Genomic DNA, 55,014 nt, shown 5'->3' with positions numbered 1-55,014 from the left:
CGGCCCTGCCGGGCCGTGTACCGCGCGCAGCGCGCGAAAAGGGCGGGCGGGTGGGGGAAACCCCGGCGCGAAGCGCCAACGGCGCAGCCGCCCCGGGGCGGCCTGGCGGCCTGGCGGCCGCGCCACCCACCCGCCCCGGCGGCGTAGCCGCCGTGGGCGCGCGCAGCGCGGTTCTGGCCATCCCCGCGCCGAGCGCGAACCGGCTCAGCCCCGCAGGGTCACGGTTTCGTGGGGACGATGACCGCGAACGGCGCTCCTTCAGGGTCGGCGACGCGGGCCCAGCGACCGAAGGGCGAGGTCTCCGGGTCGCTCAGCCTGCGGCCGCCGAGCGCGACCACCTTCTCCAGCGTCTCGTCCACGTCGAGCACCGAGAAGTACGTCAGCCAGTGCGGCCCCCTGTCGTGCGGGAGCTGCCCGGCCGCACCGCGGATTCCGGCCACCGGGCGGGAGCCGATGCGGAGCGTCAGGAAGTCGCTTCCCGCCGGCCGCGCCGGCTCGGGACCCACGTCGTAGCCGAAGACCCGCTCGTAGAACTTGCCCACGCCCGACGTGTCGAGCGCGAACAGCTCGTTCCACGAGACGGCGCCCTCCGTCCCCTGGTAGCGGGCGCTGCGCCGGGGGCCGCCCTCCCAGATGCCGAACGCCGCGCCGCCCACGTCGGCCGCGATGCCGAGGCGGCCCACCTGGTCCACGTCCAGCGGACCCACGGCCACCGTGCCCCCGCACTCACGGATCAACGCGGCCGTCGCGTCAGCGTCGTTGGTGGCGATGTACGGCAGCCAGGCCGTGATCCGCCGCACGCCCGTCGTGATCTCGCCGAGGCCGGCGACCGGGTGCCCGTCGCGCAGTGCTCGGACGTACGCGCCGAGTTGCGTGGGTCCCTCGTCGAACTCCCAGCCGAAGAGCCCACCGTAGAACCGTCGGCTCGCGGCCAGGTCGTGAACCATCAGGCTCACCCAGCGGTGCGTACCGGGAACGGGTGGACTCGCTGTGTTGGTCATCCTTCTCCATCTCCTCGGGGCTCCCTTGCTCGCCCAAGTCTCCACCGCGCGCGAGGAGAATGGGGCCATGACTGCAATGATCTCCGCCTCCGAACTCGCGATCGCCCTGGGGCCCGGGGTACCGCCCGAGGAGCGTCCCGTGCTGCTCGACGTGCGCTGGCGGCTCGGTGGCCCGCCCGGGCTGCCGGAGTACGCGGCCGGGCACCTGCCGGGCGCCGTCTACGTGGACCTGGACTCCGAGCTCGCCGGGCCGCCGGGAACCGACGGCCGGCATCCGCTGCCCGACGCCGACGTGTTCGGCATGGCGATGCGGCGCGCCGGCGTCGGCCACGACCGGGACGTGGTGGTCTACGACGCGGGGCAGGGCTGGGCCGCGGCCCGCGCCTGGTGGCTGCTGCGCTGGGCCGGCCACGAGCGGACCCGGGTGCTCGACGGAGGGCTGGCCGCCTGGGCCGGCGAGCTGACCGAGGAGGTGCCCGCCCCGGCCGAGGGCGACTTCGTGCCGCGCCCCGGCCGACTGCCCACGCTGGACGCGGACGGCGCGGCCGAGCTCGCCAGGCGGGGGGTGCTGCTCGACGCGCGCGCAGGGGAGCGGTACCGGGGCGAGGTGGAACCGATCGACCCGGTGGGTGGCCACATCCCGGGCGCGGTCTCGGCCCCGACCGCCGAGAACCTGCGGGAGGACGGCAGGCTCAGGCCGGCGGACGAGCTGGCCGCGCGCTACGCCGAGCTGGGCGTGGTCCCCGGCGCCGAGGTGGGTGTCTACTGCGGCTCGGGCGTCTCGGCGGCCCAGGAGGTCCTGGCGCTGTCGGAGATCGGCGTGGAGGCCGCGCTCTACCCCGGCTCCTGGAGCGGCTGGACGGCCGACCGGAGCCGCCCGGTGGCCACCGGCCCCCAGCCGGGCTGAGGGCCGGCGGACCGGCGGCTACTCCTTCTTCTTGCGGCGGGTGCCGAAGACGATCTCGTCCCAGCTGGGGACGGCGGCGCGGCGGCCGGGCCGGACACCGTCCGCCTCGGCCTGCCGGTCCGTGTTGCCGGTGAGCCGCTCGCGGTGGCCGCCGACCGAGCGTGGCATCAGCACGTCCGCGTAGGTCGAGCCGGCGCTGGCGGCCGGGGCGGCGGGACCGCGGCCCGGCTGGGCCTCGGCCGGCACATCCTCGTCCGCCAGGTCGTCCTCGGGGTCCGCCGACGCGGCGGCGGGCTCGGGCACCACCAGGTCGCCCCTGAAGCTCGGCACGGCCTCCAGCAGGCTGGTGAGCGAGTCCGGCTCCTCGGCGGGCGCGAGCCGGCCCGCCGGCCGGTCGCCCTCGCGGGGCAGCCGGGCGATGCGCGGCACGAACGGGGTGCTCGGCTCGGGCGTGTCGTCGGTCTCGCCGAGCAGCGCCCGCGCCTCGTCGTCCACGGCCTGCACCAGGCGGCGCGGCGGGTCGAACATCCAGCTGGCCGAGTGCGTCTCGCCGGCGACCCGGTAGACGAGCAGCACCTCCCAGGTGCCGTCGTCGCGGCGCCACGAGTCCCACCTGACCGCGTCCTTGTCGGCGCCGCGCAGCAGCAGCCGGTCGGCGACCGCCTCGCCCAGCTGTGGACCCGCGGCCTCGCCGGGGCGCCGCACCGGGGTCTTCCGCGCGCGCTCCGCCATGAACGCGCGCTCGGCGAGCACCGGGCCCTCGAACCGACGCACCCGGTCGACGGGGATGCCGGCGAACTGCGCGACCTCCTCGGCGGTGGCCCCGGCTCGTATCCGGGCCTGGATGTCGCGCGGCCTGAGGTGGTTCTCGACCTCGATCTCGATCTGGCCGAGCCTGGCCCGGTCGTTGCGCACGGCGGCGCGCAGCCGCTCGTCGATCGGAAGGGTGTATTCCGTGTTGTCGGCAGCCTTGAGCACCAGACGTGTGCCGTCATTGCTCACGGCCACGACACGCAGTTCGGGCACGAGGACCTCCCGGTGGTGCCTGCCGACGTCACGTACGTCGCTGCTCCCGCTGGACGAGTGTGACCTGCCCGGGTGCAGCCTGCCACAACCTTGCCGACTTGCCCGGCGTGTCGGGCCATGGACTTGAGCCGCCGTTATGGCACAGTCACCACTTTGCCACGTGCGGTGACCGGCGCGGGCGCCGTGTCCGCACAGGCCATGAGACGGCCAAGGCCAGGTGTGGTCACACTACTCCATTAGGGCCAGCCGGGTGGGGTTCGGCGCTTCGGAAGTTGTCCCGGGTCAAGGGAGTTGACACGCGGAACTCCCGCTCCTTTGGGTGGCAAGGCTCACAGAACCGCTGAAATCGGAACTATCCCCGCGCCTCACATGTCTTCTTCGTGGGCACGATGCGAAGAGTGTGTGGATTGAGGCGAATGGTGGAACCTCGGGTAAAGAATCCAGGCGGCGTGGGAGCGGAACGGCGGCGCGGAGGCGTCGAGCTGACGGTCCCCCAGGTCGCGGCGAGCGCGGCGGCGGCGGTGGCGGGCGCGGTGCTCGCCTCGGGGCTCGGGGTGTTCGGCACGGTGATCGGCGCCGGTGTGATGAGTGTGGTCGCGACCGCCGGCGGCGCCGTATTCCAGCACCTGTTCGACAGGTTGCGCGCGCGCCCCGCCGCGCGCGAGGCGTCACCGTCCCGTGCGCCCCGGCCGCGGCGGGCCGTCCGCCGCCGGGTGGCGGCGGCCGCCGGTGTCTTCCTGCTGGCGATGGCCGCCGTCACCGGGCTCGAACTGGCCAGTGGCTCCGCCCTCTCCGGCTGGTGGCACGGGGACGACCGGGCCGGCACCTCCGTCGGCCGGCTCCTGGACGGCGGGGCCGGCGGCGGGCAGGAGCCGGCGGGTGGCACCGAGCGGGACGGCTCCGGCCAGGACGAGCGGGACGAGGAGCGCGTCACGCCGCCCGAGCCCTCGGACGAGCCGACCGGCGGCACTACCGACCAGCCCGCGCCGCCCACCCCCTCCGACGAGCCGACGGGCGAGACCACCCCGGAGACCGACACCCCGACCGAGCAGACCACTCCCGAGACCGAGGCTCCCGAGGACGACGAGGCGCCCGGCCAGGACGCCACCCCGAGCCCTGAGCCCACCCCCTCGGAGAGCCAGGACCCGGGCCAGGACGGTGCCACCGGAACCACCGCCCCCTAGGCGTCCTGCCGATCCCCGGGGCCGTGGCGGGTGCCGAGCCCGGAGGCCGCCGGCCGGGGCCAGGTGGCAGGATCACAGGCATGGACCGCGTGACCAGCACCCAGCCCTACGACGCACTCCTGCTGCTCTCCTTCGGCGGCCCGGAGGGCCCGGACGACGTCATCCCCTTCTTGGAGAACGTGACCGCGGGGCGCGGCATCCCGCGCGAGCGGCTGGAGGAGGTCGGCGCCCACTACCGGCTGTTCGGCGGTGTCAGCCCCATCAACGAGCAGAACCGCGCCCTGCTGGCCGCGCTCCGCGCCGACTTCGCGGAACACGGCGTCGACCTCCCGGTCTACTGGGGCAACCGGAACTGGGCGCCCTACGTGACCGACACGCTGCGCGAGATGGTCCGCGACGGCCGCCGCCGGGTGCTGACGCTGGCCACCAGCGCCTACGCCTCCTACTCGGGCTGCCGCCAGTACCGCGAGGACCTGGCCGGCGCGCTGGCCACCCTCGCCGACGAGGGCCTGCCGCTTCCCCGGGTGGACAAGCTGCGGCTCTACTACAACCACCCGGGCTTCCTGCGCACCATGACGGACGGCGTGCTCGCCGCGCTCGACGAGCTGCCCGAGGGCGTCAGGGCGGGCGCCCACCTCGCCTTCACCACCCACTCCATCCCGGACGCCGCGGCCGACGCCTCGGGGCCGCCGGCCGGCCACGGGGACGGCGGCGCCTACGTCGCCCAGCACCTGGACGCGGCCCGAGCCATCGCCGAGGCGGTGCGCGAGGAGACCGGCGTGGAGCGCCCCTGGGAGCTCGTCTACCAGTCCCGCAGCGGCGCCCCGCACATCCCCTGGCTCGAGCCCGACATCGTCGACCACCTGACCGCCCTGCACGACAGGAGCGTGCCGGCCGTCGTCATGGTCCCCATCGGATTCGTCTCCGACCACATGGAAGTGCTCTACGACCTCGACACCGAGGCCCTGGCCGCCGCCAGGGAGCTCGGCCTGCCGGCCGTACGCTCCGCCACCGTCGGCGCCCACCCACGCTTCGTCGCCGCCATCCGCGACCTGGTGCTCGAGCGGGCCGCCAGTGAGCGCGGCGAGTCACCGACCCGCTGTGCGCTCGGCACGCTCGGCCCGAGCCACGACATCTGCCCGGTGGGCTGCTGCGCGGCCCGCGTCGCCCGCCCGGCCGCCGCAGGCGCCGACAGCCCCTACGCCTGACCGTCCGCCCCCACCTCTGCTCGACCTCAGCCTGACAAGGAGCATTCACGTGTCCGAAGGACCGCAGGCCGCCCGTGGCGAGCTGGCCGCCACGCTGCTCGCGCTCGCCGAGGAGGCGGCCGACCGGGCCGGCCGGCTGCTGCGGGAGGGGCGTCCCGCGGATCTCGGGGTCGCCGCGACCAAGTCGAGCCCGATCGACGTCGTCACCGAGATGGACATCGCCGCCGAGAAGCTGATCACCGGCTTCCTCGCCGAGCGACGCCCCGGCGACGGCTTCCTCGGCGAGGAGGGCGGCGTCACCGGCGGCGACAGCGGGGTGCGTTGGGTCATCGACCCGCTCGACGGCACCGTCAACTACCTCTACGGGCTCCCCCAGTGGGCCGTCTCCATCGCCGCCGAGGCCGACGGCGAGACGCTGGCCGCCGTGGTGGCCGCGCCGATGCGCGGCGAGACCTACCGGGCCGTGCTCGGCGGCGGGGCGGAGCGGCTGACCGCGGGCCGGCCGCCCGAGCCGCTGCGCACCCGCCCCGCGCCGCCCCTGGACCAGGCATTGATCGGCACCGGCTTCAACTACGTGGCCACCGTGCGCACCGCCCAGGCCGCCGTGGCGCAGCGGCTGATCCCACGGGTGCGGGACATCCGCCGCTCGGGCTCCGCCGCCATCGACCTGTGCGACGTGGCCGGCGGCCGGCTCGACGGCTTCTACGAGCGCGGCCTGGCGCCCTGGGACCTGGCCGCCGGCGACCTGATCGCCAGGGAGGCCGGGGCCCGCACCGGCGGCCGTCCGGGACTGCCGCCGGGCGGCGACCTCACCGTCGCCGCCAGCCCCGGCGTCTTCGACGCGCTCCAGCCGCTGCTCGACGAGCTCGGCGCCTGGCACGACTGAGCCCGCCACCGCCCACGCACGCCTGAGCGCCCCCGGGGTTCCCGGGGGCGCTCAGCGCTGGCAGCAGTCAACGGCGCCCGGTGGGGCGCGTGGCGGAACTCAGGCGCTCCTGGCCCCGACCTCCACGCCGTACTCGGCGGCCAACCGGTGCAGGTCGTCCAGCTCGGCCTGCTCCACATCCATCGTGAACAGATCTCCGGCTTCACGAGCGCGGTGCAGATCGGACTGGGTGTTCTCGATACGCTGCAGGATTCCAGCGGTGAACGCGTCCAAGGTGCGCCCCCTCGTCTTCGATCGGTGGCACTGGGGGAGTGCCAGTGGGTGGGTGCGGCCACGGAGGGTCCCGACAGGTCGGCAGCACGGAGCGGCTTGCCGCCGGCAGGGGGGTACCTCCCAGCGTTAGCCGGGGGAAGGTGGTCGCGGGGTGTGTGTCGCTTGTCCTCCCCGGCCCGCCAGGGCCGGAAACCTCACCGGAAGTGAAAATCCGAGCGGATCCCCGGCACCGGTCGTTTACCAGTGGTTTATGGGGTCCCGGTGCAGGATGGAGGGCGGGGCGGGGACCGATGCGCCCAGGCCAGGGCCTCCCGCCGCCCAGGGGATCTCACGAGAAGAGGATCGGGACGTGCGCGTACTCGTCGTGGAGGACGAGCAGTTGCTCGCGGATACGGTGGCCGTCGGGCTGCGCCGCCAGGCCATGGCGGTGGACGTCGTCTACGACGGCGCCGCGGCCACGGAGCGAGTCGACCTCAACGACTACGACGTCGTCGTGCTCGACCGCGACCTGCCCCTGGTCCACGGCGACGACGTGTGCCGGCACATCGTCCGGCTCGGCAAGGCCACCAGGGTGCTGATGCTGACGGCCTCGGGGGACGTCAGCGACCGCGTGGAGGGCCTGGAGATCGGCGCCGACGACTACCTGCCCAAGCCCTTCGCGTTCAGCGAGCTGATCGCCCGCGTGCGGGCGCTCGGCCGGCGGGCCACGCCGCCCCTGCCGCCGGTGCTCGAGCGGTCCGGCATCCGGCTCGACCCCAACCGCCGCGAGGTCTTCAGGGACGACCGGCAGATCAACCTGGCGCCCAAGGAGTTCGCGGTCCTCGAGGTGCTGCTGCGCGGCGACGGGGCGGTGGTCTCGGCCGAGCAGCTGCTGGAGAAGGCCTGGGACGAGAACACCGACCCGTTCACCAACGTGGTCCGCGTCACGGTGATGACGCTCCGTCGCAAGCTGGGCGACCCGCCGGTGATCACCACCGTGCCGGGGGCGGGATACCGGATCTGAGCCATGGCATCGTCAGCGTCTCCGCCCCCTGGCCCCCCTAGGCCGCCCAAACCGCCGCTCCCGCCTCCTCCCGGCCACCGACCCCCGCCCCGGATGCCCAGCGCCCCACCCAGGCCCCCGTGGGACCCCAGGGAGGGCGACCGGTCGCACGGCTGGCTGCGGCCCACTATCCGGATCCGGCTCACCCTGCTCTACGGCGGGATGTTCCTGATCGCCGGCGTGGTGCTGCTGACGATCATCTACCTGCTGGCGGCCCAGGCGCTGCACAAGGGCAACGCGCTGCCCTTCGAGTTCCGCGACGCGGCGAACGTGGAGATCACGTCGCCGGTGTGCGAGGCGCCCCCGGCACAGGTCACCACGGACCAGTTCGAGGCCTGGGCGGCCGACTGCTACGACCGGCAGCGCGCCATCGCCCTCGACGGGCTGCTGCGCAACTCGCTGCTCGCGCTCCTCGGCCTCGCGGTGGCCGCGTTCGCCTTCGGCTACGTGATGGCCGGCCGGGTGCTCTCGCCGCTCGGCCGGATCACCCGCACCGCCCGCCAGGTGGCCGGCTCCGACCTGCACCGCAGGATCGAACTCGACGCGCCGGACGACGAGTTCAAGGAGCTGGCCGACACCTTCGACGAGATGCTGGACCGCCTCGACCGCGCGTTCACCGCCCAGCAGCGCTTCGTGGCCAACGCCTCGCACGAGCTCCGCACCCCGCTGGCGATCAACCGCACCCTGCTCGAGGTGCAGCTCTCCGACCCGGAGGCGTCGCCCGAGCTGGTCCAGCTCGGCAAGACGCTGCTGGCCACCAACGAGCGGAGCGAGCAACTGGTGGAGGGCCTGCTCCTGCTGGCCCGCAGCGAGAACGAGATCGTGGACCGCAAGCCGGTCGACCTGGCCGAGGTGGCCGGGCAGGCGGTCGAGCAGGTGCGGGGCGAGGCGCAGCAGCGCGGGGTGGAGCTGCGCGGCGTCCGGCGGCCGGTCCAGGTCCAGGGCAACGGCGTGCTGCTGGAGCGGATCGCCCTGAACCTCGTGCAGAACGCGGTCCGGTACAACGTGCCGGAGGGCGGCTGGGTGCGGGTGGACACGGAGGCCGTGCCCGGGCAGGCCCTGCTGGTGGTGGAGAATACGGGTCCGGTCGTGCCGGCGTACGAGGTCGATAACATGTTCGAGCCCTTCCGTCGGCTGCGTACCGATCGCACGGGCAGCGACAAGGGCGTCGGCCTCGGCCTGTCGATCGTCCGCTCCGTGGCGCGGGCGCACGGCGGCTATGTCAGGGCGGAGCCGCGGGAGCAGGGCGGCCTGGTGATGAAGGTCGCCATCCCGGTCTGAGCAGGCCCCACAGCGGGAAAGAAGGAGATGTGATCAATCGCATAGCGACGCCCGGGGCGGCGGGCGTCACGCGGTCGTGGGCGGGCTTTTGACCGGTTAGCGGCCCGATCGGCAGCCGGGATGATCACCTCTTCAGGCGTTCGGTTGGGTGTCGATTGAGTAACAGCACTTGATGTGAGGCAAAATCTCCGCCTCGGGTCGGGCACAAAGTCCGACCCCCCGCGCGTTACGTGCGCTGGAGATACCACAGACACCCGGAGGGGGAGAACGAAATGGCAACCGACTACGACACTCCACGCAAGACCGATGACGATGTCAACGAGGACAGCATCGAGGAACTGAAGGCCCGGCGGAACGACAAGTCGGCGTCCACCGTCGACGTCGACGAGTTCGAGCAGGCGGAGGGCCTGGAGCTGCCCGGCGCCGACCTCTCGAACGAGGAGCTTTCCGTTCGGGTCCTGCCTCGCCAGGCCGACGAGTTCACCTGCATGAGCTGCTTCCTCGTGCACCACCGGTCGCAGCTGGCGAAGGAGAAGGACGGTCAGCCGATCTGCCGCGACTGCGCGGCATGAGCGCCGGCCCGGGCGTGCCCTCAGGCCGCGTCCGGGCGGGCCTTGGTGAGCGCCGCGGTGAGGCGGTCGGGCTGCCGGGTGGAGAGATACAGGTACGGAGTGGGATCATCCGGATCCGTCACCTCGACCCGGACGGCCGTCGGGATGTAGGCGCGCAGCAACATATGGGCCCGGGCATCCGCACGGTGGGTGCGCCAGGCGCGCGCCTCCTCGGCGTCGAGCGCCCGGGCCTCGCCCAGGGCCGTGAGCGGGATCCTGGCGTCGCCCGCGACCAGCGAGCCGGCCACCACCCGGATCCGGGCCGAGCCGTAGGCGCTCAGCGCCACCCCGGAGAGGGCCCCGCCCGCGGCGAGGCCGCACAACAGGGGCACGAGGCCCAGCGGCACCAGGGCGAATCCCAGCAGCAGCACGCCCAGCAGGGCCATCAGCCACCACCTCGCGGGCACGGTCAGTCGCTCGTCGTACGGCTTCATGGCCCCAGCATCGCAGGCTCGTCCCCAGGGGCCGTCGGCGGCGGTAGGGTCTGCATCGTGAGTGCCGACTCTGTGAGCCCTAGTCCGCTGGACGTTCCGCTCCGGCGGATCGATCCGGCGGTCCCCGTCCCCTCCCGAGCGCATCCGGGAGACGCGGGGGTCGACCTGGTGACCACCCAGGCCGCCGAGCTGGCGCCGGGCGAGCGCGCGGTGCTGCCCACGGGGGTGGCCATCGCCCTCCCCGACGGTTACGCGGCGTTCGTGCACCCGCGCTCCGGGCTCGCCGCCCGCTGCGGGGTGTCCATGGTCAACGCGCCAGGCACCATCGACGCCGGGTACCGTGGAGAGATCAAGGTCATCGTGATCAATCTGGATCCGCGGGAGACCGTGCGGTTCCAGCCGTTCGACCGGATCGCCCAGCTCGTCGTCCAGCAGGTGGCGGCGGTGCGTTTCCACGAGGTCACGGAGCTGCCGGATTCGGCGCGGGCCACGGGGGGTTTCGGCTCCACGGGCGGCCATGCCGGCCTGGTGACCCACCCCTACGCTGCGGTCGGCCCCGGCGGGAGCGCCGACCGGAAAGGACTCTGACGTGTTCGGACGTCGTCGCAAGCGGAACGAGGAGCCGGCCGAGGCGGCGGAGGCGGTCGAGGCCACCACCGATGAGGCTCCCGACGAGGAGGAGGTGCGCCGGGTCAAGCTGGAGCCGGCGCCCCGCCCCGACGGTCCCTGGGACCTGAGCGAGGTGGGCAGTCCCTCCGAGGGCCGCGTGGACCTCGGCGGCCTCTTCGTGCCCGGCGTGCAGGGCATGGAGCTGCGCGTGGAGGTCGCGGGAGACGCGATCGTCGCCGCGACCGTGGTCCTCAAGGACAGCGCGGTCCAGCTCCAGGCGTTCGCGGCCCCCAAGCGCGAGGGCATCTGGGCGGAGGTGCGCGAGGAGATCGCCGCCGGCATCACCCAGCAGGGCGGCGTGATCGAGGAGATCGAGGGGCCGCTCGGCTGGGAGCTGCGGGCCCGGGTGCCGGTGCAGCTGCCGGACGGCAAGCGCGGCATGCAGGTCGTGCGGTTCGTCGGCGTCGACGGCCCGCGCTGGTTCCTGCGCGGCGTGATCTCCGGCCAGGGCGCGGTCCAGCCGCAGGCGGCCGGCGTCCTCGAGCAGATCTTCCGGGACACCGTGGTGGTCCGTGGCGACGGCCCGATGGCCCCCCGTGACCCGATCGTCCTCAAGCTGCCGCAGGACGCGCAGATGGTGCCGGACGGTGTGAAGCAGGAGCAGGCGGCCGCCGACGGCGCCCAGGTCTCCCGCTTCGCCGGCGGCCTCGACAAGCTGCGCAGGGGCCCGGAGATCTCCGAGGTCAGGTAGGCGCCTCCCGCGCGGGTGTGTCAGGCGCCCGCGCGGGTACTCGGGGCTCTCCGTCACGGAAGGTCCCGTCATGAGCAGAGGCAGAGGACGCCACCGCCTCGAGCGGACCGGCACCGAGCCGATCACCGCGTACAGCGACATCCGGCTGCGCATCCTGCTGTCCGCGATCTTCACCCCGCTGTTCGCCGCCGCCACGGTCGCCTTCGCCATCTGGCTGGGCGCCTCGGGCCCGCACTCCTCGCCGGGGCGTGGCCCGCTGATCGCGCTGACCGTGGGGTGCGCGGTCCTCACCCTGGCCGCCGCGACCGACCTGACGATCCTGCTGCGGCGCCGCCGGGAGGCGCGCGACGAGGAGCAGAACGAGCAGGACCGGGGCGAAGCACCCTAGAAGCGACCCTTGGCATACGGACCCCGTCAACGACGGCACGTCCGTCATCAGGGTGTCGTCAACGAACGCCGCGGCGGCCGCGAACAGGAGTTCCCTGAGCGAGTAAGTGTCAGACCACTCGTTCAGGAGAACCGATGGCCGACCTGGTCTTCGTCCTGGTCATCCTCGCGGGGTTCGCGTTGGTGGCCCTCACCGCCCGCGGGGTGGCCAAGCTGTGAGCGCCGAGAACATCGTCGGTCTCTGCGTGGCCGCCGGCCTCCTCGGCTACCTGGTCCTCGCCCTGCTCTTCCCCGAGAGATTCTGAGGGCCGCCGACCATGAGCACCCCCCTGGCCGACGTGCTCCAGATATCCGCCCTCGTCGTGGCGCTCGTCCTGGTGCACCGCCCCTTCGGCGACTACATGGCCGCCGTCTACTCCTCCAGGAAGCACCTGCGCGCCGAGCGGCTGATCTACCGCTGCGTCGGCGCCGACCCCGACGCCGAGATGAGCTGGACCGCCTACCTGCGCTCCGTGCTCGCCTTCTCCGCCGTCGGCGTGCTCTTCCTCTACCTGCTGCTGCGGGTCCAGGACCTGCTGCCGCTCTCGCTCGGCTTCGCCGGCATCCCCGCCGACCAGGCCTTCAACACCGCCGTCTCCTTCGTCTCCAACACCAACTGGCAGTCGTACTCCGGCGAATCGGCCATGGGCCACCTGGTCCAGGCCGGCGGCCTCGCCGTGCAGAACTTCCTCTCGGCCGCCGTCGGCATGGCCGTCGCCATCGCCCTGGTCCGCGGCTTCGTCCGATTCCGCACCGGCGAGCTCGGCAACTTCTGGACCGACCTGGTGCGCGGCACCGTCCGCGTCCTGCTGCCGATCTCCGTGCTCGCCGCGATCGTGCTGGTGGCGCTCGGCGCCGTCCAGAACTTCTCCGGCGGCCACGAGGTGACCACCCTCACCGGCGCCACCCAGCACATCACCGGCGGCCCGGTCGCCTCCCAGGAGGCGGTGAAGAACCTGGGCACCAACGGCGGCGGCTTCTACAACGCCAACTCCGCCCACCCCTTCGAGAACCCCGACGGCATCAGCAACCTCCTGGAGATCTTCCTGCTGCTGCTCATCCCGTTCTCGCTGCCCCGCACCTTCGGCCGGATGGTCGGCAACGTGCGGCAGGGCTACGCCGTCGTCGCCGCGATGGGCGTCATCTGGCTGGCCGGCGTCATCGCCGTCACCATCGTCGAGCACCAGGCGCCGGGCACCGCCTCCCAGGCGGCAGGCGGCTCCATGGAGGGCAAGGAGCAGCGCTTCGGCATCGGGGGCTCCTCGCTGTTCGCGGTCTCCACCACCATGACCTCGACCGGCTCGGTCAACTCCTTCCACGACTCCTTCCAGGGACTCTCCGGCGGCGTGCTGATCTTCGGCATGGTGCTCGGCGAGATCGCCCCGGGCGGCGTCGGTTCCGGCCTCTACGGCATGCTGATCATGGCTGTGATCGCCGTCTTCATCGCCGGCCTGATGGTCGGCAGGACCCCCGAGTACCTGGGCAAGAAGATCGGCACCCGCGAGATCAAGCTCGCCGCCTGCGCGATCCTCGTCTCCCCGGCCCTCACGCTGATCGGCACCGCCCTCGCCATGGGGCTCGGCGACGGCGAGGAGTCCATGACCAACACCGGGCCACACGGCTTCTCCGAGGTCCTCTACGCCTACGCCTCGGCCTCCAACAACAACGGCAGCGCCTTCGCCGGCCTGGCCGCCAACACCGACTTCTTCAACACCACCCTCGGCATCTGCATGCTGCTGGGCCGATTCCTGCCCGTCGTGTTCGTCCTGGCGCTGGCGGGCTCGCTCGCCGGGCAGCGCCGCGTCCCCGTGACCGTCGGCACCCTCTCCACCCACCGGCCGCTCTTCAGCGGCCTGCTGGTGGCCACCGCCGTGGTCGTCGCGGGGCTGACGTTCTTCCCGGCGCTCTCCCTCGGCCCGCTCGCGGAAGGACTCGCAGCGTGAGCACCACCACCCCCGCCCGCCCCGAGGCCGGTGCCCGGCACCGGCACCCCGCCCACCCGGGGGCCCGGGTGGCCCGCGGCGGCTTCGATCCGAAGCTGCTGTGGTCCTCGCTGCCCAGCGCGCTCACCAAGCTGGACCCGCGCGCCATGGTCAGGTCGCCGGTGATGTTCGTCGTGCTGATCGGCTCGGCGCTCACCACCGTGCTGGCCGCCGCCGAACCCAGTGACGTGTTCGGCTGGGCCATTGCCGGCTGGCTCTGGCTCACCGTCCTCTTCGCCAACCTCGCCGAGGCCGTCGCCGAGGGGCGCGGCCGCGCCCAGGCCGCCTCGCTGCGCGCCGCCCGCACCGACACCGTCGCCCGCCGGCTCGTCGACGCCGGCGGGGACGAGGAGCGGGTGCCGGGCACCGCGCTGCGCGTCGGCGACCTCGTGGTCTGCGAGGCCGGCGACGTGATCCCCGGCGACGGCGACGTGGTCGAGGGCGTGGCCTCGGTCGACGAGTCCGCCATCACCGGGGAGTCGGCACCCGTCATCCGCGAGTCCGGCGGCGACCGCTCGGCCGTCACCGGCGGCACCCGGGTGCTCTCCGACCGGATCACCGTCCGGATCACCACCAGGCCAGGCGAGACCTTCCTCGACCGGATGATCTCCCTGGTCGAGGGCGCGGCCCGGCAGAAGACACCCAACGAGATCGCCCTCAACATCCTGCTGGCCAGCCTGACCATCGTCTTCCTGCTGGCCGTGGTCACCCTCCAGCCGTTCGCCGTCTACGCCGGCGCCGAGCAGTCGCTCGTGGTCCTCACCGCGCTGCTGGTCTGCCTCATCCCCACCACCATCGGCGCGCTGCTCTCCGCCATCGGCATCGCCGGCATGGACCGACTGGTGCAGCGCAACGTGTTGGCCACCTCCGGCCGGGCCGTCGAGGCGGCCGGTGACGTGTCCACCCTGCTGCTGGACAAGACCGGCACCATCACGCACGGCAACCGGCGGGCCGCCGAACTCCTGCCGGCCGCCGGCGTCACCCGGGAGGAGCTGGCCGAGGCCGCCCAGCTGTCCTCGCTGGCCGACGAGACCCCCGAGGGCCGCTCCATCGTCACCCTGGCGGTGGCGGAGTACGGCCGGCCGGCCCGCGACCGCGACGACCTGACCGACGCCGACTGGGTCCCGTTCACCGCCCAGACCCGGATGTCGGGCGTCGACGCCGACGGCCGGCGCATCCGCAAGGGCGCGGTCGGCGCCGTCACCGGCTGGGTCGTCGAACTCGGCGGCACGGTCTCGGACGCCACGCTCGGCACGGTCGAGTCCATCAGCGCCGGCGGCGGCACCCCGCTGCTGGTCGCGGACGGACCCCGGGTGCTCGGCGTCGTCCACCTCAAGGACGTCGTCAAGGAGGGACTGCGCGAGCGCTTCGAACAGCTGCGGGCCATGGGCATCAAGACGGTGATGATCACCGGCGACAACGCCCGCACCGCCAAGGCCATCGCGGCGGAGGCCGGCGTCGACGACTACCTCGCCGAGGCCACGCCGGAGGACAAGATGGCCCTGATCAAGCGGGAACAGGCCGGCGGCCGGCTGGTCGCCATGACCGGCGACGGCACCAACGACGCCCCGGCCCTGGCCCAGGCGGACGTCGGCGTCGCCATGAACACCGGCACCTCGGCCGCCAAGGAGGCCGGGAACATGGTGGACCTGGACTCCGACCCCACCAAGCTGATCGACATCGTGCAGATCGGCAAGCAGCTGCTGATCACCCGCGGCGCGTTGACGACGTTCTCGATCGCCAACGACATCGCCAAGTACTTCGCGATCATCCCGGCGATGTTCGCCGTCGCCTCTCCGGGCCTCGACTCGCTCAACATCATGCGGCTGTCCTCGCCCGAGTCGGCCATCCTGTCGGCCGTCGTCTTCAACGCGCTGATCGTGGTGGCCCTGGTGCCACTCGCGCTGCGCGGCGTCGCCTACCGGCCGCTGGGCGCCGACCAGCTGCTCAGCCGCAACCTCGGCGTCTTCGGCATCGGCGGCCTGATCGCCCCGTTCGTCGGCATCAAGGCGATCGATCTGCTCGTCTCACTGCTCCCTGGGATCGGGTGACACTCGACATGAACATCAGAACCCCCCTGCGCACCGTCTGGGCCGCGCTCCGGGCCCTGCTGGTGCTGACCGTGGTCACCGGCGTCCTCTACCCGCTGGCCGTCACGGGCGTGGCCCAGGCCGCGTTCGGCGACCGGGCCGACGGCTCGCCGGTCCAGGCCGACGGGCGGGACGTCGGCTCGGCGCTGATCGGCCAGACCTGGAACGACGCCAACGGCGACCCCGACCCGCGCTGGTTCCAGCCACGCCCTTCCAACAGCGGCTACGACCCGACCGCGACCGGCTCAAGCCAGCTGGGCGCCAGCGATCCGACGCTGCTGGCGTCGGTCGAGGAGACGCGCGCGGCGGTCGCCGCCTTCAACGGCGTGCCGGAGTCGGCGGTACCGCCGGACGCGGTGACGGGCTCGGCCTCGGCGATCGACCCGCACATCTCGCCGGCCTACGCGGAGATCCAGGTCGCCCGGGTGGCCTCGGCGAACGGGCTCTCCCCGGACCGCGTCGAGCGGCTGGTCGCCGACCACACGGAAGGACGCGACCTGGGCTTCCTCGGCGACGAACGGGTCAATGTGCTGGAGCTGAACGTGGCTCTGCGGGCTGTTGTCACGGCGGGCGGGGAGTAGCCCCCTTCGTTTGGCGCTTGGCGTTGGCCGCCGGCCCGACCAGGCGGCGCAGCCGCCGGGGTCGGGCCTTGCGGCCGTGCCGTGCGGTGCCGCGCCCACCCACCCGCCCTTGGCAGGTGGCCTCGCGCGGCGCTGGCCGGGGGGCCCGGCGGCGGAGCCGCCGTGGGCCATCGGCCCGCCGAGTCGGGTACGGCGCGCAGCGCGACGGGCCCGTGCGGTGCCGCGCCCACCCACCCGCCCTCCGGGCGGGTCGTCGCGCGGCGCTGGCCGCGTGGCCCGGCGGCGCAGCCGCCCGCAGGCCATCGGCCCTCCGGCCTGCCACCCGCGCGAAGCGCCGGGCACCCGGCGGCAAAGCCGCCACAGGCCCGGCCCGCAGGGCCACCCGCGCGCAGCGCGTGAAAAGGGCGGGTGGGTGGGGGAAAACCCGGCGCGAAGCGCCGGCTGCCCACGGCGGAGCCGCCGGGCCGGGAAGGGTGGGTGGGTGGGGAACAACCCCCGCGGAGTGCACCCGGCGCGGCACGCCGTCATGGCGCCGCCGTCGCGTCCGTCACGCGGGAGAGCGTGAAGTCGTGGTCGCGACGATGGTCGTGGCACCAGCCGTACATCGCCCCCGGTGGGTCGAGCGTCAGCTCGTCCATCGCGCAGCGGCGCGCTCGGCCGTGTTCGTCGGGGTGTTCGAGCAGGACCCGGGCCCCGGTGTCGATGCCGCGGGCCAGGTCGCGGACCGCGTCGGGGGAGAGCTGGGGCGCGGCCTGGCGGAGGAACTCGGCGGAGCGTTTGGCGGCCACCAGCAGCTGGGCCACCACCCGCTCCAGGCGTTCCGGCTCGGGGCGGCCGACGGAGGCCGCGTAGCCGCGCTGGCCCGGCAGGGGGGCGCGGCGTTCCGGTTGTGGCGCCGGCTTGGGGCGTTCGGTGCGTTCGACCTGGACGGTGCCGTCCACCGCCTCGGTGACCGGCGCGTAGCCGGCGGTCCGCAGGGCGGCCAGCGTCTCGGGTGCGGGGGTGCGGCTGACCAGGACCGTGGGGGCCAGCTGGCGCAGGCCGAGCGGGGCAAGCTTGCGGTGGTAGATGATCTCGGTGAGCAGCGCCGGCTCAGGGGCGTGGATGACGCAGCCGGCGGAGACCACCCGGAGTTGGCCGTGGCGCCTGGCGGTGTCGGCGATCAGATAGCGCAGGGGCTGGGGGAGCGGGCCGCCGTTGAGCCCGGTCAGCTCGGACTCGATGGAGGTGGCGCTGCCGCCCGCGTCCAGGCCCCGGCGGATGCTGCCGGGCGTGAAGCGCCAGACCGAGGCGGCGCCGCGGGACTCGCGGTCGGCGACCGCGTCCAGCGTGCGTTCCAGGCGGGCGGAGGGCGCGCCGGCCACCACGGCCGTCAGGTCGCCGCCGATCCTGGCCCGCTCGCTGGCGGCCGGCAGCAGGCGGCGCGCGGCCTCGACCAGCGCCGTCTCGTCGTCGGCGAGCAGCGCGGCGCCGAGCGGCGAGAGCGTGCCGTGCGCCAGCACGCCAAGCCGGCTTGCCTCGGCGAGCAGGGTGGTGAACGGCGGGGTGTCCTCGTCGAGCCTGGCGGCCAGCGGCCGGTGCCAGGCGACCACGGCGCCGAGCGCGGCCGGTTCGGCGGCGCCCCTGCCGGCCGGCAGCCGGGAGGCGGCGTTGAGCAGGGTGCGGCGGGCGATCGTGACGTCCCTGCGCGGTGGGAGTTCGAGCAGCGCCGGCAGCGTCCTGCCCTCCCGGTCCCTGGTCCTGGTGGGGGTGGCCGGCACCGAGCGCCAGGCGCGCAGCAGGATGGCCGCGCGGTGGCCCGGGTCGCCGGCCAGCCATGTGTCGTAGTCGGCGGTGGCCGGGAAGCGGTCCTCGTCCCGGCAGAGCAGTCCCGCGGCCCTGCCGAGTTCGAGGGCGAGCCGGACGTCGGTCTCCTCGCAGCCGGCCGCCCTGCCGAGGCGCAGCAGCTCGCGCGGGCCGACGCCGCCGGTCTTGCGCCGCTCGGGCGGGCGCGCCGCGCACTCGGCGAGCACCGCGGCCGCCCGGTCGAGGAACGCGAACGCCGAGGCCGCCGCCTCCTTGGCCACCGCCTCGGCCGGGGCGGACACCAGCGGCGGGGCCGGCGGCCCGGCGGCGAACGGCGCCCGCCAGTCGGGGCCGCGCAGGATCAGGGCCACCTCGGCCGGCATCTGGGCCGGCACCTGCCCGTAGCGCGCTCGCAGCAGCAGGCCGCGGTCGAGCGCCCACCGCAGCCCGGGCAGCGAACTCGGCACCGGCTCGGTCCGCACCGCCCGGCTGTGGTCGAGCAGCAGCTCGCGCGAGGCCGGCGGCGCCGAGGCCACCAGGTCGCGCACCAGACCCGGGTCCGTGTGGTGCGCCAGCAGCGTGTCCAGCCGGCGCTGCCTGGTCTCGGGCGGCGTGATGCCCAGGGCCTCGACCATCCCCCGCAGCTCCTCGGTGGTCTTCTCGTCGAGCAGCTCGGCGAGCCCGGTCCCGAGGCCGAGCGGCGTCGGCCAGGTCTTCGCCACCTGCTCGGCCAGGTACCAGAGGCCCCGCTCGTCCTGCCAGGCGAGCGCGTGGCCGGCCAGCTCCGTCAGCGCGAGATCGAGGCCGCGGGCCCCCTCGCCGTCCGCCTCGCGCAGCAGGCCGGCGAGCCGCTCCCGTGCCACCCCCGGACCTATGGCCCCCGACGCGGCGAGCGCCTCCGCCACCTGGAGGCAGCGCAGCGGCACCCGGGACATGGCCCGCGCGACCGACGCCTTGTCCAGCAGGCGGGTGGCCAGGTCGCCGAGGTCGTTCGGGGCGTACGGCTGGAGCGTGTCGGGCCGGGCCGCGAGCAGGGCGCGTAGTTGCCCCGCCGGCAGCCCGCCGAGCCAGGCGCTGAGCGGGAAGCCGGGGGAGGCGCTGGGCGACGACGTGCTGATCGAACTCACCTCATGACCGTGATGCGACGCTATGGAGTCGGACGGTCACCGTATCGGCCCGCTCGTCGGGCCGGGGCCGAAACGGAGAAAGAATGGGGAAACTATGCCCCCCTCGCCCCGGGGGTTGATTTCATACGGGACCCTGACGCCCGCGCCCACCGCGATCACCTGGTGCTTCGCCGGCGAGGTACGACAATGGGGTCATGGCACGCCGCGGCAAACTACGCATCTATCTCGGCGCGGCCCCCGGAGTCGGCAAGACCTACGCGATGCTGTCCGAGGCCCACCGCCGCGTCGAGCGTGGCACCGACGTGGTCGTGGCGCTCGTCGAACACCACGACCGGCCCCGCACCCAGGTGCTGCTGCACGGCCTCGAACAGGTGCCGCGCCAGGAGATCCGCTACCGCGACGGCGTCTTCGGCGAGATGGACACCGACGCCGTGCTCCGCCGCCGCCCGCAGGTCGCGCTGGTGGACGAGCTGGCCCACACCAACGTGCCGGGCGGTCGCAACGAGAAGCGCTGGCAGGACATCGAGGAGCTGCTCGACGCCGGCATCGACGTGGTCTCCACCGTCAACATCCAGCACCTGGAATCCCTCGGCGACGTCGTCGAGTCGATCACCGGCGTCCGCCAGAAGGAGACCGTGCCGGACGCCGTCGTGCGCCGCGCCGACCAGATCGAGCTGGTCGACATGGCCCCCGAGGCGCTGCGCCGGCGGATGGCCCACGGCAACATCTACGCCCCCGACAAGGTGGACGCGGCGCTCTCCCACTACTTCCGCCCCGGCAACCTGACGGCGCTGCGCGAGCTCGCCCTGCTGTGGACGGCCGACCGGGTCGACGCCTACCTGCGCCGCTACCGCGACGAGCACGGCATACGCTCCACCTGGCACGCCCGCGAGCGCCTGGTGGTCGGCCTCACCGGCGGCCCCGAGGGCTCCACCCTGATCCGCCGCGCCGCCCGGATGGCCGCCAAGAGCTCGGGCAGCGAGATCATGGCCGTCTACATCTCGCGCGCCGACGGCCTCACCTCGGCCTCGCCCCGCGAGCTCGCCGCCCAGCGCACCCTCGTCGAGCAGCTCGGCGGCACCTTCCACCACGTCATAGGCGACGAGGTCCCGGCCGCCCTGCTCGACTTCGCGCGCGGCGTCAACGCCAACCAGATAGTCCTCGGCTCCAGCCGCCGCAAGACCTGGCAGTACATCTTCGGGCCCGGCGTCGGCGCCACCGTGGCCCGCGACTCGGGCCCCGACATCGACGTGCACATCGTCACCCACGACGAGGTCGCCAAGGGCCGGGGCCTGCCGGCCGCCCGCGGCGCCCGGCTCGGCCGCTCGCGCATCGTCGCCGGCTGGCTGATCGGCGTGCTGGGGCCCGTCCTGCTGACCCTGGGGCTCGCCCAGCCGGAGCCCGGCGCCGAGTTCGCCAGCGACGTGCTGCTCTTCCTCTCCGTCACCGTGCTCGCCGCCCTGGTCGGCGGACTGCTCCCCGGCCTGTTCTCGGCCGCCTTCGGCTCGCTGCTGCTCAACTTCTACTTCGCCCGGCCCATCCACCAGTGGTCCATCGCGGAGGGCCACAACATCGTGGCCATCATCGTGTTCTTCGCCATCGCGGTCGCCGTGGCCACCGTCGTCGACCGCTCCGCGCGCCGCACCCAGCAGGCGGCCAGGCTGCGCGCCGAGTCCGAGACGCTGACGCTGCTCGCCGGCAGCGTGCTGCGCGGCGAGGACACCCTGGGCGCGCTGCTGGAGCGGGCCAGGGAGACCTTCGGCATGGAGTCGGCCGCCCTGCTGGAGACCGACCCCGACCGACGGCACTGGACCTGCGTCGGCAGCGTCTCCGTGCCCGACCAGGTCCCGGCCCGCCCCCTGCTGACCCCCGAGGACGCGGACGTCGACGTGCCGGTCGGCGAGCACGCCATGCTGGCCCTCTCCGGCCGGAAGCTGCCGGCCGAGGACCGTCGGGTGCTCACCGCCTTCGCCCTGCACGCGGCCGCCGTCCTCGACCGTCAGCGGCTGAAGTCCGAGGCCCACCGCGCCCACAAGCTCGCCGAGGGCAACCGCATCCGCACCGCCCTGCTGGCCGCCGTCTCGCACGACCTGCGCACCCCGCTGGCCGCCATCAAGGCCAGCGTCTCCAGCCTCCGCTCGGACGACGTGGCCTGGTCGGAGGAGGACGAGGCCGACCTGCTGGAGAGCATCGAGCAGGGCGCCGACCGCCTGGACCAGCTGGTGGGCAACCTGCTCGACATGTCCCGGCTGCAGACCGGCACCGTCGAGCCGCTGATCCGCGAGATGTACCTGGACGAGGTGGTGCCCACGTCGCTCGGCGGCGTCCCCGAGGGCTCCGTCGACCTGGACATCCCCGAGACGCTGCCGCTGGTCGCCGCCGACCCCGGACTCCTCGAACGCGTCGTCGCCAACGTCGTCGAGAACGCCGTCAAGTACAGCCCGGCGGACCGGCAGGTGCTGGTGCGGGCCAGCAGCCTCGGCAACCGCGTCGAGCTGCGCGTCGTGGACCGCGGCCCCGGCGTGCCCGATACCGAGAAGGCACGGATCTTCGAGCCGTTCCAGCGGTACGGCGACACCCCGCGGGGCAACGGGGTCGGCCTCGGCCTCGCGGTCGCGCGCGGCTTCGCCGAGGCCATGGGCGGCACCCTCGACGCCGAGGACACCCCCGGCGGCGGGCTGACCATGGTCATCACCCTGCCCGCCGCCCGCACCCCGAGCCCGGCTCCCCCGGAAGAGACAACGGAAGAGACAACAGCAGAAAGGGCTCCCCATGCATCGGGTGCTCGTAGTCGATGACGAACCCCAGATCCTGCGCGCGCTCGTGATCAACCTCAAGGCCCGCAAGTACGAGGTGGACACCGCCGAGGACGGCGCCGAGGCCCTGCGCCTGGCCGCCGACCGGCACCCGGACGTGGTCATCCTCGACCTCGGTCTTCCCGACATGGACGGGGTGGACGTGATCACCGGCATCCGGGGCTGGACCCGGGTGCCGATCATCGTCCTCTCGGCGCGGCACACCTCGGACGAGAAGGTCGAGGCGCTGGACGCGGGGGCCGACGACTACGTCACCAAGCCCTTCGGCATGGACGAGCTGCTGGCGCGGCTGCGGGCCGCGGTGCGGCGCGCCGAGCCGAGCGGCGCCGCCGAGGACGAGCCGACGGTCGAGACGGCGGACTTCACGGTCGACCTGGCCGCCAAGAAGGTGCACCGGGAGGGCAAGGACGTCCGGCTCACCCCCACCGAGTGGCACCTGCTCGAGGTGCTGATCCGCAACACCGGCCGGCTGGTCAGCCAGAAGCAGCTGCTCCAGGAGGTGTGGGGTCCTTCGTACGGCACGGAGACCAACTACCTGCGGGTCTACATGGCGCAGCTGCGCCGCAAGCTGGAGGCCGACCCGTCCGTGCCGCGCCATCTGATCACCGAACCGGGTATGGGTTACCGCTTCGAGCGCTGAGCCGTGGGTCGATCACGTTACGCTGAGAGCATGAGTGCCGAAGGCCGCCCCCCTCGGAGGCGGTGGAAGCTGTTCCCGTGGCCGGGGGCGAAGGGCGCGGACCGCGCCGACCTCGTCGGCGACGAGCAGCCAGCGGACGCGGGCTGCACCAGGATCCGCGACTGCGCGGAGGGCCCGGAGGGCCGCGAGGTGGTGCGGGTCACCGGCACACTGCGTGCGGTCACGCAACGCACGGTGGCCGGCATGCCGGCCCTGCAGGCCGAGCTGGACGACGGCTCGGCCTCCCTGGACGTGGTGTGGCTCGGCAGGCGCGCGATAGCCGGCATCGAGCCCGGCCGAGCGGTCGTCGCCTCCGGGCGGATCGTCAGGACGCACGGCAGGCAGGTGCTGTTCAACCCCCGATACCAGCTGCAACCGCGTGGACAGGAGTAGCCGAGTGACCCGACCAGAGAGTCGCGCCGACACCGACAACGACACCGGCCAGGCCGGCCCCGCCGAGGCCGCCGCCCCCCGGATCGCCGACCAGACGCCGGACGAGGCGGCGACGCGCGCCGCGTTCTTCGAGGCGTTCGGCGGGGTGCGGGGCATGGTCGAGACGACGGTGCCCGGCCTGGTCTTCGTCCTCAGCTACACCATCAACCGCTCCATCAACGTCTCGGCGATCGCCGCGCTCAGCGTCTCCGCCATCCTCGCCGTCTCCCGGCTGATCCAGCGGGACACCCTCAAGCACGCGCTGAGCGGCGTCTTCGGCGTCGCCTTCGGCGCGGTCTTCGCGATGATCTCCGGCGACGCGAAGAACTTCTACCTGCCGGGCATGCTCTACACGCTGGGCCTCGGCGTGGCCTACGTGGCCACGGCGCTGGCCGGCGTGCCGCTCCTCGGCCTCATCCTGGGCCCCGTCTTCCGCGAGAACCTGTCCTGGCGCACCCGCAACCCGGGCCGCAAGCGGGCCTATGTGCGGGCCAGTTACGTCTGGGGCGGCATCCTGCTCGCCAAGTCGGCGATCACCTTCCCCATCTACTTCTGGGGCGACGCGACGCAGCTCGGCTGGCTGCGGGTGGCACTCGGCATCCCGCCGTTCCTCGTCGCCGTCTACTTCACCTGGATCGTCCTGGTGAAGGCGCCGGCGCCGATCGACGTGATCGCCGAATGGGAGGAACGCGAGCGGCGCGAGGCGGCGGCCTCGGAGTAGCCGCCGACGGGTCGCCCCTGGCGGGGCGAAGGCCCCGCCGCTGCGCGCTTGGCGTTGGCCACCGGCCGCACGGCCCGGCGGCGCAGCCGCCGTGGGCCTCGGGCCTGCCTCCCCGCGCGGAGCGCGGAAGAGGGCGGGTGGGTGGTGAAGCTCCGCGTGAAGCGCCGGGCACCGGCCCCGCTGCCACCCCGCGCGAAGCGCGGGAAAGGGCGGGTGGGTGGGGGAAAAGCGGCGCGGAGCGCCCGCGTGGTGGCCTGCCGCCTGGCGCTGGGTGCTGGAGCGCGTGGGGGAGAATCAGGCGGCGCCCGACACCACGCGGCGTGCGGCGGTCACCGTCGCCTGGAGGAGGCTGTGGGAGATGCTGCTGTCGATACCCGAGTCCGGCTGGTACCTGATCGCGGCCGCCGCGACGGCGTGCTTCGTGCTCGGCATGTGGGCCCTGACCAAGGGGATGGAGAGGCCAGGGGCCGGGTGGCGAAGACGGTGGCCCCTCGCCGCGGGGCCGGTGCTCGGCGGCGTCGTGGTGGTGGCCACCCGGCTGGGGTCCGAGCCGGCCTCGGTCTTCCTCTTCCTCTACAGCGTCGCGTTCGCCTCCATCCCGATGGCCCTCCTCCCGGTCCGTGGCCGGCTGCTGCGGGCCACGGCCGCCTACCACTGGAACCCGCACGCCGGGGTCCCGGTCGACCGGCTCATGATGGGCTGGATCGTCGGCTTCCTGTCGGTCGTGTGCCTGGCCGCGACGATCGTGCTGATGGTGGCCCGGTACGAGCCGGGCGTCTGACGTGTCCGGCGTCGCTCACAGCGCGACCCACGCGCCGGAGGCGGCCGACGTGGTGAGCGCCTCCAGCGTCTCCGCCGCCGCCACCGCGTCGGCGGGTGTCGCGGGGGCGCGGTCGGGGGACAGGAAGTCCGCCGCCTCGGCGACCTTCGAGTCGTCGTAGCTCATCGCGTTGCCCGCGCCCGGGTGGAAGCGGCCGTAGTCGCCGTCGCCGGGGGCGGCCGTCCAGCGGGTCACCGGCTGGTTGAGGTAGGAGTCGCCGCGGCTCACCGCCAGTTCGCCGGGGCGGCGGAAGTCCCAGGCGAGCAGGCCGCGCGTGCCGTGGACGGAGAAGCCGTACGCGTTCTGCTCGCCGACCGCCGCGCGGCTCGCCTCGAAGGTGACCGGCACGCCGGCCGCGGTGCGCAGCAGCGCGCAGACGTAGTCCTCGTTCTCCACCTGGCCCGTCGCGGCGTCGGCCGCCGCGACCGCGTAGTGGCTGGTGTCGGCGGCGGACGGCAGCGGGCGGCGCGGGGTGAAGACGGCCGTCTCGGCGACGACGGCCGCCAGGTCGCCCAGCAGGAACCGCACCACGTCGACGCCGTGTGAGGCCAGATCGCCCAGCACGCCGCTGCCGCCGTGCTCCCGGGTGAAGCGCCAGTTCAGCGGGGCCATCGGGTGCGCCGCGTAGTCGGTGAGCAGCTGGCAGCGGGCGTGCGTCGGGGTGCCGATGGCGCCCTCCCGCAGCAGCGCCCGGGCGCGGGCGACGGCCGGGAAGGTGCGGTAGTTGAAGCCGACGGCCGCCCTGACCCCGGCGCGGGCGACGGCCTCGGCGACCGCCCGCGCGTCGGCGGCCGTCAGGCCGACCGGTTTCTCGATCCACAGGTCGCGGCCGGCCTCGGCGACCGCCGTGCCGATCTCCCGGTGCAGCGCGTTGGGCGCTGTCACGCTGACGGCCCGCACCTCCGGGTCGGCCAGCAGTTGCCGCCAGTCGTCGTACCGCCGCACGGGCCCGAACCGCGCGGCGAAGTCGTCGAGCTGTCCTGGCACCGGGTCGGCCACGGCCACCAGCCGTGGCCGGACGCCGAGTTCGGGGTAGTGGTGCGGCAGCCGGGCGTAGGCGCGGGCGTGCACGTGTCCCATCCAGCCCGCGCCGATGATGCCGACGCCGAGATCAGCGGCCTCCACAGCAGCCTCCATGACAGGAGATTCCGAGGTGAGGATGTCCTGACAAGCAATCCCGGGGACGTCAGTCCTCGGGGCGCGGGAACAGCAGCGCCCGCAGCTCCGGCTCCCGGGCCGGCGCCGTCACGAACAGCAGCTCGTCGCCCGCGGCCAGCGCGTCGTCCGGGTCCGGGATCAGCACCCGCGAGCCGCGGATGATCGTCACCAGCGCCGTGTCCTGCGGCCAGGCCACCTCGCCGACCCGGGTGCCGACCAGCGCCGCGCCCTCCGGCAGCGTCAGCTCCATCAGGTTGGCGTCGCCCTGGCTGAACTTCATCAGCCGCACCAGGTCGCCGACGCTCACCGCCTCCTCGACCAGCGCCGACATCAGCCGCGGCGTGGAGACGGCGACGTCGACGCCCCAGGAGTCGTTGAACAGCCACTCGTTGTTGGGGTGGTTGACCCGCGCCACCACCCTCGGCACCCCGTACTCGGTCTTCGCGAGCAGCGACACCACCAGGTTGACCTTGTCGTCGCCGCTCGCCGCGATCACCACCTGGCAGCGCTCGAGCGCCGCCTCGTCCAGCGTGGTGATCTCGCAGGCGTCGGCCAGCAGCCACTCGGCCTCCGGCACCCGCACCACCGAGACGGCCTGCGGCGACTTGTCGATCAGCAGCACGTCGTGGCCGTTCTCCAGCAGCTCGCGGGCCACCGACCTGCCCACCGCGCCGGCCCCGGCGATCACCACCCTCATGCCGGCTCCTCCGGTCCGCGCAGGCACACGGCCTCCACCTCGGCCACCCGGTCGCTGTACATCATCACGTGCACCAGGTCGCCCTCCTGCAGCACCGTGCTCGCGGTCGGCAGCATCGCCTCGCCGAGCCGGGTCAGGAACGCCACCCGCACGCCCGTCCGTTCCTGGAACTCGCTCACCCGGTGCCCGACCCAGCTCTCCGCGACGTGCACCTCGGACAGCTGCACGCCGCCGCTCGGGTCCCGCCACAGCGGCTCGGCGCCGGACGGCAGCAGCCGCCGCAGCATCTGGTCGGCGGTCCAGCGCACCGTGGCCACGGTCGGGATGCCGAACCGCTCGTACACCTCGGCCCGGCGCGGGTCGTAGATGCGGGCCGTGACGTTCTCCACGCCGAACACCTCGCGCGCCACCCGGGCCGCGATGATGTTGGAGTTGTCGCCGCTGCTGACCGCGGCGAAGGCGCCGGCCTCCTGGACCCCGGCCTCCGTGAGGGTGCCGCGGTCGAAGCCCAGGCCGGTCACCCGGCGCCCGGCGAAGCGTGAGCCGAGGCGGCGGAAGGCCGTGGGGTCCTGGTCGATGACGGCGACGGAGTGCCCCCGCTCCTCCAGGGTCTGGGCCAGGGCCGCCCCGACCCGACCACAGCCCATGATCACGATGTGCATAGGTCTCCGTGCCTAGGTCGAACGTCGTGCGAGTCGCGCGAGGGTCGTCGCAGCGCACAACGCTACCGGGCGGCCGGGCGCCTGTCCGTTTCAGGGGCCCACCGGGCGTAACGTGTGGCGCATGGCGGTCACGAAGCGCGTGCTGCTTGGACGTGCGTTGCGCAGCGACACCCTGCGCGAGACGCTGCTGCCCAAGCGCATCGCCCTTCCGGTGTTCGCCTCCGACCCGCTCTCGTCCGTGGCCTACGCGCCGGGCGAGGTGCTGCTGATCCTCTCCATCGCGGGTCTCTCGGCCTACCACCACAGCGGCTGGATCACGCTGGCCATCCTGCTGCTGATGGTCACCGTGGTGGCCTCCTACATGCAGACCGTGCGCGCCTACCCCGGCGGTGGTGGCGCCTACGCCGTCGTCTCCAGCAACTTCGGCCGCCGGGCCGGGCTCACCGTCGGCAGCGCGCTGCTGGTCGACTACGTGCTGACGGTCGCCGTCTCGGTGGCCGCCGGCATCGACAACCTTGGCGCGGCCGTCGGTCTGGTCAAGGACCACGCCGTGCTCTCCGCGTTCGTGGTGGTCGTCGTGCTGATGCTGCTCAACCTGCGCGGCGTCAAGGAGTCGGGGACGCTGTTCGCCATCCCCACCTACGCCTTCGTGGTCTGCGTACTGGGCACCGTGGCCTGGGGAGCCTTCCGGGGCCTCGTCCTCGACGACCGGATGCGCGCCCCGACCGCCGACTTCGAGATCCTGCCCGAACAGACCAACCTCTCGGCGTTCGCCATGGGCTTCCTGCTGCTGCGGGCGTTCTCCTCCGGGTGCGCGGCGCTCACCGGCGTGGAGGCCATCAGCAACGGCGTGCCCGCCTTCCGCGAGCCCAAGGAGCGCAACGCCGCCGTCACCCTGCTCATCATGGGGACGCTGGCCACCACCATGTTCCTCGGGGTGATGACCCTCGCCCTCACCACTCACGTGCACATGGCCGAGAACCCGGCCGTCGACCTGCTGATCGACGGCCAGCCGGCCGGCAGCGGATACCACCAGGAGCCGGTCATCGCCCAGGTCGGCGCCGCGGTCTTCGGCGGCGGCTCCATCCCCTTCTACCTGCTGGCCGCCGCCACCGCCCTCGTCCTCTTCCTGGCCGCCAACACCGCCTACAACGGCTTCCCCGTCCTCGGCTCGATCCTCGCCCAGGACCGCTACCTGCCCCGCCAACTGCACACCCGCGGCGACCGGCTGGCGTTCAGCAACGGCATCGTCTTCCTCACCCTGCTCGCCGCCCTGCTGGTCGCCGCCTTCGACGCCAACGTCAACCAGCTGATCCAGCTCTACATCGTGGGCGTCTTCGTCTCCTTCACCTTCAGCCAGAGCGGCATGGTCCGGCACTGGAACCGGCTGCTCGTCGCCGAGACCGAGGACCGGGCCGCGCGCCGCCGGATGCACCGGGCCAGGGCGCTCAACGCCTTCGGGGCCGGGCTCTGCGCGCTGGTGCTGGCGATCGTGGTGCTGACCAAGTTCACCCAGGGCGCCTGGGTGTCGCTGGTCGGCATGGTCCTCTTCTACTCGCTGATGACGGCGATCCGCCGGCACTACGACCAGGTCGCCGAGGAGATCGCGCTCGACCCGAACGAGAAGCGCCCCGACCTGCGCGCCTCCCAGGTGCACGCCGTCGTCCTGGTCTCCAAGATCCACAAGCCGACGCTGCGCGCCCTGTCGTACGCCAAGCTCCTGCGCGCCGACAGCCTGGTCGCCGTCACCATCGCCGTCGACCCGGAGGAGGCCCGCGCCCTCAAGGCCGAGTGGCGGCGTTGGGACCTGGAGGTGCCGCTCAAGGTGCTGGAAGCGCCCTACCGGGAGATCACCCACCCCTTCGTCGCCTACGTGAAGGCGCTGCGCCGCAAGCACCCCAACGACGTGGTGAGCGTGATCATCCCCGAGTACGTGGTGGGCCGCTGGTACGAGGCCGTCCTGCACAACCAGAGCGCGCTGCGGCTCAAGGGCCGGCTGCTGCTGACGCCCGGCGTCACCGTCACCTCCGTGCCGTGGCAGCTGAGCTCCGCCGAGGCGGCCAGGGCCCGGGCCAAGCGCCGGCCCGAGCTGCGCGCCCCGGGCGCCGTCCGCCGCGGCTGGCAGCACCGGCCGCACCTCCCGCACGGCAACCACGGCAACCATGGGAACCACGGCGGTTCGAACGAGCACCGGGACCGGCCGTAGACTGAACGGCCGCCCCTCGTCGAACCCAGGAGACCCGAAACCCCATGGCCAGCACGGACTCGTCCCCCACGGCGCCCGCGGCGGCGTCGCTCGCCGGCCAGGAGTACGAGGTCGAGGTCGGCCCGGTGGCCCACGGCGGCCACTGCGTGGCCCGGGCCGAGGACGGCCGGGTCCTCTTCGTCCGCCACACCCTGCCAGGCGAGCGCGTCATCGCCCGCGTCACCGAGGGCCACGAGGATTCCCGCTTCCTGCGGGCCGACGCCGTCACCGTGCTCGAGCCGTCCAAGGACCGGGTGCCCGCCCCCTGCCCCTACGCGGCGCCCGGCAAGTGCGGCGGCTGCGACTGGCAGCACGCGAAGCCAGGCGCCCAGCGCCGGCTCAAGGGCGAGGTGCTGGCCGAGCAGCTGCGCAAGCTCGCCGGGCTCACCCCCGAGGAGGCCGGCTGGGACGGCACCGTCGAGCCCGTGCCCGGCGACAAGGTGGCCCCCGGCGAGGTGCCGGCCTGGCGCACCCGCGTGCAGTACGCGATCGACGAGGACGGCAGGGCGGGTCTGCGCAAGCACCGCTCGCACGAGGTGCAGCCGATCGACCGCTGCCTGATCGCCGCCGAGGCCGTCACCGAGCTCGGCGTCGAGGCCCGTGACTGGTCCGGCATGGCGAGCGTGGAGGCCGTGGCCGCCACCGGCTCCAGCGACCGCATGGTGGTGCTCACCCCGCGCGGCGACGCCCGGCTGCCGCTGGTCGAGCTCGACCGGCCGGTCTCGGTGATGCGCGCCGAGGAGGAGCGCGGGCGCGGCGAGCAGACGCTGCACCGGGTCCATGGCCGGGCCTTCGTCCGGGAGCGGGCCGACGGCCGCACCTGGCGGGTGAGCGGCGGCGGCTTCTGGCAGGTCCACCACCAGGCCGCCGGGGTCCTGGTGGACGCCGTGATGCGCGGCCTCACCCCACGCAAGGGCGAGAGCGCCCTCGACCTCTACTGCGGCGCGGGACTCTTCGCCGGCGCGCTGGCCGACCGGATGGGGGAGCGGGGCGCGGTCCTCGGCATCGAGGCGTCCAAGCGCGCTGTCGGCGACGCCCGGCACAACCTCGCCGACTTCCCCCGGGTCAGGATCGAACACGGCACGGTGGAGCGGGTGTTGCCGCGCACCGGCATCACCGAGACCGACCTCATCGTCCTCGACCCACCCCGCGCCGGCGCTGGCCGCGCCGTCATCCGCCACATCGCCCCCCTCGGCGCCCGCCGCATCGCCTACGTCGCCTGCGACCCCGCCGCCCTCGCCCGCGACCTGGCCCACTTCCGCGACGCCGGCTACCTCCCGCGCTTCATCCGGGCCTTCGACCTGTTCCCGATGACGCACCACCTGGAGTGCGTGGCCATCCTGGAGCCGGCGGAGAAGCGACAGCGCTGAGGCGCCGGGGCGGCGTCTGAACCGGTGAGCGGCGACCTGCGCGAACTCACCGCGCTCGGCCCGCCGCCGTCCCGTACAGCCACCGTGCTCTAGTCGATACCTACGGCGTCGGCTGCTTCGACGAGTTCCCGTGGATCTACGGGCTCGGCGTCGAGAACCCCCACCGGCGACGCGCTCCGGGTCCCGGCTGGCGCCCCCGACGCCTGGCCGACCCTGATCGTCGAGGCCGGCCAGTTGGACTTCGCCCTGGTGGCGGAAAGGGGGGAACCACAGTTCTCCACCGACCCCTACGCCTGATCCCGCTTCAGCGGGTCGGCTTGCGGCTACGCGCGTTGACCTCGGCGAGCCGGGCGTGCAGCACCTCGGCCGGGGTCATCGGTCGGATGTCCTCGGGCGCGGCGTCCCACTCGCGGCCGCCGCTGAGCGGCCTGAGCTGGTAGCAGGGGCCGACCCGGCCCATGACGACGCCGACGCGGTCCCGTCGGGTGTCGTGGACCGTGGCGCCGTAGGTCGGCTCCGGGATCGTCATCGTGTCTCCTTCAGGTGTTTTTGTGCGATCTCCTCACTCGGGCCACGCGGCTCGAAGTACCGTCCGTGACCGAGGCATTACGAGAATGCGTCGGCGAGGGCGACGGCACGCCGGAGGCAGGTCGCGCTTCCCCGGCGAACCAGGGACGTTCCACACCTTCCACGGGAGGGGAAACTCATGCCCAACAGAAGAGCGGTCACCGGCCGCAGCAGGGAGCCGCGCGCCCGGTTCGCGGAGGAGCTGCGCCGGCTCCGGGCCGAGCGGGGAGACAGTCTGCGCCGGCTCGGCGAACGGCTGGGCTGGGACTGGTCGTTGTTCGGCAAGATGGAGAAGGGCGAGACCCTGGGCGGCCCCGAGGTCGTCGAGGCGCTCGACCAGTACTACGAGACCCCGGGCCTGTTGCTGGCCTTGTGGGAGCTGGCGACCAACGACAAGACGCAGTTCCGTGAGCGCTACCAGCGGTACATGAAGCTGGAGGCCGAGGCGACCAGCCTGTGTCACTACGCGGTGGGCGTGGTGCCGGGGCTGCTCCAGACGCCGGCCTACGCGCGGGAACTGCTGGCGGTCGGCGGTTTCAAGGGGGAGGAGCTGGAGCAGCAGGTCGACGCGCGGATGGGGCGCCGGGAACTGGTGATGGGGGACGACGCGACGCCGTTCCGCACGATCCTGTCGGAGGCGGTGTTGCGGACCCCGCTGCGAGACACGGGGGAGTGGCGGGAGCAGCTCGGGCACTTGGCGGAGATGGCGGAGATCTCGAACGTCGCGCTCCATGTCCTGCCGTTCGACGCGGGGTTGCACGGTCTGGTGAGCGCCGACATGTGGTTCCTGCGCCTGCCGGACGGGCGGACCGTGGCATACACGGAGAACGGCTACCGAGGCGAACTGATCGAGGAAACGCCCATGGTTGAGCGGCTGTTGCTCACGTACGATGCGGTTCGCGACCTGGCGCTGCCCGTGGCCGAGTCGCTGAAGCTCATCCAGCGAATGTTGGAGGAAGTGCCGTGCGATCCGTTGACCTGAGCATCGCGACCTGGCGCAGGAGCAGCTACAGCAATCAGGACGGTGGCGCGTGCCTTGAGGTCTCCGACGACTTCGAGGGCCTGGTCCCCGTGCGTGACAGCAAGTTGCCACACGGCCCCGCGCTCGTCTTCGCGGTGGGAGGCTGGTCGTCGTTCGTGTCCTCGGTGCAGGCCGGGGACCGTGTGCGTGTGCAACCCGCCGACAGAGGGTAGTTGAGCTTTTGCTGAGGCTTGAGCTTCCTCTGAGGTAGCCTGCGAGCCGCAGGCGCTACCGTATGCGCGCAGGTGGTGTGTTACGGCCAACACATCGACCAAGCCGCCGCAGGACGCTCGGAGTTGGGGCGTCGACGTGCGGCGTTCGGTTGTTTGCTACACAACTGATACGAGATTTTTGGTGCGCCCTTACCGCCCCTGGCGGATCATGGGCGAGGCATGCGGGGGCGTGTGCCTCACGCGTTACGGCATCGCTGCCCGACCAGCAGAGTGCGAGAGTGAGGAACCATGTCTGGTTTCGAAGAAGTCAAGCTGTCCCCCGAAGAGGTGGACCGCGTCATGGGGATCATCAACGAGGCCTTCTCGGACATGGCCGAGGTGTCGACCGGCATCGGCGGTCACGCGGCCAACTTCGGGGCCGCCTACACCGGTGGGGGAACCGCGCGCGGCATGGAGACCTACGAGGGTCTGGGCCGGGCCGGTCAGGCGCTCGCCGAGGCGCTGAACGGGCTCGCGCAGGACCTGGGCCTGACCGCGAACACCGGTCGGGAGACCGACGCGGACGCCGAGTCGGCCGTGAACAACGTGACCGTCTACGACCCGCGGATCTCCGCGGCGATCTGACCGTCGGCCGAGCACCCACCAAGCAAGAGGACAGAAGGAGTTGTCATGCCGAACGGCGATCTGATCCACTTTCGCAGCGAGAACCTGGAAACGATCCAGACCCAGACCACCGGTCAGCAGGAGCGTTACATCGGCATCTGGGACAACGTCCGTACCCAGCTGCTCGGCCTGATCGAGGCCGGTCAGGTCGACGCGCAGGTCGGCGGAGTGCTGGAGGAGCGCGACCAGATCTTCCGGCGCGAGGCCACCGGGTTCGACGACAGCGTCATCGCGCAGAACACGGCCGTCCGCAACGTCCAGAACATCGGCGTCGAGGGTGGCGCCGCGATGGTGCGTGCCGCCAGGGGCGGGGCCTGACGGAGGCCCACACGGGGAACGGGGCATCATGACGACCATGAACATCGGCGCCCTCAACGGCGCCGAGAGGGGTGCCGCGAACCGCGAGGGTCTCGTGGCGATGCGGACCAGCTTCGCGCAGATCGCCTCCGACGTCACGATGTTCGGCGACGTGCCGAACGCGGCGAAGGCGTCTGCGGCGCTCGAGGCCGCGGCCCGCGCCATGCTCCGGGAGTTGGAGCGGAGCGGGCGCACCGTGGAGGACATCCGCCTCAGCGCCGCCCAGGCGGCCGGTATCGGTGAGGACACCGACGAGGCGGCCGAGGCGGAGCTGGGGAAGGTCCGGCTGAAGGACGTCACCAGCTTCGACGACCGCATGGAGGAGAACCACCCGACCAGGCCGCGTGAGTACCGTCGGTCCACTCTGATCATTCCGGGCAGGTGACCGCACGTGGCAGGTGCTGAGCAAGCGTTCTACAAGCACATCAACGACATCATGAGCGCCCGCTACTTCCACATGCAGGCGGCGGCGGGTGCGTGGATGGCGCTGGCCAGGGCGGCGGGTGCGGAGAGCGGGGCGTTGTCCGGCACCGCGAGCGAGGCGGAGGCCGAGGAAGGCGTCGGTCTGCTGGAGCTCGCCGACCGGATGACCGCCGTCAGCGGCTGGGCCGAGGGCGCGGGGGCCGTGGCCCGGCAGATCGCCGACCAGCTGTCGCGGGCCGGTGAGCGTTCGGCCCAGGCGACCGAGCGCGCTGTCGAGTTGGACATCGAGTTCTCCGAGGTCAATGCCTGGGAGGAAGACCGGATCAAGCAGATCGACGTCGGTATGGGCGTGATCCGTACCAACGAGGTCGCCGAGGACCGGCGCGAGATGTTGCGGCGGCAGGCCGAAGCCGAACTGGAGGCGTTGGGCGATGAGTTCGCCCGCGTCATCGGTGCGGAGCCGCCGGCGGCGCCCGAGGGCGGCGCCGGCGGGAACACGTTCGCGGCGGCCGCCTCGGGCGGTGGCGGCGGCGGTGGTTCGGCCGGTGGCGGCGGCGGTTACGCCGTGGCCGGCGGTGGCGGTGGCGGTGGCGGTGTCGCGGGAGCCGGCGGCGTCGCGCAGCCCGACTACCAGGCGCCCAACGGCAGTGTCATCGGCTCCGGCGAGTACCCGGGGTCCCGGGTGCAGGGCCCCGAACAGGGCGACTTCGCCGGCTGGGTGCAGAGCCCCAACACCGGGCACCTCGTCGATCCGGCGACCGGCAGGGAGTTCGACCCCGTCGCCGGCCGGTGGATCGACCCGGTCACGGGCCAGCCGTTCGGCGACGTCACCGAGTACGCCACCCGGCTGTCCGGCATCGGCGCCGGTCCCGGCGCGGTCGCCACCACCGGTGGTCTGACCGGTCTCGCCGCCGCGGGCGGCGGGGCGGCGAGCCTCGCCGGCCTCTACGGCGGCATCATGCCGCCCAGCGTCGGCCACTCGGGTCCCGCCCGAGGGCAGATGGTGCAGCAGGCCACCCGCAACCTGGCGCGCCGCGCCCAGGTCGCCTCCCGCTTCGCCCTACACGAGGCGGGGCAGGGCGGGCGTCCCTTCGTCCCCCCTCCGGGGGCGGCGGCGGGCCGGGGCGGTGCCGCGGGTCAGCGCGTGGGCGTCGGTGGCCGAGGTGCGGCCCAGCGGTCGGGGGTCGCCTTCCCAGCCGGTCAGCGCACGGCGGGCGCCGCCGCGCGCGCGCTCGCTCCCGGGCCCGCCGGCTCGGCGGCCGGTGGCCGCGGGCAGCAGGCCGCGCGGGGCAACGCCGCGCGGGCGGGCTCGCGGGCTCGCGCCGTGGGAGAGCCGGCCGCCACCTGGCGGTCGGGAGGCCGGGACGCCTCCGCCCGGCACGGTCTCACCGGGCGCCCGGGGAACACACCCCCTCCTTCCCCGGGAGCCAAGCGGTCGGACCGTGACTCGGAGGAGCGCGGCAAAACGGGTAAGCCCACGGATCTGACCGAGGATCCGGCGGTTTGGGCGTCGAATCGGAATGCAAGTAACGGAGTTCTGGGCGCGTAGCCGCTCGGCTCCGTGATGCGGTGCCGCGCCCCGGCAAGGGGCTCGGCACCGCATCGGATTCCGAAGAGACGCAACGGCCCTTCTGGGCCGGAGAGACGGGAAGGGAAGAAACCAGTGTCCGGTGACGGCCTTTACTACATTCCGGACGGCTTCCGGGAATCCGCGCGAGGCAGTTACGAGACCGCCGACATGGCGGAGAGCACCCGGCGTTACCTGGATCGGGCCACCCCGAACGCCAGCAGCTACGCCGGTGCCGACGCGTTCGTCAACGCGGTGATCAGCACCCGTGACAAGCAGTCACGGGGCGTCTCACGGGCGGCGGAGGGCCGGGAGAACATGGCCGGCGCCGACCATGTCGTCGCCGACACCGGTGACGAGATGGAGAGCGGGGCGGAGGCGTCGATCAACGCCGCCGCATCTTCCGTCGAGGCGCACAACTCCCCCATTTTCCGGGGTATTTCGGACGCCATCTAGCGTCAAAGCTTCACCATCGGGTAAGAAGTTGTTCACAAACCAAAGCAAGTGAGCTCAAGGGTGATCTCCCTCTGTAACTGAGTCCAAGGAGCAGGCCGTGCCGAAGCTTGATTTCACGAGAGATGAAGTCGAAGGGAAGGCCGGTGAGAAGAAGCCATGGACCAGGCAGAGGGAGTTCTCCGAGGAGATAGACCCGGAGGACATGGCCGACACGGCCGCCGTCTACGCGCGTGCCGCGGGCGAGGCCGCCGACACCGGGGAGCTGGCCGAGGAGGCCACCCGGTTGGGCGCCGACTCCGGCGCCCTGGACGGCGCCTCCCTGGTGGACGGTGAGGGGCGGATCGACGAGACGGCCCGCGGCCTCCAGGGCAACGGCGAGGACATGGACGAGGTCGTCACCCGCCTCGTCCAGGCGATGAACCGGGCCATCGACGCCGAGTCCGACGTCCAGGACGAGATCCACGCGCCCGGCAAGCTCGAGACGAAGTACACCGACCACCTCCGGGACGCCGTCGACGAGTGGAACGGTTGGCAGTCCGCGCTGGAGGGCGCCGTCACCCGGGCCAACGACAGCGGGGCGGTCTCCGGCACCGTCGCGGTCAGCGTCACCCACAACGGCCGGACCATCAACGCCGACCAGGCCGCCTCAGGCGGCGGCTACGTCTACTCGCTGCCCGACAGCCTCGCCGCCGAGATCCGCGAGAAGCACCTGGGCCGGGCCGCCGACAGCGCCAAGGACGCCTACGACGAGATCACCGACCACATCGACGCCTACCGGCAGCGGCTCATGGAGTACGGCACCGAACTCCAGGTGCTCGGCTACGACCTCGCGGGCCCGCTCGGCCTGTGGACGACGGAGGGCCAGGCCGAGTACGCCGCCGACAAGCTGGAGGAGGAGCTGGCCAAGGAGGACCCCGACGAGCGGCTGATCGCCATGTACACCCAGGGGCTCTCCGGCATCGTCGACGCCATCTACGGCGACTCCGCCAACCCGGGCGACCCGCTGCGCGACCTCACCGCGGAGGAGCGGGCCTACCTGGACACCTTCTTCTCGGGCGTCGACCCGGAGACGCTGGCGTCCCTCGGCACCAAGATCGAGGGCTGGGACGAGACCAAGCGGAACATCGCCAACGGCATCACCATGCTGGCCGACCCCGAGCTCGGCGGCTACGACCCGGCCACCGAGGAGGGCCGTGCCGCCCTGCCCGAGATCGTCCGCCGCTTCGTCTACGACTACGAGAACGGCCGGATGTGGCCCGGCGAGATGGACACCACCGACGCTGACGGCTTCCGCGAGGAGCTGCAACTCTTCAACGGCTTCGGCGACATCATGTCGCACGGCACCCTCGCCCCCTCCGAGGCGTTCGCCGGGGACCTGGCCAACGCCGCCCTCGACATCCAGGCCAGGTCGGGGGTGCAGCAGGCGCTCGGCATCTACGCCGACGAGCAGATCCCCAACACCGGAAGCAGCGGGCTGCTGACCACCGTCTCCCGCAACACCGAGGCGTCCGCCGGGCTGCTCAACGACGACGACTTCCGGGACGAGTTCCTCGGCCAGTGGTGGCAGGACAGCACCGGCGCCGCCAACCTGGTACGGGCCGGCACCTCCATCCCCGACGGCATGGACCACAACGACCCGCAGGCCAGGCAGTACGTGGAGGCCGCCTTCAACGTGCTCGCCGACGCCCCCGACAACGGTCGGTACATCCTCGCCGAGGGTGGTCCGCAGGACGGGCCGATGGAGCTGCACCACACCAACCTGCAGCGCGCCATCGGCGACACCGCCCTGGAGTACATGGACATGCTGTCCAAGGGCTCGGAGCGCACCGAGTTCAACGCCTCAAGCGACGGGCGGGAGTTCACCGACGAGAACCTGCACGGCAAGGACTACCTGTACTCCTTCGAGCTCAACGGCGACGACCGCAGGGCGCTGTTCTCGCTGATGAACTCCGGCGACGAACTGGTGCGGCAGGACTTCTTCGAGGGGGTCGGCGCCTGGCAGGAGGCCACCGCCTACAACGCCTTCCTGCGCGACGAGCCGGGCGGCCGCCCCGAACAGTCCTCTACCTTCCACGACATCGGCCGGGTCGCGGGCACCGTGCAGTACGTGCAGAAGGTGGAGACCGCGGACGACTCCTCCAAGCTGCAGTTCACGTCCTACGGCGCGATCTCCACCGGAGCCTCCCTCGCCAACACCCTGATCGACTTCGGGAAGGGCAACGCCATCACCTCACTCGGCGCCTACGGCATCACCGAGGGGCTCCGCTACACGCTGCCCGACGGCGCCGCCGCCCACAAGCAGGCCCAGTGGGACGCGGTCAACTTCGGCGACAACACGGTGCGGGCCATCGTCGCCGACGCCGCCATCAGATCCGACTACGGGGGCGCCGGCGACTACGAACTGCCGAACGTCGCCTCACCCAACGTCGACCACGACGACCTGCGCCGCGCCACCCTCGACGTCGAGGGCGCCTCCTACGACCACTACCGCGACGCGCTCGTCGAGGGCTACAACGACGCCGTCTACAACGACGCCACCGCCAACTGACGTACCACCAACTGACGTACCACCAACGGGGACTGAGAAAGGCACCACCTTGCCGGACTTCAACTTCACCAGCGCCCAGGTCGAGACGAAGGCCGGCCGCAAGCCCTGGACCAGACAGCGTGAGTTCGCCGCGGAGATCCAGCCGGACGACATGGCCGACACCGCCGCGGTGTACGCGCGCGCCGCCGGCGAGGCCTCCGGGGCCGGTGAACTGGCCCGGCACGCCACCGAGGTGGGCGCGGACGCCGGCGGACTGGACGGCGCCTCCCTGGTTGACGAGGACGGCAGGATCGACGCTACGGCCCGCGGGTTGCAGGGCAATGGCCAGGACATGGACTCCGTGGTGGACTACCTCGTCCGCTCGATGAACCGTGCCATCCAGGCCGACGAGGAGGTCTTCGACCTGGTGCTGGGCGACGGCGGCCTGGAGGAGGCCCGCACCCGGCACGTCACCGCCGCCGTCAACGAGTGGAACGGCTGGCAGTCCGCGCTGGAGGCGGCCGTGCCGGCCAACCCGCTCGGCGACTCGTCCGTGCTCCGGCCCATCATGTCGATCGACGTCAGCTACGGCGGCCGGACGCTCACCATCGCGCCCGAGCAGGACTGGAGCCGGTCCGTCTACAGCCTCCCCGCGTCCCTGGCCACCGAGATCCGCGAGAAGCACCTCGGCAACGCCGCCGACGACGCCGTCACCGCCGACGACGAGATCACCGACGCCATCGAGGCGTACCGGAACAAGCTGGCCGAGTACGGCGTCGAACTCGGCGCCCTCGGCTACGACCTCTCGGACGGCCCGCTCGGCCTGTGGACCACCGACGAGATGGCCACCTACGCCGGCCAGCGCCTCTCCGAGGAACTGGCCAAGGACCACCCGGACCCCGAGGCGCTGCTGCGCTGGACCGAGGGCCTGGACTCCGTCGCCCGCGGCATCTACGACAACCCGGACGACCCGGAGGAGGCGGCCAAGGACCTCACCCCGGCCGAACGCGCCTACCTGCAGACGTTCCTCGGTGAGCTCGACGCCGAGGAGCTGGCCAGGCTCGGGCACCTCACCGAGGACACCGCCGGGCTCGACCCGGGCCAGGCCGGCCTCCAGTTCGCCAGCGTCCAGCGCGTGGCCAACGGCATCAACATGCTGACGAACCCGGAGATCGGCGGCCTCGACCCCACCACCGAGGCCGGCCGCGCCGCGCTGCCGGCCGGCGTGCGGCACTTCGTCTACGAGGCGCGGGAGGACTTCGTGGACGGCTTCGCCAACGCCGCCGTCCGCCGCCCCGTGGGCGACGAGTTCAAGGACGCGCTGCGGGACTTCAACGGCTTCGGCGCGCTCATGTCCACCGGCTCGGTGGCCCCGGGCGACGGGTTCGGCACCGGCCTGGCCAGCGCGGCCGTCGACATCCAGTCGATGACGGAGTACCAGTACTTCGACGGCGGCCACGAGGACGTCGCCAACACCGGCAGCAGCGGCCTGCTGCGGAACGTCTCCCTCAACGACGGGCTCAGCGCCGACCTGCTGAACGACAAGTCCTTCCGCGAGGCCGCGCTCGGCCTGCACTGGGAGGACAGCACCGGCATCGCCGAGGTGGTGCGCGCCGGCACCACCATCCCCGACGGCGTGGACGGCAACAGCACCGCCGCCCGGCCGTACGTGCAGGCCGCGTTCAACGTGCTCGACTACGCGGCGGGACACAACGACGAGATACTCGGCCGGGGCAACCCCAACATCGCCGAGTACGCGCCGCTCGACCACAGTGCCCTGCAGGACGCCGTCGGCGACACGATGCTCACCTACATGGACATGCTGTCCAAGGGCTCCGCCGAGACCGAGTTCTCCGCGCCCGCCGACCCCAACGCCGCCGACCGCTTCACCGACCGGAACCTGCACGGCCGCGACTACCTGTACTCCTTCGAGTTCGACGGCGACGACCGGCGCAGCCTCTTCTCGCTGATGAACAAGACGGACGAGTCGGTCAGGCAGGACTTCTTCAACGGGGTCGGCGCCTGGCAGGAGGTCACCGCCTACAACGCGTTCCTGCGCGACGAGCCCGGCGGCCGCTCCGAGCAGTCCTCCACCTTCGAGGACATCGGCCGGGTGGCGGGCACCGTCCAGTACGTGCAGAAGGTCGACGAGGCAAGCGACACCTCGAAGCAGCAGTTCACCTCGTACGGCGCCATCGCCACCGGCGCCTCCGTGATCAACACCCTGGCGGACGCGGGCAAGCTCAACGCCGTCACCAGCATCGCCGGGTTCGCCCTCACCGAGGGGCTGCGCTACTCCCTGCCGGACGGCGCCGAGGAACGCAAGCAGGCCCAGTGGGACGCCGTGAACTTCGGCGACAACACGGTGCGGGCCATCGTCGCCGACGCCGCCATCAAGGCCGACTACAACGGCGCGGCCGACTACCGGCTGCCGGACACCTCCTCGCCCAACGTCGACCAGGACGACCTGCGTCGCGCCACCCTCGACGTGGAGGGCGCCGTGTACGACGCCTACCGGGACGCGCTCGTCGAGGGCTACAACGACGCCGTCTACAACGACGCCACCGCCAACTGACCAGCCACCTGCCACCGTTCACGGACGGTTCCACCTCGCGTAACGCGACCGAAACGGTCAGGACCGACCTTCCGCCCAGGTTGGTCCCGACCGTGATCGGCAAGCTCAGCGGGGGAACGACCGAGTGCCTGACTTCAACTTCACGCCGGACGAGGTCGAGGAGAAGGCGGGCAGGAAGCCCTGGACCAGGCAACGGGAGTTCACCGAGGAGATCAAGCCGGAGGACATGGCCGAGACGGCCGCCGTCTACGCCCGGGCCGCCGGCGAGGCGGCGGACGCCGGCGACCTCGCCGCCCAGGCCACCCACGCCAGCATCTACGCCGGCGGCCTCGACGGCGACTCACTGGTCGACGGCGAGGGGCGGATCGACGCCACCGCCAGGGGACTCCAGGGCAACGGCCAGGACATCGACCAGGTCGTCGGCTACCTGGTGCGCGCCATGAACCGGGCCATCGAGGCCGACGAGGAGGTCTTCGGCCTCGTCCTCGGCGACGGCGGCCTCGAAGAGGGCCGCACCCGGCACGTCAGCGCCGCCATCAGCGAGTGGAACGGCTGGCAGGGCGCCCTGGAGACCGCCGTCGCCGCCATGCCGGCGCCCCAACTCTCCCTCACCCGGCCCGTCGTGCCGCTCGACGTCAGCTACCGCGGCCGCACCCTCAGCCTCCAGCCGGGCGGCAGCATGGCCCAGCCCGTCTACCGCCTCCCCGGCACCCTGGCCGACGAGATCCGCGAGAAGCACCTCGCCGCCGCCGCCGAGGACGCCGTCACCACCGACGGCGAGATCACCGACGCCGTCGAGGCGTACCGCACCAGGCTCGCCGAGTTCGGCCAGGAACTCGGCGACCTCGGCTACGACCTGTCCGGCGGCCCCTTCGACCTCTTCACCACCGAGGAGATGGCCACCTTCGCCGGCCGGCGGATCGCCGAGGAACTGGCCAAGGACAACCCCGACCCCGACGTGCTGCTGCGCTACACCGAGGGGCTGAACGGCATCGCGCTCGGCGTCTTCGCCGACCCCGACAAGCCGGGCGGCGAGGCCCTGTCCTTCCTCAACCCCCAGGAACGCGCCTACCTGCTGGAGTTCTACGAGCAGCTGGACGCCGACCAGCTCGCCGCGCTCGGCGCCCTGCGCGACCCGGACGGCGACAACACCGCGCTGCGCCGCGTCGCCAACGGCATCAACCTGCTCACCGCGGCCGAACTCGGCGGCATCGACATCACCATCCCGGAGAACAAGGAGCTGATCCCGGACGGCATCCGGGAGTTCGTCTACGACTACCGGGAGGGCACCGGGCTCTACCCGATCGGCAACTCCGAGTACCGGCAGGCCCTCGACCGCTTCAACGACTTCGGCGCCCTGTTGTCGACCGCCACCGTGGCGCCAGGCGACGTGTTCGCCGAGGACCTCGCGCGGACCGCCGTCGACGTCCAGTTCCGCACCTACAACGAATACCTGGGCACCGACAACACCTTCAGCCGGGACCTGCTGCACACCGCGTCCCTCAACACCGGTGCCTCCGCGGACCTGTTGAACGACGACACGTTCCGCGACAACCTGCTCTCCCTGCACTGGGAGGACAGCTCGGGCGCCGGCGACCTGATCAGGGCCGGCACCACCATCCCGAACGGCGTCGACCACACCAACGACGAGGCCAGGGCCTACGTCCAGGCCGCGTACCACGTCCTCACCGACGCCCCCGCCCACCAGGACGCGGTGCTCGCGGGCGGCGTGCCCGGCTACTTCCCCGCCGATCACTCCGCGCTGCAGAACGCCATCGGCGACACCGCCGTCCAGTACATGGACATGCTCTCCAAGCCGTCCAGGGAGAGCGGCTTCGACGAGCCGTCCGACCCGAACGACCCGAACGCCCGCACCGACCGCGACCTGTACGGCAACGACTACCGCTACTCCTTCCAGCTCTCCCGCGACGACCGGCAGGGCCTGTTCGACATGCTGCTGCGGGGCGAGCGGAGCGCCAGCCAGGACTTCCTCGACGGCGTCACCTCCTGGCAGGAGGTCACCGCCTACAACGCCTTCACCCGCGACCCCGAGGTCCAGCACGACCAGGGCTCCGCGTTCGAGGGCATCGGGCGCATCGCCGGCACCGTCGAGAACGCCCAGAACTCCGTCGCGTCGGTCGGCAACGAGAACCGGCAGCAGGCGTCCGCCGTCACCGCCATCGGCCAGGCCGGCGCCGTCGTCCGCGACCTGGTCGCCCCCCTGCCCGCCAAGGTGGCCATCAGGGCCGGCGCCTACGGGCTCGGCGAGATGTACCGCTACTCCCAGCCGGACCCGGCCGTCGCGGCAGAGAACGCCCGCCTCGACTCTTTGCAGTACGGCGACTGGGTCAGCGAGACCGTAGTCGCCAGGGCCGCGATCGCCGCCGACTACAACGGGCTCGGCGGCACCGAGCTGCGCGACCCCGGCACCGACCCCGACGTCGACGAGTCCGACCTGCACCGGGAGGTCGCGGATGTCTCGGGTCGATACGACTGGTACGCGGACCAGTTGGACCAGGGGTACAAGGAGACCGTCGGCTGAGCCCGACCGGGACAGAACTGATACCTGCCTGGTACACAGCACCCCTAGCCTTCGTCGTGATCGCGGATGCAATCTGAGCCGGGCACGTGACGGGCGACGGGGGGTCGTTCGACCGCCACCGTGCCCGTGTCCGGAACTCGCCTACGATGGGGCGGATTTCCGGCGCCCGCGATGACCGGCCCGAGAGGCAAGGACGACCGTGACCAGCCCGACCACCGTGTTCCGACGACCGGCGCGCGCACCACAGCCCGCGGCGCCTTCGATCGAGCTGGTGCTGAAGGCCCCACCCCAACTGCCCAAGCCCGAGGACGGCAACCTCTGGATGACCGCCCTGCCCGCGCTCAGCGGGCTCGGCTCCGTCCTCTACATGCTCACCATGGGCCGCGGACCCATCGGATACATCGTCGGCACCATGTTCCTCGTCTCCTGCCTGGCCATGGTCGTCGGCTCGGTGGTGCGCCAGCGCGGCACGGCCAAGAGCCAGGCGCGCAACGACCGGCACGAGTACCTGCGGTACCTGGAGCGCACCAGGACCGAGGTGCGCCGCACCGCGCAGGCCCAGCGCGAGGCCCTGGAGTGGAGCGCGCCGGCGCCCGGCGCCCTGTGGTCGGTGGTCGGCAGCCGCCGGCTGTGGGAACGTCGCAGCACCGACCCCGACTTCGGCGTGGTCCGGGTCGGCCGCGGGCCCCGCTACCTCGCCACCCCGCTGGTGCCGGGCGAGTCGGCCCCGGTGGAGGACCTCGACCCGCTCTCCGCGGTGGCGCTCAAGCGGTTCATCGAGGCCCACTCCGTCGTCCCCGACCTGCCCGTGCAGGTCGCGCTCCGCCGCTTCGCCGCCCTCTCCGTCACCGGCACCGGCGACCGCGACGAGGCCCGCGCGCTGTTCCGGGCCGTCATCGCGCACGCCGTCACCTTCCACTCGCCCAAGGACCTGCGGGTGCTGCTGTGCGCGCCCGACATCGAGGGCCCCCGCTGGGGCTGGCTCAAGTGGCTGCCGCACACCCACCACCCGGAGGAGAAGGACCACGTCGGGCCGGTGCGGATGATGCACCCCAGCCTCGCGGTGCTGGAGGACTGGCTGGGCGCCGAACTCACCCGCCGCACCCGCTTCAACCGTGACGCCGAGCCCGACCCCGACCTGCCGCACCTGCTGGTCGTCGTGGACGGCGGCCTGGTCACCGGCGGCGAGGCGCTGCTCGACCCCAACGGCATGCAGGGCGTCACCGTGCTCGACGTCGACGGCCGCGCCGCCGCCCTCACCGAGGCACACGGCGTCCGGCTCGGCATCACCGAAGGCCGGCTCGCCGTCCTCGCCGGCGAACTGCGGGACGAACTCGGCACCGCCGACGGGCTCTCCGAGCCCGAGGCCGACGCGCTCGCCCGCGAGCTCGCCAGGTTCCGCGCCGACGCCGCCCCCGCCGCGGGCGACTCCGAGGACCTGACCACCACCGTCAACACGCTGCCCAGCCTGCTGCACATAGCCGACCCGGGCCGGCTCGACCTGGACGGCCTGTGGCGCCCCCGCCCGATGCGCGACCGACTCCGCACGCCGATCGGCGTCTCCGCCGACGGCGGCGTCCTCGACCTCGACATCAAGGAGTCCGCGCAGAACGGCATGGGCCCGCACGGCCTGCTGGTCGGCGCCACCGGATCCGGCAAGTCCGAGCTGCTGCGCACCCTGGTGCTCGGCATGGCCACCACCCACGCCTCCGACCAACTCAACCTGGTGCTGGTCGACTTCAAGGGCGGCGCCACCTTCGCCGGCATGTCGGAACTCCCGCACGTCGCCGCCGTCATCACCAACCTGGAGGACGACCTCACCCTGGTCGACCGCATGCGGGAGGCGCTCTCCGGCGAGATGAACCGCCGGCAGGAGGTGCTGCGCGACGCCGGCAACCTCGTCTCCATCCGCGACTACGACCGCGCCCGGCAGCGCGGCGCCAACCTCCCCCCGCTGCCCAGCCTCTTCATCGTCGTCGACGAGTTCTCCGAACTCCTCGCCCAGAAGCCCGACTTCGCCGACCTCTTCGTCCAGATCGGCCGGCTGGGGCGGTCGCTCGGACTGCACCTGCTGCTGGCCTCGCAGCGCCTCGACGAGGGCCGGCTGCGCGGACTCGAGGCCCACCTCTCGTACCGCATCGGCCTGCGCACCTTCTCCGAGTCCGAGAGCCGCACCGCCATCGGCGTGCCCGACGCCAACCACCTGCCGAGCGCCCCGGGACACGGCTACCTCAGGACCGACACGGCCACCCTCAAGCGGTTCCGCGCCGCCTACGTCTCGGGCCCCTACCGCACCGGCGACGACAGCTCGGGCGCCGCGCTCGGCGGCGGCATCAACATCCGCCCGTTCCCCGCCGGCTACGTCCCGGTGCCGGCCGAGGAGCAGCCCCCGGAGCCGGAACCCCAGCCGCGCGCCGACGAGTTCGACGAGGGCGAGGACCTCGGCCCCACCGTGCTCGGCGTGATGGTGGAGCAGATGACGGGACACGGGCCGCAGGCCCACCAGGTGTGGCTGCCGCCGCTCGATGAGCCCGAGCCGCTCGACCGGCTCCTCGGCGACCTCGCCGTCAGGACCGGCCGCGGCTTCGGCAGCTCCCCGGCCAGGCCGCCGCTCACCGGCGTCGTCGGCGTCGTGGACCGCCCCTACCACCAGCGGCGCGACCCGTTCGAGATCGACCTCACCGGCGCCGGCGGCCACGTCGCCATCGTCGGCGGCCCGCACAGCGGCAAGTCCACCGGCGTGCGCTCCCTCCTCGCCTCGCTCGCGCTCCGCCACACCCCGGAGGAAGTCCAGTTCTACTGCCTGGACTTCAGCGGCACGCTGTTCCCGTTCGCCGGCCTGCCACACGTCGGCGGCGTCGCCGGGCGGCTCGACGCCGAGGTCGTCAACCGCACCGTCGCCGAGGTGCTCGAACTGCTGGAGAGCCGCGAGACCAGGTTCCGGGAGTCCGGCGTCGAGTCGATGGCCGCCTACCGCGCCGCCCGCGCCGAGGGCCGTGTCGAGGACCCCTTCGGGGATGTCTTCCTCGTCGTCGACGGCTGGGCCGTGCTGCGGCAGAGCTACCCCGATCTCGAGGCCACCCTGATGGCCACCGCGGGCCGCATGCTCACCTACGGCATCCACCTCGTCGTCACCGGCAACCGCTGGCTGGACATGCGCATGGGCATGCGCGACATGATCGGTACCAAGATCGAGCTCAAGCTCGGCGACGCGCTCGACTCCGAGATGGACCGCAAGGCCCAACGCACCATCCCCGCCGGCCGCCCGGGCCGCGGCATCACCAGCGACTCGATGCACTTCCTGCTCGCCGTGCCCCGCGTCGACGGCGTCCGCTCCGACACCGGCCTTTCCGACGGCGTCGGCGACCTGGTGCGCCGCGTCACCGACGCCTGGCAGGGGCCCGTCGCCCCCCGGGTGCGGCTGCTGCCCGTCAGCTACCCGCTCGCCGAACTGCCGCCGGCCGCCGCCGAGACGAGGGGCGTCACCGTCGCCATCGAGGGCAACCGCCTCGAACCCGTCGTGTTCACCCCCGGCGAGGACGCCGGCCTCATCGCCATCGGCGACACCGAGTCCGGCAAGACCTCGCTGCTGCGGGCCGTCGCCCGACAGGTCGTCGACACCTACACCCCCGAGCAGGCGCGGCTGATCGTCCTCGACCACCGGATGACGATGCTCCGCGAGTTCGACGGGCCCCACCTGCTGGGCTACTCCACCACCCACGAGCGGTCCGTCGAGGTCGTCGGCGGCCTCGCCGAGGGCCTCAAGAAGCGGATCCCCGGCACCGACGTCACCCCCGAGCAACTCCGCGACCGCTCCTGGTGGACGGGCCCCGAGATCTACCTCCTCGTCGACGACTACGACCTGGTGTCCACCAGCCGCGGCAACCCCCTCAAGTCGCTCCTCGACTTCCTGCCGCACGCCAGGGGCATCGGCCTCCACCTGTACGTCACCCGGCAGGCGGGCGGCGCCTCACGCGCCGTCGTCGACCCCGTCCTCAGCCGGCTCAAGGAGCTCAACGTGCCGGGCGCGCTGCTGAGCATCCCCAAGGACGAGATGCCGATCTGGGGCTTCAAGCCGGCCCAGCGCAAGAAGGGCCGCGCCCTGCTCACCCACCGCAGGCTGGGCAACGTGCCCGTCCAGCTCATCCGCGCCGACTCCCCCCACGCCACCCCGTCCGCCTCCGACCAAGCCCCGAGGACCACCCCATGAGCGGCAGCCTCACCCAGCCGACTCCACCGGCCACGGCCACGGCCACGGCGACGGCCGGCACGGCCCCGGTCACAGCCGGCGCCGCCGAGTTCGTGCGCATCGGCGTCGCCGGGCCCGCGAGCCGCGCCGACCTCGCGGTCCCGGCCGGCGTCCCGCTGGCCCGCCTGATGCCCACCCTGCTGCGGCACGCCGGCGAGGACCCGACCCAGGACGGCGGCGTCCGGCATGGTGGCTGGGTGCTGCGCCGGGCCGACGGCACCCGGCTCGACCCGGCCGCGTCGCTCGCCGCGCAGGGCGTCCACGAGGGCGACCTGCTCTTCGTCGGACACGGCACCGACGACACCACCCCGCCGCTCTACGACGACGTCACCGAGGTCATCGGCGCCGCCGCGGGACCCGTCGGCTGGCCGCCGGCCGCCACCCGAAGGGCCGCCGGCACGCTCGCCGCCGTCGGCGTCCTCGCGGCCTGCGCCGCCCTCGCCGAGGCGCCCGACCGGCTGCCCGGCTGGCTCGGCCTGGCCACCGCGGCCCTCACGCTGCTGGTCGGCGTCCTGATGTCACGTGCCTTCGGCGACCGGGAGGCCGGCACCTTCGCGGCCGTGCTCGCCGCCCCGCCGGCCATGCTCGGCGCCGTCCGGCTGCTCGGCACCGAGCAGGGCACCGTCGCCGGTTTCACCGCCGGACACCTGCTGCTCGCCTGCGCCGTGCTCGCCGTGATCGGGGCGCTCGGCCCGGTGCTCGTCGGCGGCGGCGACGGCACCTTCACGGCCCTCGTGGTGGCCGGGCCACTGGCCGCCACCGGCGCGCTGATCTGCGCCGTCTGGGACGTGCACCCGGCCCGCGCCGCCGCCGTCGCGGCCCCGCTCGCGCTGGCCCTGACCACCCTGTGGCCCACGGTCGCGCTGCGGGTCGCCCGCATCCCCGCCCCCCAGGTGGCCGCCTCGGCCGAGGACCTGGAGGCGCTGCCCAGCCAGCTGGAACACGACCGGCTGCGGGAGCGGATCGCCAGGGCCCGCCGGCTGCTGGTCGGCATGCTGGTCGGCAGCCACCTCGTCACGGCCGCCGGCACGCTGGTGCTGTTCGGCTCAGGCGAGCTGTGGTCGAGCGTGCTGGGCGGCGTGCTGCTCGCCCTGACCCTGATGCGGGCCCGGCTCTTCCGGGAGACGGCACAGGCCGCGATCCCGCTCGCCACCGGCCTGGTGACGGTGGCCGGCGCCGCCGCGTTCCTGCTGACCGACCGCGTCGGCGAGCGGCTGCCGCTGCTCGGCGTCGCGCTCCCGGTGGCCCTGCTGGTGGCGCTGATCGCCGGCGGCGTCGCCGTCTCCGCCGGCCGGTTCCGCGCCAACCCCAGGCTCTCCCGCGGCCTCGACCTGCTGGAGTCCGTCCTGCTGCTCGCCGTCATCCCGCTGTGCCTGGCCGTGTGGGAGGTCTACAGCGCCCTCCTCAACCTGCGGGTCTGAGGGGGCACGGCGTTGGCTGACACGGCAGTGAGGGGGGCGCGCCGGGCGCGCGCCCACGCGGCGCGCTCGCGGCGGCGGCCCCGGGGGGGAGCCTGGCTCGTCGGCGGCCTCGCCGCGCTGTTGCTCGCGCAGCTCGTCGTGGCCCAGCCGGCCGCGGCCGTGGAGGCGTGCCGGACGCGGGCGCCCGGCACGGAGCTGCCGGACGGCGCGGGGTCCTATCCGCTGATCGACCAGCTCGGGCTGCGGCAGGCTTGGGACCTGGCCACCGGCTCCGGCGTGCTCGTCGCCGTCGTGGACTCCGGCGTCGACGCCGAGCACCCGGACTTGGACGGCGCGGTGCGGCGCGGCAGCACCTACGAGGGGGTCAACGACGAGCGGGAGTTCGACCGCACCACCCCGGCCGCGCAGGAGGACTGCGAGGGCCACGGCACCGCCGTGGCCGGGCTGATCGCCGCCCGCCGCGCCGAGGGCGACCGGATGGCCGGCGTCGCGCCGGCCGCCACCGTCTACCCCGTGCGCGTCGCCGGCGGCATCGAGCGGGCCACCGTGGGCACCATCGCCGCGGCCATCGGGGACGCCGTCGACTCCGGCGCCCGGGTGCTCAACCTCTCCTTCGCCCTCCCCACCGACTACGAGCCGATCCGCGAGGCCGTGGCCCGCGCGGTCGCCGAGGACGTCGTCGTGGTCGCGGCCGCCGGCAACGAGGGCAACCAGGGCGTCAGCGGCGGCCACATGTACCCGGCCGCCTACGACGGCGTGCTCGCCGTCGGCGCGGTGGGCAACGACGGCCAGCCGATGGACGTCTCCAACGCCGGACCCTGGGTCGACCTGGCCGGCTACGGCGAGGAGATGGCCGTGGTCGCCCCCGAGGGCTCCGGCTACCGCGTCGAGTCCGGCACCAGCTTCGCCGCCGCCCAGGTGTCGGGCGCCGCCGCGCTCGTCCTCTCCCGCTTCCCCGACCTGCCGGCCGCCGAGGTCGCCCGGCGGCTCACCGAGTCCGCCACCCAGGTCGGCGGCGGCGTCAACGACCGCACCGGAGCCGGCATCGTCGACCCCTTCGGCGCCCTCACCCACCTCAGCGGCGACACGGACAGCGCCGGGGAGGCGGCGCCACCCGGGCACATCCCCGTGCAGCCCATCCCCACCAGCGAACCGCTGCTCTCCGCCACCGCGGCCACCGCGCTGGCCTGGAGCGGCGGGCTGCTGCTCGCCGTGGTCCTCGGCCTCGCCGCGGCGCCCGCCGTCCGCCGGGCCGCCGCGCGCGGCTGGCGCGCCGGACCCGACCCACGGCCGGCACCCGGCACCGAAAGACCCGCGAACCTTCCCCCAGCCAACGCTGGGAGGCGCCCCCAGCCCGGCCGGCTCGACTGGCTCGACGGCAGCGAGTCGCCGTCCACCACGAGCTCCGCCCACCCCTCCCGGAACCGGACACGTTAGATGGCCACCACACGCGAGCAGGCGGAGGCGTACGCCTACGAGAACCGCCGCAGGACCACCAGCCTCATCCGGGGCGCCGACGAGGCACGGCTCGACCCACGCCGCCGGCTCAACCGCTCCGTCGGCGGCGGCCTCGCCATCGGCATCCTGATCATGGCCGGCTTCGGTATCGCCGGCTGGCTCGGCGGCGGCCGCGGCCCTTCGCTCCCCGGCACCGGCGCCGTCGTGGTGGGCGACAGCGGCGACCGCTACGTCGTCACCGACGGCGTCGTGCACCCGGCGCTCAACCTCGCCTCCGCGATGCTCGTCGGCGGCGGCGAGGTCACCGAGGTCAGGCAGTCCGTCCTGGACGACGCGCCGCGCGGCCTGCCCGTCGGCATCCCCGGCGCCCCCGACGCACTGCCCGACGCCGACGACCTCGTCGACGGCGACTGGACGCTGTGCGTCGTGCCGTCCGAGACCGGCGGCACCCCGACCGCCACCGCGCTCTACGTCTCGGTGCCGGGCGTCGCCCCGCCCGGCGGTTACGACCCCCGGGGCGGCGCCACCGTGCTCGCCCAGGACGAGGACCAGCGGCTCTGGCTGCTCACCGAGGGCCGCCGCTACTCGCTCAGCGAGAACATCCGCGACCTGGTCGGCCTGCAGAGCGTCGAACAGGTGCAGCTGCCGCACCAGATCATCGCGACCCTGCCGGAGGGCCCGGCCCTCACCATCCCCGACCTCGGCGCCGACGCCGGCGCCCAGCCGGACGTCCCACTGCCGTTCGACGCCCGGGTCGGCGACATCGCCCACACCGAGGGCAGCATCAACGCGCAGTACCACCTGGTCAGGTCGGACGGCCTGGTCTCCATCTCGCCACTGGTCTACGCCCTGCTGAGCGGCGCCGCGGAGACCGACCACCAGATCAGCGCCACCGACGCGGCCCGCGCCCCACGCTCCGACGGCAACGCGCCCGGCGACCCCGCCTGGCCCGACCAACTGCTCGCCGCCAACGAGCCGGGCCGCAACCAGCCCGTCTGCATCAGCACCCCGCCCGGCGGCCAGCCGGGCGACGCGCCCTGGCAGGCCACCGTCCACCTGCCCGCGACCATGCCCGACCCCGCCGACGTCCGCCCGGTGACCGGCTACCAGGGCGGCAGGCTCGGCCTGCTCGACGAGATCTACGTGCCGGCCGGCTCGGGCGCCGTGGTCAGGGCCACCACCTCGGCCGGCACCGGCGGCACCTACACGCTGGTCACCGACAGCGGCGCGGCCTACCCCTTCTCCACCCCGGACGCGGTGGAGCGGCTCGGCTACGCGCCGGACGAAGCGCCGTCCCTGCCCAGCGCGTTCACCGACCTGCTGCCGAACGGCCCGGTACTCGACCCGCAGGCGGCCACCCGCGAGCAGAACGGAGAGCAGCGGTGAGCCCCAGAAGACGCCGCCCCGACCGCGCCGCCCCGACCGCCCAACCCCGGCGGGCCCTCCGCTTCGGCCGCGCCAGGCTCGTCGCGGTCGAGACCGGCCTCGGCTGCCTCGCGACCGGCGTCGCGTTCCAGGGGCCCTGGGGCTACGGGCTCGCCGGCGCCGGCGCGCTCGTCGTCACCGGATCGCTGCTGCGGCGGCGTGGCGAGTGGGCCGACCGGTTGCTGCTCGACCGGCTGCGCCGCGACGCGCTCGCCCCCACCGGCGACCCGGCGCCGACCGGGGAGGAGACCGACCTGGGCCTCGCCGGGGCCCTGCTGCCGACCCTGGACATCGCCGGGTTCGCCGACCGCAACGGCGCCGGCAGCGGCGGCGCCGCCGAGCTCGGCGTGCTCGCCGACGGCCGCGGCCACGCCGCGATCGTCGAGTTCCCCGGCGGCGCGCTGCCCTCGCTGCCGGCCGCGGCCGTCGCCCGCTGGCTGGACGAGGACCCGGCACGACCGGCCGCCGCGCAGCTCGTCGTCGAACAGTTCGGGCTCCCGCCCTGGGACTTCCACTACCGCTACCAGCCCACCATCGCCTACCGCCAACTCCCGTTCGGCGGACGCCCGGTCGCCGTGCGCTCCTGGCTGGTGCTGCGCTACGAACCGTTCGACGCGCCCGAGGCGGCCGAGCGCCGCGGCGGCGGCGCGGCCGGGGCACGCGCCGCGGTGGCCGCCGCCACCGCCCGGATCCGGGCCAGGCTGGCCGCCCACGGCGTGCCGAGCACGCCGCTCGGCCCGGACCAGGTCCGGGACCTGCTGCGGGGGATCGGCGACACCTCGGCCGAGGGGCGCGCGATCCCCGGCAGTTGGGCCGGCAACGCGGCCACCCACTGCACCGTCACGGCCGAGGTCGCCAACCAGGCCGACTGGTCACGGCTGCTCGGCTCGCTCGCCACCTGCACCGCCGACCGGGTGGTCACCGCCGCCACCCTCACCAGGGACGGCGCCGGCCTGACGGTGCGGACGGCGGTCCGCGTGGTCAGCACCATGGCCCAGCACGCCGCCGCCGAACGCGACCGGCTGATCCAGGCCGGCATCGTGGGACCGCCAGCCGCCGACCAGGCCGCCGGGCTGCTCGCCACCCTGCCGGTGGCCTACCCGGCCCGCTCCCTGGTGGAGGCGACCGGCTTCGTGACGACCGGAGAGGCCAGGACCCGATGACGCTTCCCGACCTGGCGGGCCTGCCCGCCACGCGCTGGCCCGACGAGCAGCAGACCGACGCCGACTGCCGCCTCGTCCCGGCCTACACCGGCATCCACCTCGGCACCGACCGGGCGGGACAGCCGGTCGCGCTGCCCGCGCCGGGACCGGCCGGCACCCGGATCGGCGTCCTCGGCGAGTCGCTCTTCGGCCGGCTCTTCGCGCTCCGCCTGCTGGCGGTCGGCGCGCAGGTCACGGCCGCGACCCGGGGCCCCGACCACTGGGCGGGCGTGGCGGCGGCCGCCGGCGACCGGCTCTCGGTCCACGACACGATCCCGGCCTGGCCGCCGCGCCCCCCGGCGCCACCGACGGTCGCCGACGGGCCGCAGGCCCTCGTCTGCGACCTGCGCCGCGCGCCGCACGTCGCCCTGGCGGCGGGCCCCTGGCGCACCGTGCTGCACGTGGCGCGCAACGCGCCGCGCCGCTCGGCGTTCTGGCTGGCCGCCGACGCGGTCCTCGCACTGGACGCGAACTTCGCGGAGCCCGTCGAACGGGTCCTCGGCGCCGACGCCGCCCGCCTGACGGCGGGCCTCGCACCCGGCGAGATCGCGCTCTTCCGCGCGGCCGGGACGGAGATCCTCCGCCCCGACATCTCCCCGGGCGAAACGGCACTCCTCACCCCCGGCCGTCCCGCTGGACGCTTGGCCTAGGCGGTTTCGCTGCGCTTGGCGTTGGCCGCCGGCCCGCAGGCCCGACCAGGCGGCGCAGCCGCCGAGGTCGGGCCTGCGGCCGCGCCGCGCCCACCCACCCGCCCTTGGCGGGTCGTCGCGCGGCGGGGGCCGCGAGGCCCGGCGGCGTAGCCGCCGCGGGCCCACGGCCCTGCCCGGCCTCGTACCGCGCGCAGCGCGGTCAGGCCCCCCGCGCGGAGCGCGGAAAAGGGCGGGTGGGCGGGGGCCGAACGGTGGCGTAGCCGCACCGTGCCCTACCGGGCCGCTCACCGCGCGCAGCGCGCGGTCCGGCCCACCACCCCCGCGCGAAGCGCGGAAAGGGGCGGGTGGGCGGGGAAAGCCCGGCGCGAAGCGCCAACGGCACCCGGCGGCGCAGCAGGCCGCTTACCGCGCGCAGCGCGGTCCGCCTTCCGGCGCGGAGCGCGAAAAGGGCGGGTGGGTGGGGGGACGACCCGGCGCGGAGCGTCTGGCGCGCCGGGTGGCGCGACCGTCGCCCACCCGCGCGGAGCGAAAGCGCGGGTGGGTGGGGGGGACAAACCCGGCGCGAGTGCCGGGCGCGGCCGGCGCCGCATCGTCGCCGGGAGAGAATGCCCGCATGGATCTCCGTATCTTCACCGAGCCCCAGCAAGGCGCCTCCTACGACACCCTCCTCTCCGTCGCCAAGGCCGCGGAGGACCTCCGCTTCGACGCCTTCTTCCGGTCCGACCACTACCTGAAGATGGGTGAGGTGAGCGGCCTGCCGGGCCCGACGGACGCGTGGTTGACGCTGGCCGGTCTGGCCCGCGAGACCAGCAGGATCCGGCTCGGCACCCTGATGACCGCGGCCACCTTCCGGCTGCCCGGCGTGCTCGCCATCCAGGTGGCCCAGGTCGACGCCATGTCCGGCGGTCGGGTGGAACTCGGTCTCGGCGCCGGC

At 73.4% G+C, this 55,014-nt stretch carries 47 protein-coding genes (1 of these 47 cut by a window edge); 38 read left to right on the top strand and 9 right to left on the bottom strand.

What is annotated here, in order from left to right; translation table 11 throughout:
• Nucleotides 1–218 precede the first annotated feature (218 nt).
• A complete protein-coding gene (locus ACFWI8_RS15690; protein ID WP_387090896.1) occupies nt 219–947 on the bottom strand; it encodes a VOC family protein in 729 nt (242 codons plus the stop codon).
• A 121-nt stretch (nt 948–1,068) separates the two neighbouring features.
• Here ACFWI8_RS15690 and ACFWI8_RS15685 point away from each other — a divergent pair, with 121 nt between their 5' ends.
• Nucleotides 1,069–1,908, top strand: a complete 840-nt coding sequence (locus tag ACFWI8_RS15685) for a sulfurtransferase (RefSeq protein WP_387090884.1) — start codon at nt 1,069–1,071, stop codon at nt 1,906–1,908.
• Nucleotides 1,909–1,926: 18 nt separating this feature from the next.
• Here ACFWI8_RS15685 and sepH read toward each other — a convergent pair whose 3' ends face one another.
• The gene (gene sepH, locus ACFWI8_RS15680) at nt 1,927–2,934 is read right to left on the bottom strand and encodes a septation protein SepH (RefSeq protein WP_387090881.1); all 1,008 of its coding nucleotides are present in this window, start codon (nt 2,932–2,934) and stop codon (nt 1,927–1,929) included.
• A gap of 449 nt (nt 2,935–3,383) precedes the next feature.
• On the opposite strand from sepH, the gene ACFWI8_RS15675 reads away from it, so the two are divergent.
• From ACFWI8_RS15675 to ACFWI8_RS15665, 3 genes are all read left to right on the top strand, one after another.
• Nucleotides 3,384–4,118 (top strand): hypothetical protein, encoded by a 735-nt coding sequence (locus ACFWI8_RS15675; RefSeq protein ID WP_387090878.1) that lies wholly within the window; start codon nt 3,384–3,386, stop codon nt 4,116–4,118.
• 80 nt (nt 4,119–4,198) lie between these two features.
• Entirely contained in the window at nt 4,199–5,326 is a 1,128-nt protein-coding gene (locus ACFWI8_RS15670; RefSeq protein WP_387090875.1) for a ferrochelatase, read from the top strand.
• 43 nt (nt 5,327–5,369) lie between these two features.
• Nucleotides 5,370–6,212: an inositol monophosphatase family protein gene (locus ACFWI8_RS15665; protein WP_387090894.1), complete on the top strand. Its 843-nt coding sequence runs from the start codon at nt 5,370–5,372 to the stop codon at nt 6,210–6,212.
• A gap of 99 nt (nt 6,213–6,311) precedes the next feature.
• Here the strand turns inward: ACFWI8_RS15665 and ACFWI8_RS15660 are convergent, their stop codons facing one another.
• Nucleotides 6,312–6,485, bottom strand: coding sequence for a hypothetical protein (locus ACFWI8_RS15660; RefSeq protein WP_311604375.1), 174 nt, complete (start codon nt 6,483–6,485; stop codon nt 6,312–6,314).
• 349 nt (nt 6,486–6,834) lie between these two features.
• On the opposite strand from ACFWI8_RS15660, the gene ACFWI8_RS15655 reads away from it, so the two are divergent.
• From ACFWI8_RS15655 to ACFWI8_RS15645, 3 genes are all read left to right on the top strand, one after another.
• A complete protein-coding gene (locus ACFWI8_RS15655) occupies nt 6,835–7,488 on the top strand; it encodes a response regulator transcription factor (RefSeq protein ID WP_387090871.1) in 654 nt (217 codons plus the stop codon).
• A 93-nt stretch (nt 7,489–7,581) separates the two neighbouring features.
• Nucleotides 7,582–8,808, top strand: coding sequence for a sensor histidine kinase (locus ACFWI8_RS15650; RefSeq protein WP_387090868.1), 1,227 nt, complete (start codon nt 7,582–7,584; stop codon nt 8,806–8,808).
• Between the two features lie 272 nt (nt 8,809–9,080).
• A complete protein-coding gene (locus ACFWI8_RS15645) occupies nt 9,081–9,380 on the top strand; it encodes a DUF4193 domain-containing protein (protein ID WP_052851347.1) in 300 nt (99 codons plus the stop codon).
• Nucleotides 9,381–9,400: 20 nt separating this feature from the next.
• Here the strand turns inward: ACFWI8_RS15645 and ACFWI8_RS15640 are convergent, their stop codons facing one another.
• Entirely contained in the window at nt 9,401–9,853 is a 453-nt protein-coding gene (locus tag ACFWI8_RS15640; RefSeq protein WP_311604379.1) for a DUF3093 domain-containing protein, read from the bottom strand.
• 72 nt (nt 9,854–9,925) lie between these two features.
• Between ACFWI8_RS15640 and dut the strand changes: the two genes are divergently transcribed.
• The 7 genes from dut (at nt 9,926) to kdpC (ending at nt 16,292) form a co-directional block, all read left to right on the top strand.
• A complete protein-coding gene (dut, locus tag ACFWI8_RS15635) occupies nt 9,926–10,441 on the top strand; it encodes a dUTP diphosphatase (protein WP_387090892.1) in 516 nt (171 codons plus the stop codon).
• 1 nt (nt 10,442) lies between these two features.
• Nucleotides 10,443–11,213: a DUF3710 domain-containing protein gene (locus ACFWI8_RS15630; protein ID WP_387090864.1), complete on the top strand. Its 771-nt coding sequence runs from the start codon at nt 10,443–10,445 to the stop codon at nt 11,211–11,213.
• 70 nt (nt 11,214–11,283) lie between these two features.
• Nucleotides 11,284–11,601, top strand: a complete 318-nt coding sequence (locus ACFWI8_RS15625; protein WP_387090861.1) for a DUF6343 family protein — start codon at nt 11,284–11,286, stop codon at nt 11,599–11,601.
• Nucleotides 11,602–11,815: 214 nt separating this feature from the next.
• Nucleotides 11,816–11,905 carry a K(+)-transporting ATPase subunit F gene (gene kdpF, locus ACFWI8_RS15620; RefSeq protein WP_311604384.1) on the top strand — a complete coding sequence of 30 codons (90 nt, stop codon included), beginning with the start codon at nt 11,816–11,818 and terminating at the stop codon, nt 11,903–11,905.
• A 12-nt stretch (nt 11,906–11,917) separates the two neighbouring features.
• Nucleotides 11,918–13,582 (top strand): potassium-transporting ATPase subunit KdpA, encoded by a 1,665-nt coding sequence (kdpA, locus tag ACFWI8_RS15615; RefSeq protein ID WP_387090857.1) that lies wholly within the window; start codon nt 11,918–11,920, stop codon nt 13,580–13,582.
• Nucleotides 13,579–15,672 (top strand): potassium-transporting ATPase subunit KdpB, encoded by a 2,094-nt coding sequence (gene kdpB / locus ACFWI8_RS15610; protein ID WP_387090854.1) that lies wholly within the window; start codon nt 13,579–13,581, stop codon nt 15,670–15,672. Before kdpA ends, kdpB begins: the two co-directional genes overlap by 4 nt.
• 8 nt (nt 15,673–15,680) lie before the next feature.
• On the top strand, nt 15,681–16,292 hold the full coding sequence (kdpC, locus tag ACFWI8_RS15605) for a potassium-transporting ATPase subunit KdpC (protein ID WP_387090851.1): 612 nt from the start codon (nt 15,681–15,683) through the stop codon (nt 16,290–16,292).
• Nucleotides 16,293–16,816: 524 nt separating this feature from the next.
• Here kdpC and ACFWI8_RS15600 read toward each other — a convergent pair.
• A complete protein-coding gene (locus tag ACFWI8_RS15600; RefSeq protein WP_387090849.1) occupies nt 16,817–19,204 on the bottom strand; it encodes a helicase-associated domain-containing protein in 2,388 nt (795 codons plus the stop codon).
• A 194-nt stretch (nt 19,205–19,398) separates the two neighbouring features.
• Between ACFWI8_RS15600 and ACFWI8_RS15595 the strand changes: the two genes are divergently transcribed.
• The 5 genes from ACFWI8_RS15595 to ACFWI8_RS15575 all read left to right on the top strand — a co-directional run bounded on the left by ACFWI8_RS15595 (nt 19,399) and on the right by ACFWI8_RS15575 (nt 24,633).
• Nucleotides 19,399–22,002: an ATP-binding protein gene (locus tag ACFWI8_RS15595; protein WP_387090846.1), complete on the top strand. Its 2,604-nt coding sequence runs from the start codon at nt 19,399–19,401 to the stop codon at nt 22,000–22,002.
• Complete coding sequence (locus ACFWI8_RS15590; RefSeq protein ID WP_387090843.1) at nt 21,977–22,660, top strand: response regulator; 684 nt, start codon at nt 21,977–21,979, stop codon at nt 22,658–22,660. The genes ACFWI8_RS15595 and ACFWI8_RS15590 overlap by 26 nt, the downstream gene beginning before the upstream one ends.
• 30 nt (nt 22,661–22,690) lie before the next feature.
• Nucleotides 22,691–23,092: an OB-fold nucleic acid binding domain-containing protein gene (locus ACFWI8_RS15585; protein WP_311604919.1), complete on the top strand. Its 402-nt coding sequence runs from the start codon at nt 22,691–22,693 to the stop codon at nt 23,090–23,092.
• Between the two features lie 4 nt (nt 23,093–23,096).
• The gene (locus tag ACFWI8_RS15580; RefSeq protein ID WP_387090840.1) at nt 23,097–23,852 is read left to right on the top strand and encodes a DUF3159 domain-containing protein; all 756 of its coding nucleotides are present in this window, start codon (nt 23,097–23,099) and stop codon (nt 23,850–23,852) included.
• A 358-nt stretch (nt 23,853–24,210) separates the two neighbouring features.
• Nucleotides 24,211–24,633 carry a hypothetical protein gene (locus tag ACFWI8_RS15575; protein WP_387090838.1) on the top strand — a complete coding sequence of 141 codons (423 nt, stop codon included), beginning with the start codon at nt 24,211–24,213 and terminating at the stop codon, nt 24,631–24,633.
• A gap of 15 nt (nt 24,634–24,648) precedes the next feature.
• Here ACFWI8_RS15575 and ACFWI8_RS15570 read toward each other — a convergent pair whose 3' ends face one another.
• The 3 genes from ACFWI8_RS15570 to ACFWI8_RS15560 are packed head-to-tail and all read right to left on the bottom strand — an operon-like array spanning nt 24,649 to nt 27,189.
• Nucleotides 24,649–25,809: a Gfo/Idh/MocA family protein gene (locus ACFWI8_RS15570; RefSeq protein ID WP_387090835.1), complete on the bottom strand. Its 1,161-nt coding sequence runs from the start codon at nt 25,807–25,809 to the stop codon at nt 24,649–24,651.
• A gap of 49 nt (nt 25,810–25,858) precedes the next feature.
• Nucleotides 25,859–26,527: a potassium channel family protein gene (locus tag ACFWI8_RS15565; protein ID WP_387090832.1), complete on the bottom strand. Its 669-nt coding sequence runs from the start codon at nt 26,525–26,527 to the stop codon at nt 25,859–25,861.
• Nucleotides 26,524–27,189: a TrkA family potassium uptake protein gene (locus ACFWI8_RS15560; protein ID WP_311601352.1), complete on the bottom strand. Its 666-nt coding sequence runs from the start codon at nt 27,187–27,189 to the stop codon at nt 26,524–26,526. Before ACFWI8_RS15560 ends, ACFWI8_RS15565 begins: the two co-directional genes overlap by 4 nt.
• A gap of 121 nt (nt 27,190–27,310) precedes the next feature.
• On the opposite strand from ACFWI8_RS15560, the gene ACFWI8_RS15555 reads away from it, so the two are divergent.
• Nucleotides 27,311–29,395: an APC family permease gene (locus ACFWI8_RS15555; RefSeq protein WP_387090829.1), complete on the top strand. Its 2,085-nt coding sequence runs from the start codon at nt 27,311–27,313 to the stop codon at nt 29,393–29,395.
• Between the two features lie 44 nt (nt 29,396–29,439).
• On the top strand, nt 29,440–30,804 hold the full coding sequence (locus ACFWI8_RS15550; protein ID WP_387090827.1) for a class I SAM-dependent RNA methyltransferase: 1,365 nt from the start codon (nt 29,440–29,442) through the stop codon (nt 30,802–30,804).
• 304 nt (nt 30,805–31,108) lie between these two features.
• On the opposite strand, the gene ACFWI8_RS15545 is transcribed toward ACFWI8_RS15550, so the two are convergent.
• Nucleotides 31,109–31,333: a hypothetical protein gene (locus ACFWI8_RS15545; protein WP_311601357.1), complete on the bottom strand. Its 225-nt coding sequence runs from the start codon at nt 31,331–31,333 to the stop codon at nt 31,109–31,111.
• Nucleotides 31,334–31,510: 177 nt separating this feature from the next.
• On the opposite strand from ACFWI8_RS15545, the gene ACFWI8_RS15540 reads away from it, so the two are divergent.
• The 17 genes from ACFWI8_RS15540 to ACFWI8_RS15460 all read left to right on the top strand — a co-directional run.
• The gene (locus tag ACFWI8_RS15540; RefSeq protein WP_387090822.1) at nt 31,511–32,353 is read left to right on the top strand and encodes a helix-turn-helix domain-containing protein; all 843 of its coding nucleotides are present in this window, start codon (nt 31,511–31,513) and stop codon (nt 32,351–32,353) included.
• Nucleotides 32,335–32,565, top strand: a complete 231-nt coding sequence (locus ACFWI8_RS15535; RefSeq protein ID WP_387090819.1) for a DUF397 domain-containing protein — start codon at nt 32,335–32,337, stop codon at nt 32,563–32,565. The genes ACFWI8_RS15540 and ACFWI8_RS15535 overlap by 19 nt, the downstream gene beginning before the upstream one ends.
• Before the next feature lie 288 nt (nt 32,566–32,853).
• Nucleotides 32,854–33,189: a hypothetical protein gene (locus ACFWI8_RS15530; protein ID WP_387090816.1), complete on the top strand. Its 336-nt coding sequence runs from the start codon at nt 32,854–32,856 to the stop codon at nt 33,187–33,189.
• A gap of 45 nt (nt 33,190–33,234) precedes the next feature.
• Nucleotides 33,235–33,546 (top strand): hypothetical protein, encoded by a 312-nt coding sequence (locus ACFWI8_RS15525; RefSeq protein ID WP_387090814.1) that lies wholly within the window; start codon nt 33,235–33,237, stop codon nt 33,544–33,546.
• A gap of 28 nt (nt 33,547–33,574) precedes the next feature.
• Nucleotides 33,575–33,970: a hypothetical protein gene (locus tag ACFWI8_RS15520; RefSeq protein ID WP_387090811.1), complete on the top strand. Its 396-nt coding sequence runs from the start codon at nt 33,575–33,577 to the stop codon at nt 33,968–33,970.
• A gap of 6 nt (nt 33,971–33,976) precedes the next feature.
• Nucleotides 33,977–35,557 carry a hypothetical protein gene (locus ACFWI8_RS15515; protein WP_387090808.1) on the top strand — a complete coding sequence of 527 codons (1,581 nt, stop codon included), beginning with the start codon at nt 33,977–33,979 and terminating at the stop codon, nt 35,555–35,557.
• A gap of 114 nt (nt 35,558–35,671) precedes the next feature.
• Nucleotides 35,672–36,031 carry a hypothetical protein gene (locus ACFWI8_RS15510; protein WP_387090805.1) on the top strand — a complete coding sequence of 120 codons (360 nt, stop codon included), beginning with the start codon at nt 35,672–35,674 and terminating at the stop codon, nt 36,029–36,031.
• A 97-nt stretch (nt 36,032–36,128) separates the two neighbouring features.
• Nucleotides 36,129–38,579: a hypothetical protein gene (locus ACFWI8_RS15505; protein ID WP_387090803.1), complete on the top strand. Its 2,451-nt coding sequence runs from the start codon at nt 36,129–36,131 to the stop codon at nt 38,577–38,579.
• A 49-nt stretch (nt 38,580–38,628) separates the two neighbouring features.
• The gene (locus ACFWI8_RS15500) at nt 38,629–41,133 is read left to right on the top strand and encodes a hypothetical protein (RefSeq protein WP_387090801.1); all 2,505 of its coding nucleotides are present in this window, start codon (nt 38,629–38,631) and stop codon (nt 41,131–41,133) included.
• Between the two features lie 124 nt (nt 41,134–41,257).
• Nucleotides 41,258–43,675, top strand: coding sequence for a hypothetical protein (locus tag ACFWI8_RS15495; RefSeq protein WP_387090799.1), 2,418 nt, complete (start codon nt 41,258–41,260; stop codon nt 43,673–43,675).
• A 199-nt stretch (nt 43,676–43,874) separates the two neighbouring features.
• Nucleotides 43,875–47,885: a type VII secretion protein EccCa gene (gene eccCa / locus ACFWI8_RS15490; protein ID WP_387090797.1), complete on the top strand. Its 4,011-nt coding sequence runs from the start codon at nt 43,875–43,877 to the stop codon at nt 47,883–47,885.
• Nucleotides 47,882–49,345 (top strand): type VII secretion integral membrane protein EccD, encoded by a 1,464-nt coding sequence (gene eccD, locus ACFWI8_RS15485; protein ID WP_387090794.1) that lies wholly within the window; start codon nt 47,882–47,884, stop codon nt 49,343–49,345. Before eccCa ends, eccD begins: the two co-directional genes overlap by 4 nt.
• 12 nt (nt 49,346–49,357) lie before the next feature.
• Nucleotides 49,358–50,782 carry a S8 family serine peptidase gene (locus ACFWI8_RS15480; RefSeq protein WP_387090792.1) on the top strand — a complete coding sequence of 475 codons (1,425 nt, stop codon included), beginning with the start codon at nt 49,358–49,360 and terminating at the stop codon, nt 50,780–50,782.
• Nucleotides 50,783–52,189 (top strand): type VII secretion protein EccB, encoded by a 1,407-nt coding sequence (eccB, locus tag ACFWI8_RS15475; RefSeq protein ID WP_387090789.1) that lies wholly within the window; start codon nt 50,783–50,785, stop codon nt 52,187–52,189. It begins immediately after the preceding gene.
• Entirely contained in the window at nt 52,186–53,391 is a 1,206-nt protein-coding gene (locus ACFWI8_RS15470) for a type VII secretion protein EccE (RefSeq protein ID WP_387090786.1), read from the top strand. The genes eccB and ACFWI8_RS15470 overlap by 4 nt, the downstream gene beginning before the upstream one ends.
• Nucleotides 53,388–54,080 carry a hypothetical protein gene (locus ACFWI8_RS15465; RefSeq protein ID WP_387090783.1) on the top strand — a complete coding sequence of 231 codons (693 nt, stop codon included), beginning with the start codon at nt 53,388–53,390 and terminating at the stop codon, nt 54,078–54,080. Before ACFWI8_RS15470 ends, ACFWI8_RS15465 begins: the two co-directional genes overlap by 4 nt.
• A 613-nt stretch (nt 54,081–54,693) precedes the next feature.
• A protein-coding gene (locus ACFWI8_RS15460) for an LLM class F420-dependent oxidoreductase (protein WP_387090781.1) crosses the window boundary here: on the top strand, nt 54,694–55,014 show its 5' end (the start). 603 nt of this gene lie beyond the right edge of the window; only the first 321 of its 924 coding nucleotides appear in the window; the start codon lies at nt 54,694–54,696; its stop codon lies off the right edge, out of view.

The organism is Streptomyces sp. NPDC127098, assembly GCF_042722465.1.
Classification (GTDB): Bacteria; Actinomycetota; Actinomycetes; order Streptomycetales; family Streptomycetaceae; genus Streptomyces; species Streptomyces millisiae.
Note: the sequence above shows the minus strand (reverse complement) of the source record. Positions and strands in the feature narration are given on the sequence as shown.

Excerpts from the sequence above, each read along its gene's own strand:
- ACFWI8_RS15690 (WP_387090896.1), bottom strand. The coding sequence starts at position 947 with ATGGTTCACGACCTGGCCGCGAGCCGACGGTTCTACGGTGGGCTCTTC.
- ACFWI8_RS15685 (WP_387090884.1), top strand. The coding sequence starts at position 1,069 with ATGACTGCAATGATCTCCGCCTCCGAACTCGCGATCGCCCTGGGGCCC.
- ACFWI8_RS15670 (WP_387090875.1), top strand. The coding sequence starts at position 4,199 with ATGGACCGCGTGACCAGCACCCAGCCCTACGACGCACTCCTGCTGCTC.
- ACFWI8_RS15650 (WP_387090868.1), top strand. The coding sequence starts at position 7,582 with ATGCCCAGCGCCCCACCCAGGCCCCCGTGGGACCCCAGGGAGGGCGAC.
- ACFWI8_RS15645 (WP_052851347.1), top strand. The coding sequence starts at position 9,081 with ATGGCAACCGACTACGACACTCCACGCAAGACCGATGACGATGTCAAC.
- ACFWI8_RS15640 (WP_311604379.1), bottom strand. The coding sequence starts at position 9,853 with ATGAAGCCGTACGACGAGCGACTGACCGTGCCCGCGAGGTGGTGGCTG.
- ACFWI8_RS15625 (WP_387090861.1), top strand. The coding sequence starts at position 11,284 with ATGAGCAGAGGCAGAGGACGCCACCGCCTCGAGCGGACCGGCACCGAG.
- kdpA (WP_387090857.1), top strand. The coding sequence starts at position 11,918 with ATGAGCACCCCCCTGGCCGACGTGCTCCAGATATCCGCCCTCGTCGTG.
- kdpC (WP_387090851.1), top strand. The coding sequence starts at position 15,681 with ATGAACATCAGAACCCCCCTGCGCACCGTCTGGGCCGCGCTCCGGGCC.
- ACFWI8_RS15595 (WP_387090846.1), top strand. The coding sequence starts at position 19,399 with ATGGCACGCCGCGGCAAACTACGCATCTATCTCGGCGCGGCCCCCGGA.
- ACFWI8_RS15590 (WP_387090843.1), top strand. The coding sequence starts at position 21,977 with ATGCATCGGGTGCTCGTAGTCGATGACGAACCCCAGATCCTGCGCGCG.
- ACFWI8_RS15585 (WP_311604919.1), top strand. The coding sequence starts at position 22,691 with ATGAGTGCCGAAGGCCGCCCCCCTCGGAGGCGGTGGAAGCTGTTCCCG.
- ACFWI8_RS15575 (WP_387090838.1), top strand. The coding sequence starts at position 24,211 with ATGCTGCTGTCGATACCCGAGTCCGGCTGGTACCTGATCGCGGCCGCC.
- ACFWI8_RS15570 (WP_387090835.1), bottom strand. The coding sequence starts at position 25,809 with ATGGAGGCTGCTGTGGAGGCCGCTGATCTCGGCGTCGGCATCATCGGC.
- ACFWI8_RS15565 (WP_387090832.1), bottom strand. The coding sequence starts at position 26,527 with ATGAGGGTGGTGATCGCCGGGGCCGGCGCGGTGGGCAGGTCGGTGGCC.
- ACFWI8_RS15560 (WP_311601352.1), bottom strand. The coding sequence starts at position 27,189 with ATGCACATCGTGATCATGGGCTGTGGTCGGGTCGGGGCGGCCCTGGCC.
- ACFWI8_RS15555 (WP_387090829.1), top strand. The coding sequence starts at position 27,311 with ATGGCGGTCACGAAGCGCGTGCTGCTTGGACGTGCGTTGCGCAGCGAC.
- ACFWI8_RS15550 (WP_387090827.1), top strand. The coding sequence starts at position 29,440 with ATGGCCAGCACGGACTCGTCCCCCACGGCGCCCGCGGCGGCGTCGCTC.
- ACFWI8_RS15545 (WP_311601357.1), bottom strand. The coding sequence starts at position 31,333 with ATGACGATCCCGGAGCCGACCTACGGCGCCACGGTCCACGACACCCGA.
- ACFWI8_RS15540 (WP_387090822.1), top strand. The coding sequence starts at position 31,511 with ATGCCCAACAGAAGAGCGGTCACCGGCCGCAGCAGGGAGCCGCGCGCC.
- ACFWI8_RS15530 (WP_387090816.1), top strand. The coding sequence starts at position 32,854 with ATGTCTGGTTTCGAAGAAGTCAAGCTGTCCCCCGAAGAGGTGGACCGC.
- ACFWI8_RS15525 (WP_387090814.1), top strand. The coding sequence starts at position 33,235 with ATGCCGAACGGCGATCTGATCCACTTTCGCAGCGAGAACCTGGAAACG.
- ACFWI8_RS15520 (WP_387090811.1), top strand. The coding sequence starts at position 33,575 with ATGACGACCATGAACATCGGCGCCCTCAACGGCGCCGAGAGGGGTGCC.
- eccD (WP_387090794.1), top strand. The coding sequence starts at position 47,882 with ATGAGCGGCAGCCTCACCCAGCCGACTCCACCGGCCACGGCCACGGCC.
- eccB (WP_387090789.1), top strand. The coding sequence starts at position 50,783 with ATGGCCACCACACGCGAGCAGGCGGAGGCGTACGCCTACGAGAACCGC.
- ACFWI8_RS15465 (WP_387090783.1), top strand. The coding sequence starts at position 53,388 with ATGACGCTTCCCGACCTGGCGGGCCTGCCCGCCACGCGCTGGCCCGAC.